This is a genomic window from Streptomyces violascens, from assembly GCF_014649955.1.
Lineage (GTDB): Bacteria > Actinomycetota > Actinomycetes > Streptomycetales > Streptomycetaceae > Streptomyces > Streptomyces violascens.
Window position 1 is genome coordinate 1 of the sequence record NZ_BMUA01000037.1, and the last position, 56307, is coordinate 56307.

Consider the following 56307-nt stretch of genomic DNA (forward strand, 5'->3'; position numbering starts at 1 on the left):
ACTGGCACTTGGAGCGCGGCCTGCGCTCCTTGCGGTACGTAGAGAAGAACTGAGCATCCAGAGCATCTAGGGAGAGAGCTCCACATGGCAGTACGCGGAATCCTGGGCGGGCGGTCGCGGCGCGATTACAAGACCCCCGAGCCGCACCCCTCGGGCGCGGTGCCGCCGAAGATCCCGGCCGAGCTGGTGCCCAACCACGTCGCCTGCGTCATGGACGGCAACGGCCGCTGGGCCAAGGAGCGTGGCCTGCCCCGCACCGAGGGCCACAAGGTCGGCGAGGGCGTCGTCCTGGACGTACTCAAGGGCTGCCTGGAGATGGGTGTCAAGAACCTCTCCCTGTACGCCTTCTCGACCGAGAACTGGAAGCGCTCGCCCGAAGAGGTCCGCTTCCTGATGAACTTCAACCGCGACGTCATCCGGCGCCGCCGCGACGAGATGAACGAGCTCGGCATCCGCATCCGCTGGGTCGGCCGCATGCCCAAGATGTGGAAGTCCGTCGTCCAGGAGCTCCAGGTCGCCCAGGAGCAGACCGTCGACAACGACGCCATGACGCTGTACTTCTGCGTCAACTACGGCGGCCGGGCCGAGGTCGCCGACGCCGCGCAGGCCATCGCACGCGACGTCGCCGCCGGCAAGCTCGACCCGTCGAAGGTCAACGAGAAGACCTTCGCCAAGTACCTGTACTACCCCGACATGCCGGACGTCGACCTGTTCCTGCGCCCCAGCGGCGAGCAGCGCACCTCCAACTACCTGATCTGGCAGTCCAGTTACGCCGAGATGGTCTTCCAGGACGTGCTCTGGCCCGACTTCGACCGGCGCGACCTGTGGCGGGCCTGCCTGGAATTCGCCTCCCGCGACCGCCGCTTCGGCGGAGCCATCCCCAACGAGGCGCTGGCCGCGCTCGACAAGAGCGGCGACCTGCCCCGGCAGTGAACCGTACGGAACGGCTGTACGCCCTGGTCGAGGAGCTCCGCGCGATCGCGCCCCGGCCGCGCACGGTGGGCTGGCTCGCGGCGCGCTTCGAGGTCTCGCCCCGCACCGTGCAGCGCGACCTCCAGGCGCTGATGGCGTCGGGAACGCCGGTGCGCTGCGAGGCGGGGCGGCGCGGGGGCTGGTTCGTCGACCCCGCGATGACGCTGCCGCCGGTCAACCTCACCAGCGAGGAGGCCCTCGCGGTGGCCGCGGCGCTGGCCGGGGCGGAGTCCTCGACGCCGTTCTCCTCGGGCGCGCCGGGCGCCATGCGCAAGCTGGCGGCGGCGCTGTCCGCGGATGCGGCGTCCTCGGTACGTGATCTGGCCTCGCGCATCCATCTGCTGCCGGGGAGGACCTCTGCGGGGGTGCTGCGGATCGTCGAACTCGGCGTTCTGGAGCGGAAGTCGCTGCGGATTCGCTACGCGGATGCGGCGGGACGCGAGTCGTCCCGGCTCGTCGAGCCGGGTGGGCTGCTGTGTGCGGAGGGGGGCTGGTACCTGGTGGGCTGGTGCCGGCTTCGGGAGGCCGGGCGGGGGTTTCGGCTCGACCGGATCCGGGCGGCCGAGCTGACGGACGAGGGGTGTGTGCCCCGGCCGTTGTCCCTGCTGGACGGGGTGCTGGCGGGGCGGGTGGGAAGCCCGGTGTCGCTGAGCTCCCTGGCGGGCGAGGGTTTCCCCACCCCGCCCCTTCCCGCTGCAACACCCTGCGGCTCCGCCGCGCGGCCTCCGGGGGTGAAGAACCCTGGGGCTCCGCCCTGCTAGGGGCGCGGGGAACTGCGCGACCGGCCACGCACGGTCCGCGGCCGAAAACGGGTTTCAGGGGCGCGGGGAACTGCGCTGACCGGTACCCGTGGCTCGGAACGGCCGACGCCCCCGGGGCTCGGGGCGGAGCCCCGAGGGGGGGCGAAGGGGAGGTCCCCTGTCAGTTCCCCGGGTTGGCGCACGGCGCGCAGGTGCCGAAGATTTCTACGGTGTGGGCCACGTTCACATACCCGTGCGCCGCCGCGATCGACTCCGCCCACTTCTCGACCGCCGGCCCCTCCACCTCCACCGCCTTCCCGCACACCCGGCACACCAGGTGATGGTGGTGGTCGCCCGAGGAGCAGCGCCGGTACACCGACTCCCCGTCGCTGGTGCGCAGCACATCCACCTCGCCCGCGTCCGCGAGGGACTGCAGCGTGCGGTAGACGGTGGTCAGGCCCACCGAGTCACCCCGGTGCTTGAGCATGTCGTGCAGTTCCTGCGCGCTGCGGAACTCGTCCACCTCGTCCAGCGCCGCCGCCACCGCGGCACGCTGCCGGGTCGACCGGCCTCGTACGGGGGCGGTATTCGACCCGCCGAGTGGCGCTGTCGTCACAGGTGCCTCCAAGCCTTGACCCGTACAAACTCTCCTTGGGCCATTGTGCCAGCTCCCGCTCAGGCCGTGACCTCGCCGGCCTGAGGCTTTGCCGCGGCGGGCACGTCCAGCCCGCACTCGCCCTCGGCCGGCGCGGCCGCCCTGGCCCGGGCCCGCCGCTTGGCCAGTGGCGTCGCAAGACCCGTCAGGATGATGAAGATTGCGATCGTGAAGAGCACGATGACCGCTCCTGGCGGTACGTCCTCGTAGTACGTCACCACCGTTCCGCTCAGCGTCACCGTCACCCCGATCGCCACCGCGATCGCGAAGGTCAGGGCGAAGCTGCGGGAGAGCTGCTGCGCGGCCGCCACCGGCACCACCATCAGGGCCGAGACGAGGAGGAGGCCGACCACGCGCATGGCCACCGTCACCGTTACCGCTGCCGTCACCGCTGTCAGGAGGTTCAGGGCGCGCACCGGCAGACCCGTCACACGTGCGAACTCCTCGTCCTGGCTGACCGCGAAGAGCTGGCGGCGCAGGCCCACTGTCACGGCCAGGACGAACGCCGCCAGGAGGCCGATCGCCCAGACGTCGGACTGCGAGACCGTCGACAGGGAGCCGAAGAGGTAGGAGTTCAGGTTGGCCGTCGAGCCGCCCGGCGCGAGGTTGATGAAGAGCACGCCGCCCGCCATGCCGCCGTAGAACAGCATCGCAAGGGCGATGTCGCCGCGCGTCTTGCCGTACCAGCGGATCAGCTCCATCGTGACCGCGCCGAGGACGGAGACCAGGGTCGCCATCCACACCGGGGAGGTGGAGAGGAGGAAGCCGAGGCCCACGCCGGTCATCGCCACATGGCCGATGCCGTCGCCCATCAGCGCCTGGCGGCGCTGGACCAGGTAGATCCCGACGGCGGGCGCGGTGATCCCGACGAGTACCGCGGCGATCAACGCCCGTTGCATGAACGGGGAGTTCAGGAGTTCCATCATGGTCAGCTCAGCAGTCCCGTGCGTACCGGCTCGGCGGCCGTGTGCGGATGTACGTGGTCGTGGCCGGGCAGCGCGTGCTGGCCGACGGCCCTCGGCGGCGGGCCGTCGTGCACGACGCACCCGTCGCGCAGCACCACCGCCCGGTCGATCAGCGGCTCGAGGGGCCCGAGTTCGTGCAGGACGAGGAGGACCGAGGCGCCCGCGGAGACCTGTTCGCGCAGGGTCGCCGCCAGGATCTCCTGGCTCTCGATGTCGACGCCCGCCATCGGCTCGTCCATGATCAGGAGTTCCGGGTCGGCCGCCAGGGCCCGGGCTATGAGCACGCGCTGGTGCTGGCCGCCGGAGAGCGCGTCCACGGAGTCCTTCGCCCGGTCGGCGAGGCCCACCGCCTCGATCGCCCGGTCGACGGCCTCGCGGTCGGCCCTGCGCAGGATCCCGAAGCGGGTGCGCGACAGGCGGCCCGAGGAGACGACCTCGCGGATCGTGGCGGGCACCCCGCCCGCGGCGGTCGTGCGCTGCGGTACGTAGCCGACCCGCCCCCAGTCGCGAAAGCGCCGGCGCGGGGTGCCGAAGATCTCGACCGAGCCGCCGCTGAGCGGCACCTGCCCGATGATCGTCCGGATCGCGGTGGACTTGCCCGAGCCGTTCGCGCCGAGCAGCGCGACGACCTCGCCGCGGTGCACGGCCAGGTCGACGCCGCGCAGCACGGGGCGCGAGCCGAGCTCGGCCGTCACCTTGGTGAGCGATATGACGGGCTCCATGGCAGGTGCCTCCAAAGCGGATGGACGGATGGTCACTTGGTGCCGAGCGCCGTCGTCAGGGCGGTCAGGTTGGACCGCATCACCGAGAAGTAGTCGGTGCCCTTCGACTTGTCGGTGATGCCCTCGAGGGGGTCGAGTACATCAGTCTTGAGCGAGGCGTCCGACGCCAGGGTCTTGGCGGTCTTGTCGCTGACCAGCGTCTCGTAGAAGACGGTCGTGACTCCGTCGGCCTTCGCCATCTTCTGGAGGTCCTTGATCCGGGCCGGGCTCGGCTCGGAGTCGGGGTCGAGGCCGTTGATGGCCTCCTCGGTCAGCCCGTAGCGCTCGGCGAGGTAGCCGAAGGCGGCGTGGGTGGTGATGAAGACCTTCGCCCGGGTGTTCTTGAGGGCGGCCGCGTACTCCTTGTCGAGGCCGCCGAGCTTCGTCACCAGGGTGTCGGTGTTCTTCGTGTAGTCCGCCGCGTGGGCCGGGTCGGCCTTGGCCAGGGCCGCGCCGACGCCCTTGGCGACCTCGGCGTACTTCACCGGGTCCAGCCAGATGTGCGGGTCGTCGCCGCTCTCGGAGTGGCTGTGGCCGTGGTCGGCGTGGTCGTCCTCGCCGGCCGCGGGGTCGTGCGCGGCGGCGTGCCCGCCCACCTCGTTGCCGTGCTTCTCCATCGAGGTGAGCGTCGAGGCGTCGACCTTGGTCTTGAGGTCGGCCTGCTTGACGGCCGCGTCCACGGCGGGCTGCAGGCCCTTGAGGTAGACGACCGCGTCGGCGTCGTTGAGCTTCGCGGTCTGCTTGGCGCTGATCTCCAGGTCGTGCGGCTCCACGCCCGGCTTCGTCAGGCTGGTGACGGAGACGTGGTCGCCGCCTATCTGCTCGGTCAGGAACTGCAGCGGGTAGAACGACGCCACCACGTCGAGCCGGCCGCCCTTCCGGTCCGCCGCGGCCGAGCCCGATCCACAGGCGGTGAGGGCCGTGAGACCGAGGAGGGCGGCGCAGGACAGGGCGGCCGTGGGTATGAGGCGTCGTACGTTCATGACATCCATTTTCAACAAAAATGGAAACGGTTGTCAATAATCGGGTCCGACGGCTCTTGGCGAGGGGTCGTGCACGGGCCCCGCGCGGCAACCGATTTGATAGAGGGGGTGCGGCCGCCGCTAATCTGGGGCATTCGCTGTTCCCCCGTTCGTCGTCGTCGTTAATGAAGAGAGCACCGTGGCCGCCGACAAGATCGACACCATCGTCAACCTGAGCAAGCGCCGTGGCTTCGTCTACCCGTGCAGCGAGATCTACGGTGGTCAGCGTGCCGCCTGGGACTACGGGCCGCTGGGTGTCGAGCTGAAGGAGAACCTGAAGCGCCAGTGGTGGCGCTACATGGTCACCTCGCGCGAGGACGTCGTCGGCATCGACTCGTCGGTGATCCTGGCCTCCGAGGTCTGGGAGGCCTCCGGTCACGTCGCGACCTTCACCGACCCGCTCACCGAGTGCACCTCCTGCCACAAGCGCTTCCGCGCGGACCACCTGGAAGAGGCGTACGAGGAGAAGCACGGCAAGGCCCCCGAGAACGGCCTCGCCGACCTCAACTGCCCCAACTGCGGCAACAAGGGCACCTTCACCGAGCCCAAGAGCTTCTCGGGCCTGCTCTCCACCCACCTCGGCCCGACCCAGGACACCGGCTCGGTCGCCTACCTGCGCCCCGAGACCGCCCAGGGCATCTTCACCAACTTCGGCCAGGTGCAGCAGACTTCCCGCAAGAAGCCGCCGTTCGGCATCGCGCAGATGGGCAAGTCCTTCCGCAACGAGATCACGCCGGGCAACTTCATCTTCCGCACCCGCGAGTTCGAGCAGATGGAGATGGAGTTCTTCGTCAAGCCCGGCGAGGACGAGCAGTGGCAGGAATACTGGATGGAGCAGCGCTGGAACTGGTACACGGGCCTTGGCCTGCGTGAAGAGAACATGCGCTGGTACGAGCACCCCGCCGAGAAGCTCTCGCACTACTCCAAGCGCACCGCGGACATCGAGTACCGCTTCAGCTTCGGCGGCAGCGAGTGGGGCGAGCTCGAAGGTGTGGCCAACCGCACCGACTACGACCTCTCCGCGCACTCCAAGGCCTCCGGCCACGACCTCTCCTACTTCGACCAGGAGGCCGGCGAGCGCTGGACGCCGTACGTCATCGAGCCCGCGGCCGGTGTCGGCCGCGCGATGCTGGCGTTCCTGCTCGACGCCTACAGCGAGGACGAGGCGCCCAACGCCAAGGGCGTCATGGAGAAGCGCGCCGTGATGCGCCTCGACCCGCGCCTGGCTCCGGTCAAGGTCGCCGTCCTGCCGCTGTCCCGCAACCCGCAGCTCTCGCCCAAGGCGAAGGGCCTCGCGGCGGACCTGCGGCAGAACTGGAACATCGAGTTCGACGACGCGGGCGCCATCGGCCGCCGTTACCGCCGCCAGGACGAGATCGGTACGCCGTTCTGTGTGACCGTCGACTTCGACACGCTCGACGACAACGCGGTCACCGTTCGCGAGCGGGACACCATGGCCCAGGAGCGGGTCTCCCTGGACCAGATCCAGCAGTACCTCGGCAGCAGGCTGCTGGGCTGCTGAGCGGGGATCACCTCCGGGGGCTCTGCCCCCAGAGGCCCCGTCTTTCGGCTGCGGGCCGTCCGTGGCTGGTCGCTCCCCCAAGTTCTCGGCTTCGCTCGAACAGGGGGGACCCCCATCGCGGCGGAGCCGCACAATGACACAGCCCCGCACCCCTATAGGGCACGGAGAAGCCCCGGGTTCCTTTGGCAGGAGCCCGGGGCTTCACCCTTGCCCAGTGCGGGAGTCATGGCTTGCGCAGTGCCACCACCCCGCACGCCACCGCCATCGGCAGCTCCGCTGCCAGCGCCAGGGTCAGGGCCGTGGGCAGGTCACTCGCGGCCGCTGTCGTCACGTCGAACCACGCGTCCATCACGAGCAGCGCCGCCGTCGCCGCGGCGAGCTGTGAGGCTCGGGGATCCTCGCGCTTCATCAGGACTCCCGTGCCGGTCAGGCCCGCCGCGAGCAGGGCGTCCAGGCCGATCCACGCCGTCGACCAGTTGGAGACCTCCGTGGTCTGCGGCAGCGTCTTGGCGAGCACCACCATCCACGGCACCAGCGCCATCCCGGCCCCGGTCAGGACGGTTGCCAGACGCGGCCGGCGGCGCAGGGCTCCCGAAGTGCCCACGACGGTACGGGGCTTACGGCTCGTACGGATCTGAGGGGCGACGAGAGTCATGGCGGCGGGCTCCTTCCGGCCCGGCGGTCCCTCCGCCCGAGCACAGCAACAACACTCGCGCTCCGGGCGGCTCCGGTCAGTAGCGTGACTGTCCGAACCGGGGGTGGTGCTGGCTATACCCCCGACCGGGCAGCAGCGTGATGGCAGGCCCGTGACCAGCCCAACTACGCTGTGTCCATGGCAACTCCCGGCCCGCTGCGGCGCGCATACGACTGGACCGCCGCGCACGCGCCGTGGTCGGCGTGGGCCTGGCGCAACACCGCCCTCGTCGTGGCGGCCGTACCGGTCGCGGTGCCCGCGGTGCTCGCTCTCGCGTACACGTTCTCCAACCCCGGGCACATCCTCAAGACGCTCGGCTTCGTGCTGCTGCTGAACCCGCTGCTCACCCGGCTCCAGCGCAGCCGCTTCTGGTCACTGACCGGCCTCGACATCCCGAAGATCCCATGGGCCCGCCCCTGGTACCGCTGGGGCGGGCTGATCCCGCGGTTGCGCGCCGAATCGACCTGGCGGCAGTACGGCTACCACCTGGTCGTCTCACCGCTCGCCGCGGTCGGCGGCGCCCTGGTCGTGCTCGGCTGGGCCACGGGGGCCGCCTGCGCCTTCGTCTACTCCTGGGTGTGGGCGCTGCCCCTGAGCGTCCGGCCCACCGGCTGGACCGGGGACTACGTCGCCTTCACCATCCTCGGCGTGCTGCTCCTCATCGCCATGCCCTGGTGCGCCGCCCTCGTCGCCGCACTGGACGGCCGCGCGGCAGCCGTCCTGCTCGGCCCCAACCGCGCCAAGGAACTGGAACGCCGCGTCGAGGACCTCGCGGAGAGCCGCGCGGACATCCTCGACGCCGCCGACCTGGAGCGCCGCCGCATCGAACGCGACCTGCACGACGGCGCCCAGCAGCGCCTCGTCTCCCTCGCCATGAACCTCGGCATCGCCCGCGCCACCCTCACCGACCTGCCGCCCGAAGCCCGGGCCGTCATCGACGAGGCACACCGCGAGGCGAAGGAAGCCATCGAAGAACTCAGCAACCTCGTACGGGGCCTGCACCCGGCCGTCCTGGAGGACCGCGGCCTGGACGCCGCGATCTCCGGCATCGCCGCCCGCGCCCCCTTCCCCGTCGAACTCACCGTGGACCTCGCCGAACGCCCCTCGCCCACGGTCGAGGCCGTCGCCTACTTCGTCGTCTCCGAAACCCTCGCCAACGTCGCCAAGCATGCCCGGGCGACCCGCTGCTCCGTCCAGGTCCGCCGCCGCGCCCAGCTCCTGACGATCACCGTCGGCGACAACGGCGTGGGCGGCGCCGACCCGGCGGGCGGCACCGGCCTTCTCGGCCTGCGCAAGCGCGTAGGGTCGGTCGACGGAACCATCAGGATCAACAGCCCCCACGGGGGCCCGACCGTCATCACTGTGGAGCTGCCGTGCGGGCTGTGATCGCCGAGGATTCGGTGCTGTTGCGGATAGGACTCGTCAAGGTCCTGGAAATGGCCGGATTCGAGGTCGCCGCCGAGACCGGGGACGCCGAGGGCCTGCTGCGGGCCGTCGAGGAACACCGGCCGAACCTGGCGCTCGTCGACGTCCGGATGCCGCCCGGCTTCACCGACGAGGGCGTGCGCGCCGCCCTGATGATCCGTCAGCAGTGGCCGGACACCGCCGTGCTGCTGCTCTCGCAGTACGTCGAGGAGCGGTACGCGGCCGACCTGCTCGCCACCCAGACCGGCGGCATCGGCTACCTCCTCAAGCAGCGGGTCGCCGACGTCGAGGAGTTCGTCGACGCCCTCAGGCGCGTCGCGTCCGGCGGCACCGCGCTCGACCCGCAGGTCGTCGCCCAGCTGCTGCTCCGGCGCGGCGGCGGGCCCGACCCGCTGGAACGGCTCACCCCGCGCGAACGCGAGGTCCTCGCGCTCATGGCGGAAGGCCGCTCCAACGCGGGCATCGCCGCCGAACTCGTCGTCAGCGAGAGCGCGGTGGCCAAACACATCAACAACATCTTCGCCAAGCTCGACCTGCCCATAGCCGACGGCGACCACCGCCGGGTCCTCGCGGTCCTGCGGTTCCTGGACGGCGGACCGGCGTGAGCGCCACCGAGCAGCGCGAGGCGCCGAAGACGGCGAGGGCCCCGCAGCAGCGCCCCCGCCACCGCGCCGCGTGGATCGTCGTCGCGGTCATCGGCGCCCTGGGCATCGTCGCCCCCTTCACCATCTCGCTCATGGCCGACACCGTCAGCCGGACCGACCCGTACGAGAGCCCCGACAACGGCCGGCCCCACGCCGTCTCGGCCGTCGAAGTGGACGCCGGGGCCGCAGAGATCACCGTCACGACCGGCGCCGCCGGGCAGGTGACGATGGACGGGAAGCTCACCTGGGCGATGAAACGGCCGAAGATCGAGCGGACCTGGGACGGCGACACCCTCAAGGTGCACGCCCGCTGCGACGGCTTCGTGGACGAGTTCCTCCAGAACTGCCAGGTCAAGCTCGACCTGGCCGTGCCCGCAGGCGTCCGCCTCAAGGTGAAGACCGGCTCCGGCCCGGTCAAGGTCCGCGATCTGACCGGCCCCGTCGACCTCGATGGCGGCTCCGGCAGCCTGAAGCTGTACGGGCTCAAGGGCACGGTCCGGGCAAAGGTCGGTTCCGGAACGGTCCAGGCGTCCCAACTCTCTTCGCCCGAGGCCGACTTGAAGTCCGGCTCCGGAAGCGTGGACGCCCAGTTCGCCGCCGCGCCGCAGCGGGTCAAGGCCTCCACCGGATCGGGCAGCGTCTCGGTCACCGTGCCGGAGGGTGCGCACTACCAGGTCATGGGAGGGAAGGGATCGGGCAGCCGCGACATCCAGCCGGAGCTGGCCGACAAGAACTCCGACCGGGTCCTCGACGTCTCCAGCGGCTCCGGCTCGGTCACGGTCGGCTACCCGGGCTCCTGACCTGTCTGGGGGGCTCGGGTCGCCCTCAATTCACCGTGGGCATCCTGCTGTTGATGTTGTCCGTGGGGCACACTGGCCCCGCCCACACCGCGAAGCGAAGGCCAGGGAGCCACGGATGCCCGCCACGACGACCAGCACGGTCAGCAGATGGGACCAGCACGGCAGACGCCACGTCGTACGGGTCGAACGGGCCGGTGTGCAGCGCTCGCTGACCTGCGAGACCTGCGGCTGGCGCAAGGGCGCCCAGTTCCTGCCCTGGCTCAAGGCCGAGGAACACCTGACCGCGGCCCACCAGGCAACGGTCGACCCGGCATCCCCGACGGGCTGAGCCGCTCGCTCAGCGCTCAGCGCTTCCTCAGCCCCTGCAGCAGCAGATCCACCACGGCCCCGAAGTCGTCCACGATGGACCGTCGCGACCACTCCGCCGCGTACACCGGGTCGTGGAAGCGGCCCGTCGCGTCGAACACCGCCCGCGCAGAGACGGCCGGCGACTCGTAGGGGACCGTGAACTCGCCCCGCTCCAGGCCGAATTGGATGATCGTGGTCAGCTGGCCCACCAGCTCCGCGATGTGCTCCTCGACGACGCTGCTGTTCTCCCGGAGCAGCACTTCGTACGTCTGGAACAGCTCCGGATCGTCGCCTGCCTTGTGCATCTTGGCCTGGAACAGCTCGCTCAGCCAGAGCCTCAGCACGACGCCCGACTCCAGGTCCTGGCGGGCCGCGATGCCCCGCAACAGGTCCGTCGAACGGTTCAGCCACCGCTCGGTGACCGCCTCGCGCAACGCGGCCTTCGTACGGAAGTGGCGGTACACACTGCCGTGGCTCACCCCGAGCTGGCGCGCGACGTCGACGACCGTCGCCTTCGCCGGGCCGTGCCGGCGCAGCACCTCCTCGGTCGCGACGAGGATGCGCTCGGCGGTCAGTGGTTCCGTACTCATGGCCATGACGTTACCTGCCGCTCGGAAGGGCCCGGCGGGCCTGTGGACAACCCCGGTCACGGAATTGTCCACAGACCACGGGCCCGGGCGCGGGGCCGCGCCCGGGCTCAGTGCTCACTGTCCAGGTGGGCCATCTGCGCCTGCGGGTAGCGGTCGCCCGCGGCCGCGCCGACCGGGATCGCGGCCTCGATCGCGGCGAGGTCGGCCGCGGTCAGGTCCACATCCAGCGCGCCGAGCGCCTCGGTCAGCCGGTCCCGGCGGCGTGCGCCGACCAGCGGCACGATGTCCACGTCGTGCCGGGGGCCCTGTGCGAGGACCCAGGCGATGGCGGTCTGCGCGACCGAGACGCCCTTCTGCTCGGCGATCTTCCGCAGCGCCTCGACGAGGTCCAGGTTGTGCTGGAGGTTCTCGCCCTGGAAGCGGGGGCTCATGCCGCGGAAGTCGCCCGCGGAGAGCTGCCGGTCGCGTGAGAAGTGCCCGCTGATCAGGCCGCGCGAGAGCACCCCGTACGCGGTGACGCCGATGCCCAGCTCGCTCGCGGCCGGCAGGATCTCCTCCTCGATGCCGCGCGAGATCAGCGAGTACTCGATCTGGAGGTCGGAGATCGGGGCCACGGCCGCGGCCCTGCGCAGGGTGGCCGCGCCGACCTCGGAAAGCCCGATGTGCCGTACGTGTCCGGCCTGGACCAGCTCGGCGATGGCACCGACGGTCTCCTCGATCGGCACGTTCTCGTCGACCCGGGCGATCCGGTAGATGTCGATGTGGTCGACTCCGAGGCGCTGCAGCGAGTAGGCGGCGAAGGTCTTGACCGCGGCAGGCCGCCCGTCGTACCCGAACCAGGCGCCGTCCGGGTCGCGGAGCGCGCCGAACTTCACGCTGGTCAGGGCCTGCTCGCGGGCCGCGGCGGGGGCGGAACGCAGCGCCTCGCCGATCAGCATCTCGTTGTGGCCCATGGCGTAGAAGTCGCCGGTGTCCAGAAGCGTGACGCCGGCGTCGAGCGCGGCATGGATGGTGGCGATCGACTCCTCCCGGTCGGCTTCTCCGTACAGCGCCGACATGCCCATGCAGCCGAGGCCGAGCGCGGAGGTCCGGGGGCCGGTGGTGCCGAGGGTGCGGGTTCGCATGAGGGGGCTCCTTGGTGGTGGGGTGTGCGTCCACCATGACATGACAGCTGACAGATTTCAATATCTGTCAGCTGTCATGTGTCAGTCGTGATCCTGCTCCGTGATCCGCTGAGCGGGACCCCCACGCCGAAAACTGGTACGGACCACCCCCAGGACCCGAGTACCGTCGCTCTCATGGCTAAGAGTCGTAACAACCTGCTCGGTGTCGGTGGACAGCGAAAGAAGGTGTCCCGCAACGGAGACCAGGGCTCCGTCCAAGGGAGCGCGGCCGACCGGAAGGCGGCCGTGGACAAGAAGGAGGAGCTGCTGCGCAAGATGCGTGAGCGCGCCAACCCCGCGACTGTGGAGTCGAGCGAGAGCTGACCCGAGGAGTCCGGGGCGTCCGGAACATCCCTACGCCGAAGGGCCCGGAACGTGTGACACGTTCCGGGCCCTTCGCCGTCGCGGCTCCCACCCGCTCACCGCATGGCGCGCGGCAGCCGCAGGCTCAGCAGCGTCGTCAGGACGATCAGGCCGAGCTGGACGAGGAGGGTGACGACGAGCGCGTCCCGCATGCCGAGCGAAGGCGCGAGCGCGAGGAAGAGGCTGCCCAGGACCGCGACGCCGAGGGCGATCGAGGACTGCTGCGTTGTGACCACCACGCCGCTGCCCACCCCGGCTCGGTCGGCCGGTATGTCGGAGAGCATCAGGCGGATGAGGACCGGGAGTTGCAGGCCCTGGCCGAGTCCGGCGACGGCCACGCCCGGGGCGAGTTCGACGACACTGAGGCCCGACCAGCCGTTGCGTACGGTCAGGACGAGCACGGCGATGCCCACCGCCTGGATCACTCCGCCCGCGGTCACCACCCGGGTGCCGAAGCGGCCGATGAGCCGGGGTCCGGCGAGCGAGGCGGCGAAGAAGGCGAGCGCCATCGGGACGAGGGCGAGACCGGCCGCGACCGGGCCCATCCGCAGTCCCTGCTGGAGTACCACCGCGACCACGAACATGAAGCCGCTGAAGCCGATCGAGAACGGCACCACCATGGCCAGACCGCGCCGCAGCGAATTGATCTCCAGCAGGCTCGGCGGCACCAGGGGCGTCCGGCCGAGCCGGTCCGCGCGCCGCTCCACCAGGAAGAACGCGACGGCGGCGAAGGGGAAGACGCCGAGCGAGACCCAGGTCCACAGCGGCCAGGCGGCGGCCCGGCCCTCGGTCAGGGGGAGCAGCAGCGAGATCAGAGACAGCGCCAGGAGGAGCGTGCCCGCCACGTCGATCGTGGTCGGCCGGTCCGAGCGGGTCTCCGGCATCGTGCGGGCCGTGAGGAGCAGGCCGAGCAGGACGACCGGCACGTTCACCAGGAACACCGAGCGCCAGCCGGACCCGGCGACGTCGGCCGCGACCAGGACGCCGCCGAGGATCTGCCCGGCCACCATGGACAGGCCGGCGGTCGCTCCGTACAGGCTCATCGCCTTGGCGCGGCGCGGGCCCTGGGTGGTGGCTTGGATGGTGGCCAGGACCTGCGGCATCATCAGCGCGGCCGCGGCACCCTGTGCCACTCGCGCGCCGACCAGCGTCCAGGCGGTCGGCGCGAGGCCGCAGGCGAGCGAGGTGAGGCCGAAGGCGGCCATGCCGGTCAGGAAGAGCCGGCGCCGGCCGGCCATGTCGCCGAGGCGGCCGCCGAGCACGAGCAGGACGGCGTAGGCGACGCCGTATCCGGCGACGACGAGTTCCAGCAGGGCCGGGCCCGCTGCGAGTTCGCTGTCCATGGACGGCAGGGCGACGTTGACGATGAAGAAGTCGATCATGGGCAGGGCCGCGCCGAGCAGTACCGTGAACAGCCCGAGCGGCCCGATGACCGCCCCGTGCCGGGTGACCGGGACAGTAAGGGAGGAGGGGGAAGGGTTGGAGGTCGTCCGTACCGTTGTTTCACTCACGGGGAAGACGATCCTCTTCCGCTGAGCCTGGTACCAGAGTCTCCTTATCCTGGTACAAGGACTACCTGGCAACCGGCTGACAAGCATCGCCGGGTGCGGCACCCTGAGGCTATGAGCACTGTGGCCCCGGCGAGCGATGTCCGCCGTCACGAGCTGGCCGAATTCCTGCGCAGCCGCCGCGAGCGCCTCACCCCCGAGCAGGTGGGGCTGCCGCCCGGCCGGCGCCGGCGCACCCCGGGGCTGCGCCGCGAGGAGGTCGCCCAGCTCTCCGCTGTCGGCGTCACCTGGTACACCTGGCTGGAGCAGGCCCGCGACATCCAGGTCTCCCCGCAGGTCCTGGACGCCCTCGCGCGGGCCCTGCTGCTCGACCCCAGCGAGCGCAGCCACCTGTTCTCGCTGGCCGGCGCCCTCGACCCGGCGCCGAACGCGGCGTGCCCGAACGTGACCCCCGCGCTGCAGGCGATGCTCGACCAGCTGGGTCCGATCCCGGCCTGCATCCAGAACAGCCGGTACGACATCCTCGCCTACAACAGCACCTACGGCCGGCTGCTCTGCGACCTCGACGCGCTGGCGCCCGAGGACCGCAACTGCCTGTGGCTGGCCTTCACCGACCCCGACTGGCGGGCCTCGGTGGTAGATGTCGCCGAGGTGAACCGGGTGATGGCCGCCAAGTTCCGCGCCTCGATGGCCGAGCACCTCACCGAGCCGGCCTGGAAGGCGCTGCTCGCCCGCCTCCAGGGCGCATCGGAGGAGTTCCGCGAGGTGTGGGCCCGGCACGAGGTGGTCAACCAGGGCGGCAAGACCAAGTACCTGCGCAACGCCCATGTCGGCCTGCTGTCCGTCGAGCACACCAATCTGTGGCTCGGGCCCTCGGCGGGCCCGCGCGTGGTGATGTACGTGCCGACGGACGACGAGACCCGTCAGCGTCTGGAGCGCCTCCAGGAGCTGGCGCACGCCGGTCAGGCGTTGGCGTCCGCCGGGGTCTGAACGGCCGGCGCCTCCAGGCGTTCCGCGGTCCGCCGCGCCGATTCGCGCGCCCGTCGCCCGCTGGTCGCGAGCCCCACGCACAGCACGCTCAGACCGCAGCCCGTGATGATCCACCAGGCGGGCCGGGCGGCCCCGGGGAAGTGCTCGGCGTACGCACCGGATGCGACGCCCGCCATGCCGCCCGCCAGCACCGCGCCGATCACGGCGACCCCCAGGGTCTGGCCGATCTGGCGGCTGGTGGAGGCGACCGCGGCGGCCACGCCCGCCTGGGAGCGGGGCATGCCGGAGACCGCGGTGTTGGTGATGGGCGCGTTCACCATGCCGAAGCCGAGCCCGAACAGGACGTACCCGGTGAACAGCAGGGCCGTGGTCCGCTCGGCGTCGAACACCGCGAACAGCAGCCCGCTCGCGGCCATCGCGACCCCGGCGACCAGCAGGGACAGCCTCGGCCCCCGGCTGCCGACGAGGCGTCCCGACAGGGGCGCGCAGACGAAGGTGAGCGCCGCCATGGGCAGCATGTAGAGCCCGGCGTCCAGCGCGCTCAGACCGCGGGCGTTCTGCAGATACAGGGTGTTGAGGAAGAGGAACCCGCTGAGCGCGGCGAAGGCCGAGACCGCGATGACGGTGGCGCCGCTGAACGGGGCGCTGCGGAAGAACCGCAGGTCGATGAGGGGTTCGGCGCGCCGGGGTTCGTACACCAACAGGGCCGCGAGCGCGGCGACGGCGATCGCGACGAAGGCCAGGATCTGCGGCGAGTCCCATCCGGCGCTGGGCACCTCGATGATCGCGTACGTCAGTGAGCCGAGCAGCGCGACGACCAGGAACTGGCCGACCGGGTCCGGGCGGCGGGGCCTCGGGGCGCGCGACTCGGGGATGTAGCGCCAGGTCAGGAAGAGGGCGAGCAGGCCGACCGGCAGGTTGAGCCAGAAGATCGAGCGCCAGCCGACCGACTCGACGAGCACACCGCCGATGATCGGGCCCGCGGCCATCGATATGCCGACGACTCCGCCCCAGACGCCGATGGCGCGGGCGCGTTCGCGCGGGTCGGTGAAGGTGTTCGTGATGATCGACATCGCGACCGGGTTGAGCATCGAGCCGCCGACCGCCTGCACCATCCGGAAGGCCACCAGGGATTCCAGGTTGGGGGCCAGCGAGCAGAGCGCCGAGCCGATGGTGAACACGACCAGGCCCGCCTTGAAGACCTTGCGGCGGCCGATGCGGTCGGCGGTCGAGCCCGCCAGCATCAGCAGCGAGGCGAGGACCAGGGTGTACGCGTCGATCGTCCACTGCAGGCCGGAGACACCGGCGTGGAAGTCCTTCTGCAGGGAGGGCAGGGCGACATTGAGGACGGTGTTGTCGAGGCTGACGATCAGCAGGCTCATGCAGCAGATCGCCAGGATGAGCATCCGTCGGCGGTGGTTCGGCTCGGACATGGCTTCGATAGTACGCCTAACTAATGACTCCTCGGGAGGGGGGCGGGAATGGGGGACAATGAACGGATGACCACGCTCTCCATCGGCCCGCACACCGTGCAGCCGCCCGTGGTGCTCGCACCCATGGCCGGCATCACCAACGCTCCGTTCCGCACCCTGTGCCGCGAGTTCAGCGGAGGCAAGGGCCTGTTCGTCAGCGAAATGATCACGACGCGGGCGCTGGTCGAGCGCAACGAGAAGACCATGCAGCTCATCCACTTCGACGAGACCGAGACCCCGCGCTCGATCCAGCTCTACGGAGTGGACCCGGTCACCGTCGGCAAGGCCGTCCGCATGATCGTGGACGAGAACCTCGCCGACCACATCGACCTCAACTTCGGCTGCCCGGTCCCCAAGGTGACCCGCAAGGGCGGCGGCTCGGCCCTGCCCTACAAGCGGCCGCTGCTGCGCGCGATCCTGCACGAGGCGGTCACGGGCGCCGGGGACCTGCCGGTCACCATGAAGATGCGCAAGGGCATCGACGACGACCACATCACCTTCCTCGACGCCGGCCGGATCGCCGTCGAGGAAGGCGTCACCGCGATCGCGCTGCACGGCCGCACCGCCGCCCAGCACTACGGCGGCACCGCCGACTGGGACGCCATCGCCCGCCTCAAGGAGCACGTCCCCGAGATCCCGGTGCTCGGCAACGGCGACATCTGGTCCGCCGAGGACGCCCTGCGCATGGTCAAGGAGACCGGCTGCGACGGCGTCGTGGTCGGCCGGGGGTGCCTGGGGCGGCCCTGGCTCTTCGGCGACCTGGTGGCCGCGTTCGAGGGCACGGATTCCTTCGCGCGCCCCACGCTGCGCACGGTCTGCGAGGTGATGCTGCGGCACGCGACGCTGCTCGGCGAGTGGATCGGCGACGAGACGCGCGGTGTGATCGACTTCCGCAAGCACGTCGCCTGGTACCTCAAGGGATTCGCGGTCGGTTCGGAGATGCGCAAGAGCCTGGCCGTCACCTCGTCCCTGGCCGAACTGGGCGCTCAGTTGAGCGAGCTGGACCTGGACCAGTCGTGGCCGGTCGGCGCCGACGGCCCGCGTGGCAGAACGTCCGGAAACAACCGGGTCGTCCTGCCGGACGGCTGGCTGAAGGACCCGTACGACTGCTCCGGCATCAGTATGGAAGCCGAGCTGGACACCTCCGGCGGCTGATCCGGGCCGGGCCGGATCGGTGCGGAAGGGTCTCGGAAGCGGTCCGAAGGCTGGAATTCCGCTCGATCGAGCGCGTGATTCTCGCCACCCCTGATAGGGGTTGCGCTCAGATGAGCGCTTTTCGCGTGGCTGCATCTCTGAAAGGGGTGGCACTCAGTGCCACCCCTTCGGCGTTCAAGTAGTGGACTCACTTGGCGCTAGACCCGCTCACTTGAGCGGTATTCGAGCATTTCTTGGCCACTTTCGTTCAAGTAATGAAGACACTCCTCTGTCGGTCGTTACGCGCCAGTCACTTTCGATCTGGTGGCGGACGAGTGGTTACGCCCCCGTGACGCGCAAGTAGACGTACCCAGACACCTTCGATCTGGGTATGTTCCTCGCCGTCAGGGCAGCCACCGCGGATTCGAGGAGTCGAGACCCGTGTCGGAAGACAAAGACCTCCAGCACACCCAGAAGTTCGTCTACGACTTCACCGAGGGGAACAGGGACCTCAAGGACCTCCTCGGAGGCAAGGGCGCGAACCTCGCCGAGATGACCAATCTCGGTCTCCCGGTCCCTCCCGGGTTCACCATCACCACCGAGGCGTGCAAGGTCTACCTCGAGAGCGGTGACGAGCCCGCCGAGCTGCGCGACGAGGTCAGCGCGCACCTCGACGCCCTCCAGCAGACGATGGGCAAGAAGCTCGGCCAGGCCGACGACCCGCTGCTCGTCTCCGTCCGCTCGGGCGCCAAGTTCTCCATGCCCGGCATGATGGACACCGTCCTCAACATCGGGCTCTCCGACGCGTCGGTGGCCGGCCTCGCCCAGCAGTCCGGCGACGAGCGCTTCGCCTGGGACTCCTACCGCCGCCTGATCCAGATGTTCGGCAAGACCGTGCTCGACGTGGACGGCGAGCTCTTCGAGGAGGCCCTCGACGACGCCAAGGCCGCCAAGAAGGTCACCGTCGACACCGACCTCGACGCCGGCGACCTGAAGAAGCTGGTCAAGCAGTTCAAGAAGATCGTCAAGGCCGAGGCCGGGCGCGACTTCCCGCAGGACCCGCGCGAGCAGATGGACCTCGCGATCCGCTCGGTCTTCGAGTCCTGGAACACCGACCGCGCCAAGCTCTACCGCCGCCAGGAGCGCATCCCCGGCGACCTGGGCACCGCGGTCAACATCTGCTCCATGGTCTTCGGCAACCTCGGCCCCGACTCGGGCACCGGCGTCGCCTTCACCCGCGACCCGGCCTCCGGCCACCAGGGCGTGTACGGCGACTACCTGCAGAACGCCCAGGGCGAGGACGTCGTCGCGGGCATCCGCAACACCGTGCCGCTCGCCGAGCTGGAGTCGATCGACAAGGCGTCGTACGACCAGCTCATGCAGATCATGGAGACCCTGGAGACCCACTACAAGGATCTCTGCGACATCGAGTTCACCATCGAGCGCGGCCAGCTCTGGATGCTCCAGACCCGGGTCGGCAAGCGCACCGCCGGTGCCGCCTTCCGCATCGCCACGCAGCTCGTGGACCAGGGCCTCATCGACGAGGCCGAGGCGCTCCAGCGCGTCAACGGCGCCCAGCTCGCCCAGCTGATGTTCCCCCGCTTCGACGAGGACGCGAAGGTCGAGCAGCTCGGCCGCGGCATCGCCGCGTCCCCGGGCGCGGCCGTCGGCAAGGCCGTCTTCGACTCGTACACCGCGATCAAGTGGTCCCGCTCCGGCGAGAAGGTCATCCTCATCCGCCGCGAGACCAACCCCGACGACCTCGACGGCATGATCGCCGCCGAGGGCATCCTGACCTCGCGCGGCGGCAAGACCTCGCACGCCGCCGTCGTCGCGCGCGGCATGGGCAAGACCTGTGTCTGCGGCGCCGAGGACCTCGAAGTCGACACCAAGCGGCGCCGGATGACCGCGCCCGGCGGCGTCGTCATCGAGGAGGGCGACCTCGTCTCCATCGACGGCTCCACCGGCAAGGTCTACCTCGGCGAGGTCCCCGTCGTGCCGTCCCCGGTCGTCGAGTACTTCGAGGGCCGCATGCACGCCGGCGCCGACGACGCCGACGAGCTCGTCCAAGCCGTGCACCGGATCATGGCGTACGCGGACCGGGTACGCCGGCTGCGCGTACGGGCCAACGCCGACAACGCCGAGGACGCCCTGCGGGCCCGCCGCTTCGGCGCCCAGGGCATCGGCCTGTGCCGCACCGAGCACATGTTCCTCGGCGAGCGGCGCGAGATGGTCGAGCGGCTCATCCTCGCCGACACCGACGACGAGCGCGAGACGGCACTCAGTGCCCTGCTGCCGCTCCAGAAGAAGGACTTCGTCGAGCTGTTCGAGGCGATGGACGGACTCCCCGTCACCGTCCGCCTCCTCGACCCGCCGCTGCACGAGTTCCTGCCCGACATCACCGAGCTGTCGGTCCGCGTCGCGCTCGCCGAGTCCCGCAAGGACGCCAACGAGAACGACCTGCGCCTGCTCCAGGCCGTCCACAAGCTGCACGAGCAGAACCCCATGCTGGGTCTGCGCGGCGTACGCCTGGGCCTGGTCATCCCCGGTCTGTTCGCCATGCAGGTCAGGGCGATCGCCGAGGCGGCCGCCGAGCGCAAGAACGCCAAGGGCGACCCCCGCGCCGAGATCATGATCCCGCTGGTCGGCACCGTCCAGGAGCTGGAGATCGTCCGCGAGGAGGCCGACGCCGTCATCGCCGAGGTCGAGGCCGCCACCGGCACCGACCTCAAGCTGACCATCGGCACCATGATCGAGCTGCCCCGCGCCGCCCTGACGGCCGGCCAGATCGCCGAAGCCGCCCAGTTCTTCAGCTTCGGCACCAACGACCTCACGCAGACGGTCTGGGGATTCTCCCGCGACGACGTCGAGGCCAGCTTCTTCACCGCGTACCTGGAGAAGGGCATCTTCGGGGTCTCCCCGTTCGAGACCATCGACAAGGACGGCGTCGGCTCGCTCGTGCGCTCCGCCGTCGAGGCCGGCCGGGCCACCCGCCCCGACCTGAAGCTCGGCGTCTGCGGCGAGCACGGCGGCGACCCCGAGTCGGTGCACTTCTTCCACGAGGTGGGCCTGGACTACGTGTCCTGCTCGCCGTTCCGCATCCCCGTGGCGCGCCTCGAAGCGGGCCGCGCGGCCGCTGTGTCTCCCGCGGGGGACAAGGGCAGCGACTCGCGATAAGCCCCGGAGCCGCCGCCGGGTCCCCGACCCTCAACACCGATCCGGCGGCGGCTCCGGACCACCAAGAAGGGGCAGCAACCCTGTGCGGGGGTGGCTGCCCCTTTTGCGTTGGCTCTTGCCGCCCGCCCCGGCAAGTGTTCGCCGGGCGCGTTCGCGGTACACGTCCCAGGTGTGCGAGCGCTTAATTCCTGTTGAATGGCGGACATTTAACGGGGCGGTGGCCGGAAATGCAGAGTGCGGTTCACGGATCCCCACCCGTGAACCGCACTCTGTCAACCGCGCCGAGCACGGAGCCGCCACCTACGCCCACCGCCGCCAGAACCTGTGAAGCCCCCCACGGTCTTCGCAGAATCTTTCCGGTTGGCCCGGTGTCGTGCCCGACGAGGTACAGCTTTTCGTCCCCGGTGCCCCTTGCGCGAGGCCTTTCAACTGTGGCTGAAAGGCCCGTGGTCACGGGCAGTGACGGGAGGCATACTCAGTCGAGTCGGTCGGGGGATCAATTGCGGATGCAACACAAGGCAACAGGTTGCAACACAGTGGACAGGTGGGGTTTCGGTGCTGCGCATTCATTTCACCGGCGAGGATCTGGCCCGGCTCCGTATGGCGCCGGGTCCCGACACGCTGTGGGAAACGATTCTCAGCTTTCACCGCTTAAGGGACCGGCGGGGCGCCTCCGTATTCGGTGAATGGCGACAGGAAACTCGAGGCCGGTTGAGCGGAGAAACGCGATTGCTCTCCGCAATCGTTCCATGCCGGGGATATTTCCCCGACTTTCTCACACCGCCCAGGGGGCCGCATTCCCTGGAGACCGGACTGGAACGCATTCGCGAGACCGGACCCGAGCGGCTGCACGCCGAACTCTCCCGGCTCCCCTCCGGCCGCCCGACCACCGGCTGGGCGGCCTCGCTCGCGGACGGCTGCACCACCCAACTCGGCCGCCTCGCCGACGCGTTGACCGCCTACCACCGGGCGGCCGTCTCCCCGTACTGGGCGCACATACAGACCCGCGTCGACGCCGACCGCGCCGCCCGCGGCCGGGCCCTGCTCGACGGCGGCGCGGGCGAACTCCTCGCCTCGCTGCCGCCGATGCTGCGCTGGCGCGCACCCGTCCTGGAGGCCGACTACCCGGTCGACCGCGAACTCCACCTGGACGGGCGGGGGCTGCTCCTGCAGCCCTCCTTCTTCTGCCGCCGCACCCCGGTCGCCCTCCAGGACCCGAAGCTGCCGCCCGTGCTGGTCTACCCGGTCACGCACACCCAGGCGCCGTACGAGTCCCCGCCGGGCCCCGACCACGGCACCTCGCTCGGCCGGCTCGTCGGCCACACCCGCTCCAGCGTGCTCCAGTCCATCGGCAACGGCTGCACCACCAGCGAACTCGCCCGCAGGGCAGGCGTTTCGCTCGCCTCCGCCAGCCAGCACGCCGGCGTCCTGCGCGACGCCGGGCTCCTGGTCACGCTGCGGCACGGCAACTCCGTATTGCATACGCTGACCCCGCTCGGCTCCGCACTGCTGTGCGGCGGGACCCCGCGCGTGCCGCGGCCGCGTCAGTCGTCGATCCCCGAGCGCTCCACGCCGGCCACGATGTAGCGCTGGAGCAGCAGGAAGACCAGGACCAGCGGGACGATCGAGACGGCCGCCGCGACGAACAGCTCGTGCAGGTTGACCACCTGGGCGGTGGTGAAGGTGGAGAGCGCCACCTGCACCGTCCAGGCGTCCCGGTCCTGGCCGATGACCAGCGGCCACAGAAAGGAATTCCAGGCGCCGATGAACACAATGGTGCCGACGGCCGCGAAGACCGGGCGCGCATTGGGCACGACGATCCTCCAGTACGTCCGCCAATATCCAAGTCCGTCGACGCGGGCCGCATCCTCCAACTCACGTGGAAATCCCGTGAAGAACTGGCGAAAGATGAAGCACGCGAAGCCGGAGAACAGAGTGGGGATGATCAGGCCGCGCAAGCTCGACACCCACCCGAGGGACGAAACAAGAACGAAACTTGGTACGAACGTGACCGCCGCCGGAACCATCAGCGTGCCGATCACCGCGTAGAAGACCTGGTTGGCGAAGCGGTACGGGATCCGCGCGAGGCCGTACCCCGCGAGCGAGGCGAACAGGAGCGTGCCCACCGTCGTGGCGACCGCGATCAGCGCCGAGTTCAGCAGCGAGCGCGCCATCGGGACGGCCGGGTCGTCGAAGAGTTCGCGCACATTCGACCAGTGCAGGGTCGAGGGGAAGAACGTCCAGCCGGGCGAGGTGATGTCCGGCTCGGCGGCCAGGCCGTTGCGGACAAGAAGGTAGAAGGGGACCAGGAACAGCAGGGCCAGCGCGGCCAGGATCACCCAGCGCAGGGCGCGGCCGACCCGTACGAGCGCCTCGTCGGGGCGGGGCCTGTGCCGTGCGGTGGTTCTGTGCGGCGCCGTCATCAGTCGGCCTCCTTCCTGCCCAGGCCGAACCAGCGCGCCTGGAACACCGTCACCACCGCGATGATCAGCGCGAGGATCACAGCACCCGCGCTGCCCATCCCCAGGTTCTGCCCCTGGCCGAGCGCCGTGTAGTAGAGGTAGACCAGCGGCGGGCGGGCGTAGGGCGGGTAGCCGCGGGCGTCGGAGAGAAGGTTGTAGAACTCGTCGAACGCCTGGAACGCGTTGATCACCAGGAGCAGCACCACCGCGATCGAGGTGGTGCGCAACTGGGGAAACGTGATGTGCCGGAAGACCTGCCAGCCGGGCCGGGCGCCGTCGACCGCGGCCGCCTCGTACAGACGCGGGCTGATCCGCTGGAGCCCGGCCAGGAACAGGATCATGTAGAACCCGGCCTGCAGCCACAGCCGTACGGTCACGATCACCAGCCAGTACCAGGGCGGATGCGTCGTCGACAGCCAGGCCGTCTGATCGGCGCCGAACCAGCCGAGCACGGTGTTGGCGAGCCCGAACCGCACCCCGTTGAAGATCGACATCTTCCAGATCAGCGCGGCGACCACGTACGAGCAGGCCGCCGGCAGAAAGAACACCGAGCGGAAGAACGCCTGGAAGCGGCGGATCCGGTTCACCATCAGCGCTAGGCCGAGCGCGAGCGCGTACGTCGCCGGCACGATGAACAGCGAGAACACCGCGAACGTCCCCAGGCTGGACGTGAACGCGCCGTCGCGCAGCATCGCCGTGTAGTTGTCGAACCCCACGAAGTCGGTCGGCGAGACCGTGTTGTGGGCGTCGAAGAAGCTGAGGTAGACACTCCACAGCAGCGGGACGTACGTGAAGAGGGCGAGCCCGGCGGCGAACGGGCCGACGAAGATCCAGAACCAGAGGGTGTTGTCCGAAACACGCCGTCGCATGGCCGTCAGCTCTTCTTCACCCGCTGAAGTTCGTCCTTGGTCTTCCGGATGACGGATTTCAGCTCACTGTCAGGGCTCGCCCCGTCCTTGACGATCCGGTTCAGCGCGTCCTGGTACGCCGTCTGGAGCGTCGGCGTCCACAGCAGGGGCTGGGCGTAGCCGTGGTCCGTCGCGTACGTCACCGCGTCGGCCGCCGCGCCCTGCCGCAGCTTGGCCGCCTTCTTGGCCAGCGAGAGCCGGGCCGGAATGTGGAAGCCGTACGACAGCGCGAAGTCCTCCTGGAAATCGGTGCGTTCCACCCACAGCCACTTCACATACGCCTTCGCCTCCACCTGGTGCTTCGAGCGCGTGGACACGGCGGCGGCATACGCCCCGACCGGCACCGAGGGCTTGCCGTTCGGGCCGTCCTTGGGGAAGGGCAGCACCCCGAAGTCGTCCCCGAGCGCCTTCTGCACGGCGGGCAGCGCCCACAGCCCCGACCACTGCATCGCGGTCAGCCCCTGGAGGAACGCGGAGGGGTCCGACCAGTCGCTCGGCGCGCCGAGCAGCAGCGACTTGTCGGCGTACAGCTGATGCAGCTTGCCGAGGGTGCGGGCGGCGGCCGGATCGTCGAAGCCCACTCTGCCGTCGGCGGTGACCAGACTCAGCCCGGCCGCGTACAGCGGCGTACCGCCGAGGACACCCGCACCGCCGTCGTTGCCGAGGAAGAGCCCCTTGACCTTGTTCCGCGTCAACGCCTTGGCCGCGTCCACGAGTTCGTCCAGGGTGGCGGGCGGCTGGACGCCCGCATCCTTGAGGAGGCTCTTGCGGTAGTAGAGGAACTGCGTGTCGACGACCTGCGGGACGCCCCAGATCTTCCCGTCGTACGTCTTCGGCGCGAGCACCGCCGGATTGAAGTCGTCCTTCACCCCGTCGAACAGGGCGGTGAGATCGGCGACCTGCCCGCCCTGGATCTGGTCCAGGGTCGGCCCGTTCACCTCGAAGACGTCCGGACCCGACGACGTGAGCAGCGCGGCGGCCGTCTGCTGGTCGTAGTTGCCGGGCCGCCACTGCACGGAGACCTTCGCCTTGTCGTACGCGGCCGCATAGCGGCGCACGGCGGCCTCGGTCCCGGCCTCCCCGTACTGGTGGTACCAGTGGTCGAGCGTGACCTTCCCGCCCGGTGAACTTCCCTTGTCTCGGCCGGTGTTGGAGCCGCATGCGGTGAGCAGTCCGAGTGCGGCCCCGGTGCCGAGCAGTGTCCGGCGGCTGATCGTCATGGCGTACGCCCCCTGTTCGTCATCCCGCTGTACGCCTCAACGATCAACCATGCAGGGGGATTACGACAGGGGTATTGCGGCGACGTGTCGGCCCGGCCGGATGCGGCCGGCCGGGCGCACTGGGGGCCTCGCCGCGGGCGGGCGTCAGGCCTCGACGCGGGCCGCGGACGAGCCGAGCCGGAAGCGCAGCCGGCAGATCACCGCGTCCGTGTCCTTGCGGACGGCGTGGGCGAGGACGGCGCCGCGCTGGTTCTGCAGCATCCGCTGCCAGATGTGCGCGGGCTCCACCTCCGGTATCAGCACGGTGACCCGGGTGTGCGGGTGGTAGGTGTGGACGCGGCTCACGTAGTCGGCGACGGGACGGCCCAGGCTGCGGTGCTGGGAGGTCAGCTCGACCAGTTCCACGCCCGGGTTCCACAGCTCCCAGTCGCGGCGCAGCGCCTCGGTGTCGCGCCGGTCCTCCTCGTCGGGGTGGCTGACGGTGACGGCCCGCACCTCGTCGCCCAGGGACACGGCGGCGTTCAGGGCCTCGCAGGTCAGCCGGGACAGGTGCGAGACCGGCACGATCACCAACGACCTGTCCCGGCGCGGCGGTTCGGGCACCCGGCCGAGGCCGAGACGGTCGGCGATCCGCCCGTACGCCCGGTGAACCGCCTCGAAGGCGAGCACCAGGAGCGGCAGCGCGATGACGATCAGCCAGGCGCCCTCGGTGAACTTGGTGGCGGTCACCACGACCGCCGAAACGCCGGTCAGGACCGCGCCGAACCCGTTGAGCAGGGCCTTCCACCGCCAGCCGGGGGAGCGCTCCTCGCGCCAGTGGATCACCATGCCGGTCTGGCAGATGGTGAAGCCGACGAACACCCCGATCGCGAAGAGCGGGACCAGCGTGTTGGTGTCGCCGCCCGAGAAGACCAGGAGAGCGGCGGACACGGCGGCAAGAGCGAGCACACCGTGCCGGTGGACCTGGCGGTCGGCCTTGAGGCCGAAGACGTGCGGCAGATAGTTGTCGCGGGCAAGGAGCGACATCAGGACGGGCAGCCCTCCGAAGGAGGTGTTCGCGGCGAGCGCCAGCAGGATGACGGTGGCGAACTGCACGACGTAGAAGGCCCAGTTGTGGCCGAGGGAGGCGTCCGCGAGCTGGGCGAGCACGGTGACGCCCTCGACCGGCTGGAGGTGGAAGCGGCCGATGAGCACCGACAGGCCGATCAGCATGACCCCGAGCAGCGCGCCGAGCGCCACCTCGGTGCGCTGGGCGCGCCTGGCGGCCGGGGCGCGGAAGGACGGCACGGCGTTCGCGACGGCCTCGACACCGGTCAGCGCGGAACACCCGGACGCGAAGGCCTTGAGCAGCAGCAACGCGCCGACACTGGTGGCGTTGCCCGCCAGGACCGAGGCGTGCCCGTCGGCGGTGTACGTCGACGCGGGCGACGAGCGGAAGAGCCCGGCGACGACGATCGCGAGGATCGAGGTGATGAACACCGCGGTCGGGACGATGAACGCCTTCGCCGAATCGACGATGCCGCGCAGGTTGATCGCGGTGACCAGGACGAGCACACCGAGGCAGATGACGAGCCGGTCACCGTAGAGACCGGGGAACGCCGAGGTCAGCGCGGCCACGCCGGCCGTGACGGACACGGCCACGTTCAGGACGTAGTCGAGGATCAGCGAGGCGGCGGCCACCAGGCCGGTGCGGGCGCCCAAGTGGCGGCGGGCCACCGCGTAGGAGCCGCCGCCGTTCGGGAAGGCCGCGATGACCTGCCGGTAGGAGGCGACCAGTACCGCGAGCAGCCCGGCGATGGCGAGCGTCACGGGAAGCGTGAAGCCGAGCCCGTACGCACCGGCCCCGGCCAGGACCAGGACGATCGCCTCCGGGCCGTACGCCACGGAGGCCATCGCGTCGAGGGAGAGTGCGGCGAGACCCTGCGTGGCGGTGAGCCGGTGCCGGTCGACCGCTCCAGGAGGTTCTTCGGGGGCCGCGTCGCTGACGACGGCCTTCGACGTGGTGAGCATGGGCCCCACACTGCGACCCGCGCGGCCGGACGCCGACCCACTTTGGCGCCCCCTTGTCGGAGCGGGCCCGCATCCATACGCCCTCTTGACGGGGGTGGCTTGATGCCGCCTTGTCGCCGCCCCGGCCCGGAAGAGGCAGCCGTGCCCGGCATCTGTCGTACGGCCCCTGCGGCCCGTACCCGAGCCCTCCTGAGGAGGCGGCGCCAAGGGGGGCGTCAAGGGGCGGGCAGGCGGCCCGGCCCCGGGACCTTCGGCTGTGGAGGCACGGCCGCCGCGGAAGCGCTCGGACGCCGGGTTCAGTTGTGGCACGCCACCGTGGACGGCCTGCACCAGGGCCCGAACGCCGAGCGAGCCAAGGCGCAGGGCGAGCGGATCGCCCTCGCGATGCCGCGCCGCCTGAACGGCCGCGACGCGGACACGACCGGTGAGACCCCGGCTTCGTCCCCCTCGCGGCCTCGACCTTGCGCGCAGCCGCGGCCTGGGGGGCTCGCCCCGGCGATGGCACTTCGGCCGACTCTGCGGACGCCCGAAAAACAAACGCGGAGCGGCGATGAGTTTTCGCGCGGGCCGCCGTCTACCCCTCGTAAGCAACGCCACCGCCCACGAGGGAGCCCGACATGCCCACCATGATCTTCGTCAACCTGCCGGTGAAGGACCTGGACCGCTCGAAGGACTTCTTCGGCAAGCTGGGCTACTCCTTCAACCCCCAGTTCACCGACGAGAACGCCGGCTGTCTGGTCATCAGCGACACGATCTACGCCATGCTGCTCACCGAGCCGTTCTTCAAGGGCTTCACCAAGCGGCAGATCGCCGACACCGCGACGACCGTCGAGTCGATCGTCTGCCTGAGCGCCGACAGCCGCGAGGAGGTCGACCGCCTCGTCGACACCGCACTCGCCTCCGGCGGCTCTCCCGCCCAGGAGACCATGGAGCAGGGACCCATGTACGGCCGCTCCTTCGGGACCCGGACGGGCACCACTGGGAGGTCATGTACATGGACCCGGCCGCGATCAACGCCTGAGGCGGGCGGCGCCGAAGGGCGTCACAACGCCTCGTACGTCACGCCGGTGAGTTGCTCCGAAGCCGCCCAGAGGCGCTCACCGGCGACGTCGTTCAGCGTCCACCTGGCCCGCCAGGACCTTGCGGGCGCGCCGCGCCACATCATCAGGGACGGGCCCGTGAACGAGTCGGGCCGCACCCCGGGCGCGGTCGCCGCGTACAGCGTGGGCAGCGCGCCGGCCTCGGCGGGCTGCGCCATGACGCGGTTGCCGAGCTCGACGATCCGCTCGGCGGCCCTGCGGCCCTCCATCCGTACGGCCTGCGTCTGGAGGTTGGTCGCGGCATAGCCGGGGTGGGCGGCCGCCGCGACGATGTCCGAGCCCGCCGCCCGCAGCCGTCGGGCCAGCTCGTGGATGAAGAGCAGGTTCGCCGACTTGGACCGCCCGTACACGATCCAGCGCCGGTAGCGGTGCTCGCTGTTGAGATCACCGATATCGATATTGGCCAGCGCGTGCATCCCGCTGGACACGCTCACCACCCGCGCCGCCCCGGCCGCCCGCAGCCGGGGCAGCAGCAGCCCGGTGAGCGCGAAGTGCCCGAGGTGGTTGACGCCGAACTGCGTCTCGAACCCGTCGGCGGTCTTCCCGTAGGGGAGCGCCATCACGCCCGCGTTGTTGATGAGCAGATCGAGCCGTTCGTACGGGAACTTCGCGGCGAACTCCCGCACCGAGGCGAGGTCGGCCAGATCGAGCGGCCTGAACTCGGCCTGCGCGCCCGGGACTTCCTTTCTGATCCGGTCCTCGGCCTCCTTGCCGCGTGCCTCGCTGCGGCAGGCGAGCACCACCCGTGCGCCACGGCGGGCCAGTTCCCGCGCCGTGACCAGACCGATGCCGCTGTTCGCCCCGGTGACGACGGCCGTACGGCCGCTCTGATCGGGGATGTCCTGAGCACTCCAGCCCTGAGTCATGCACCCACCGTACCGATGGGTATGCCTGGTGGGCAGGGTGGGGATGCCGTGGCGGACGGGTCAGGCGGAGGCGCCGCCGTCGATGACGAGGTCCGCGCCGACGACCGAGGCGGCGTCATCGGAGGCCAGGTACAGCACGGCCGCCGCGGCCTCGGCCGTAGTCGAGACCCGGCCGAGCGGCTGGACCTCCTTCATGCGCGTCGCCCGCTCGGCCTCGCTCTCGCCCGGCCGCAGCGACATGGTGGTGTCGAGCGGGCCCGGGCTCACCGCGTTGATCCGCACCCCGTCCTGGATGTGGTCGAGGGCGGCGCCCCTGGTCAGCGCGCTCACGGCGGCCTTGGAGGTGGCGTACGCGGCGAGGCCGGGGCGGCGGCTGTGGGCGCCCAGGTTGGAGGCGATGTTGACGATGGAGCCGCCCGACTCCTGGGTGCGCATGTGGGCGATCTCGGCCTGGAGCGCGTAGAGGACGCCGGTGACATTGACAGATATCAGCGTCTGCCAGTCACTCTCCGACAGTTCGGCTATGGGGGCGCCGCCGCGGAAGATCCCGGCGTTGTTGACCGCCACGTCGAGGGAGCCGAACCGCTCGACCACGCCGGTCACCAGGTCGCGCACGGCGGCGGACTCGGACACGTCGGCGGTGAATGCGGCCGCCGTGCCGCCCGCCTCCGTGATCAGGGCGACCGTCTCGTCGAGGGTCGCGGCCGTACGCCCGGCGACGGCGACCCGGGCCCCCTCGGCGGCGAAGGCGAGCGCGACGGCCCGGCCGAGCCCGGAGCCGGCGCCGGTGACGAGAACGGTCTTGTGCGCGAAACGAGCAGACATATTCTTGACCAATCGTTCTGTTATGAGGGTATGGCGACGTGGGGAATGAAGGCCGTGAGTGCGCCCGGGGGATGGGGAAAGGGGAAAGTGTCAGTGCGACAGCAGGCGTCGGCTGACAGATGTCAGTCGAGCACCGTCAGAATCTGTTCGGCCGCATCCCGCACCCGCCCCGGCTCGCCCGACGCCTTGCCGACGATCCGTACGCCCTGGAGGAAGACGAGCAGCATCCGGGCCAGCCCGCGCGGATCGCGGTCCGCCGCGAGTTCGCCCTGCGCCTGGGCCCGTACGAGCGCGGAGTGCAGCAGGGTTTCGATGTACTCCCAGCTGAGCTCGACGCGGCGGGCCGCGGCGCTGTCGTGCGGGCCCAGTTCGGCGGCGGTGTTGGTGACGAAACAGCCGCTCAGGCGCGACGGGCCGGACATCGACTCGGTGGCGAAGCGCCGCACCACCGCGCGTACGGCGGGCAGTGCGGGGCCCGGCATCGACAGCTCGGCGAGCAGCGCGGGGTCGCGGTGCTCCGCGTAGCGGTCCAGCGCCTTGAGGTACAGCTCGTGCTTGTTGCCGAACGTCGCGTAGATGCTGGCGCGGCCGATGCCGAGGTGCTCGACGAGGTCGGCCATCGACGTCGCCTCGTAGCCGCGCCGCCAGAACAGCTCAAGGGCTGACTGGAGCGCGGCGTCGGGGTCGAATTCCTTGGTCCTGGCCACACGGTGACAGTAGAACTAACTAGAACGATCGGTCAAGTAAGTCCGGACGGCCTGCGCCTCGTCGTCCAGGCAGGCCCCGGTCTCCAGGTCGAAGCGGTGTTTCAGGAGCGGGGACGCGACATAGAGGCGGCCCTCCGCGGTGGAGCCGAGCAGGCCGCGGGAGAGTACGTACGCGCCGGTGAACGGGTCGCGGTTGTCGATCGCGTAGGTGCGGCCGCGGCGGTCGGTGAAGACGGCGGCCTGGCGGCCGTCGGGGAGCAGGGCCGCCACCCCGCGCCCGGGGGTCAGGCGGGCGGCCTCGCAGACCTCGAACCAGCCTTCGTCCGTCTGGAGTTGGATCATCGTCATCGGGTGGCTCCCAGGGTGAGGAGGGGCAGCTCAGGCTTGATCTGGTCGCGTTCGGGGACGAACCGGACCGACGGGTCGGGCGCGCCGGGCGCGTTCACGAAGGACACGAAGCGGGCGAGCCGCTCGGGGTCGTCGAGGGTCTCGGCCCACTCGTCGCGGTAGCCCGCCACGTGCGCGGCCATCAGGGCCTCCAGCTCGGCGCAGATGCCGAGCGAGTCGTTCACCACCACGTCCTTGATGTGGTTCAGGCCGCCCTCGATCCGCTCCAGCCAGACCGAGGTGCGCTCCAGGCGGTCGGCGGTGCGGATGTAGAACATCAGGAATCTGTCGATCAGACGGACAAGTTCGTCATCCGTCAGGTCCTGCGCCAGCAGATCGGCGTGGCGGGGGCTGGCGCCGCCGTTGCCGCCGACGTACAGGTTCCAGCCGTTGGCCGTGGCGATCACGCCGAAGTCCTTCGACTGGGCCTCGGCGCACTCGCGGGCGCAGCCGGACACGGCCGACTTCAGCTTGTGCGGCGAGCGCAGGCCGCGGTAGCGCAGCTCCAGGTCGATCGCCATCCGCACCGAGTCCTGCACCCCGTATCGGCACCAGGTCTGCCCCACGCACGACTTGACCGTGCGCAACGACTTCCCGTACGCGTGCCCGGACTCGAAGCCCGCGTCCACCAGCCGGGTCCAGATGGACGGGAGCTGGTCGACGCGCGCCCCGAAGAGGTCGATGCGCTGACCGCCGGTGATCTTCGTGTAGAGGCCGAAGTCCCGCGCCACCTCGCCGATCACGATGAGCTTCTCCGGGGTGATCTCGCCGCCCGGGATGCGCGGAACGATCGAATACGAGCCGTTGCGCTGCAAGTTGGCCAGGAAATGATCGTTGGTGTCCTGAAGCGCGGCCTGTTCGCCGTCCAGGATGTGACCGTTTCCGAGACCGGCCAGGATCGAGGCGATCGCCGGCTTGCAGATCTCGCAGCCCTCGCCGCCCCGCGCCTCCGTGCGCCCGTGCCCGTCGAGGAGCTCGGTGAACGAGCCGATGCGCAGCGCGAGCACGATCTCGTACAGCTCCTGGCGGGTCTGCGCGAAGCAGCCGCACAGGCCGCCGTCGCCGGACGTCGGGAGCAGCATGCCGATGGTCTTGACGCAACTGCCGCAGCCCGTACCGGCCTTGGTGCACTTCTTGACCTCGGGCAGCGAGGAGCACGCGGCGATCGCGCCCTTGGTCACGTTGTGGCAGGAGCAGATGACCGCGTCGTCCGGCAGCGCCTCCGGACCGAGCGCCGCCGGCGCGCCGAGCCCGGCCGGCAGGACCAGCTGCTCGGGGGAGACCGGCGGAACGTGCCCGGTGAGCGGCCGCAGCATGCCGTACGCGTCGGCGTCGCCGACCAGGACGCCGCCGAGCAGCACGCCCTCGGACGACACGACCAGCTTCTTGTAGATCCCGGAACGCGAGTCCGAGTAGACGACGTCGAGGCAGTCGTCGGCCGTGCCGTGCGCGTCGCCGAACGATGCCACGTCCACGCCGAGCAGCTTCAGCTTCGTCGACAGGTCGGCACCGGTGAAGGCGCGTCCGGTGTCGGCGGCGATCGCGTCGGCCGCTGTCTGAGCCATCTCGTATCCGGGCGCGACCAGGCCGTACACCCGGCCGTCCGCGGCGAGCGCGCACTCGCCGATCGCGAACACCGCGGGGTCGCTGGTGCGGCACTGCTCGTCGACGACGATGCCGCCGCGCTCGCCCACCGCGAGGCCGCAGTCGCGGGCCAGCTGGTCGCGCGGGCGGACACCGGCGGAGAAGACCACCAGGTCGGTCGACAGATGTGAGCTGTCGGAAAGTGTCATTCCACTGACGCGGCCCTCGTCGCCGGCCGTGATCTCCTGCGTGCCGACACCCGTGTGCACCGTGAGGCCCATGTTCTCGATGATGCGCAGCAGCGCCGCGCCGCCGCCCTCGTCGACCTGCACCGGCATCAGCCGCGGCGCGAACTCCACGATGTGCGTGTCCAGGCCGAGCCCGCGCAGCGCACCGGCCGCCTCCAGGCCGAGCAGTCCGCCGCCCACCACCGCCCCGGTCGTCGCGGTCTTCGCGTACTCCTCGATGGCGAGCAGGTCCTCGATCGTCCGGTAGACGAAACAGCCGGGGATGTCCTTGCCGGGCACCGGCGGCACGAACGGGTACGAGCCGGTGGCCAGCACGAGCGTGTCGTACGCGAAGGTCCGCCCCGAGCGGGCGGTGACCGTGCGCGCGGCCCGGTCGACCGACTCGGCGGGATCGTCCACGTACAGCTCTATCTCGTGCTGCCCCATGAAGCCGTCCGGCACGAGGCTGAGTTCGTCGGGCGTCTTCCCCTCGAAGTACGAGGTGAGGTGGACGCGGTCGTAGGCGGGGCGGGGCTCCTCGCACAGCACGACCACCCGGGTCCGCCCGGTCGCGCCGCGCTCGGCGAGCGCCTCCAGGAAGCGCTGGCCGACCATGCCGTGGCCGACGACCACGATCGTGGAAAGGTGTTCGGTGGACACGTCAGGAACCTCCGTCGTGGGTGAGCAGGTGGAGCAGGGACGCGTCCGGTACGGGCTCGTCGCCCTCCCAGGTCCGGGCGAGCGCCCCGACCGCGCCGAGATCGCCGAGGAGCACGCCCCCGACCAGGCGGTCGCCGCGCACGACGACCTTGCGGTAGGCGCCCCGGGTCGCGTCCGCGAGCTGGGCCACGTCGTCGCCGGGGCGGGGCGTGGGCTCGCCGAACGCGGCGAGGTCCAGGGGGCGCGGGCCGCCGAGCGTGAGCCGGGTCAGACCGCGCGTCCCGGAGTAGGAACCGCGCCCGGTGGCCAGCAACGCGCCCAGCACGTCGGCCTGTTCGAGCGCCGGTCCCGCGAGCCCGTACACCGTGCCGCGATGCTCGGCACAGTCGCCGACGGCATGGATGTACGGGTCCGAGGTGCGCAGCTCGTCGTCGACGACCACGCCCTGGTGGACGTCGAGCCCGGCGGCCAGCGCGAGACCGGTGCGGGGGCGGACCCCGGTGGCGAGGACGACGAGTTCGGCGCCGAGCACGAATCCGTCGGCGAGCTCGACGTCGGTGCCGGCAGGGCCGGTGAGGCCGCGCACCCGGCACTCGGTGTGCACCTCCACGCCGAGGAGTTCGAGATGGGCACGCACCAATGCCGAAGCGGCGACGTCCAGTTGACGCTCCATCAGGTGTTCGCCCTGCTGGGCGAGGACGACCTGCGCACCGCACTCGGCGAGCGCCCGCGCGGCCGTCACGCCGAGCAGCCCGCCCCCGATGACCACCGCACGGGTCCCCTCGCGGGCCTTCTCGCGCAGCGCGAGCGCGTCGTCGAGGGTGCGGAAGGGGTGGACGCCGTCGGGGAGCCGGCCCTCACGCAGACCCCTGAGCGGCGGCAGCACCGGGTTCGACCCGGTCGCGAGCACGAGGCGGCCGTACGGGACGGCGCTGCCGTCGTCGCAGTGCACCACGCGGGCCGCGCGGTCGATCCGCACCGCCCGCACGCCGCGCCGCACCGGTATGGGGGGCAGCGAGATCACCTCGGGCCCGTACCGCCCGGCGAGCACCTCCGCGAGGAGCACCCGGTTGTACGGTGCGTGCGGTTCCTCGCCGATGACGGTCACCGGGACATGCCGGGCCAGGCGGGCACCCGCTGTGCCGCCGCCGATCACCACGATGTCCGTACTCATGTGCCCAGCGTGCGCGGCGGCTGTTACCCGTCCGCATCCCGCCGATTTCCACGGGGGAACCTTGAGCTCAGCGGGGCGGGGGGCGGGATGTGAGGGGAGCGGAGCGAGGGGAGCCGATGCTCCGGCCCCGCGGGCGCGGGCGCTGGCTCGGCAGGGGCAGGGGGGTGGGGGTGGGGGTGGGGGTGGGGTAGACCGAACCATGAAGTTCCGTGCTGGCACGATCGAACCGGGAGGCCGGGGGCGGGAGCCTTGACGCATGGACCTCGCGCAGCGGCATTCCGCACCCACACCTGTACGCACACCTGCACAGGCACCCGCACCGGCCCGCCCCGTCGTGGGCCCGGTCGGCAGCGACCAGCACGCCACACACCGCGGTGCGCCCCGCGTCGGATGGAGAGACATCCTCCGGGAGCCGTTCCGGGCCGGGACCTGGCTGCGGCTCGCCTATCTTCTGCTCGCCCTGCCCGTCGGCATCCTGTGCGTGCCGATAGCCCTGGTCGCAGGCCCGGCGGGCCGGATCCAGCGCGGGCTCGCCCGGAGGCTGCTCGGAGTGGAGGTGCCCGCCCCCGGGCGCACGGGGCCGCTCGCCCTGGCCCACGCCGTGATCAGCATGCCGCTCAACCTGATAGCGCTGACCGTGTCGGGCTACTTCTGGACGGTCGTCGTCATGAACGTGGCCTATCCGCTGCGGGGTGGTGACACGAGCCAGTCGTGGGGCGGCCCCACGATGGCCGGCGCGTGGGCGGTGCACGGCATAGGCGGCGGGCTGTCCTTCCTGCTCGTCACTCCCTGGGTGATGAAGGGCTTCACCGCGCTCCAGGCCCGCCTGGTCAAGGGCTTCCTCGGCGCCGACCGCACCGGGCTCCTCAAGACCACCGGAATCGCCCTCGCCGTCGCCGCGGTCTGCGCCCTCCTGTCCATACCGGTGATCCACCAGCTCTGACCAGCGCCTCTAGGGTTGTTCCCCATGCACCGCTTGCGCCTTCTGGGCTCCGTGGAGTTCCCCTACCGGCGAGACCGGCTCGGCACGATCGGCCGCGCCGCGCTCTACTCGCTCATCGCGCTGCCGCTCGCGCTGACCGGCCTGGCCCTGGTCGTCGCGGTGCTGCTGATCGGCGCGGTGCTGTCGTGGACGGCGCTGGGGCTCTGGCTCATCGCCGCGGCCGTCCGCCTGGCCCTCGCCCTCGGAGACCTCCAACGAGCCCTGGCCAAGAGCCTGTTGGGGCTTGAGATCGACCCGCCGGTGCGGGCGGAGACGAGCGGCGTCTTCGACTGGCGGCGCTCGGTGCTGGGCGGCCGGCCCGGATGGCGGGCGGTGGGCTGCGCCCTGGCGGCCCCGCTGACGGCCCTCCTGGCCCTGGGCTCCGTATACATCGGCTTTGTGCACGGAGTGCTTCTGACCCTGTATCCGGTGCTCAAGCGCTGGAACTACTTCACGATCCGGGAGCCCGACGGTTCCGTACGGCATGTGGGAATGGAGGTGGGCGGAGTGGAGCTCGACAGCTGGCCCCGCTGGCTGCTGCCCTTCGCCGTCGGGTTGCTCCTCCTGTACGCCGCACCGTGGCTGGTCCGCCATGCCCTCACCCCGCACCGGCTGCTGCTCACCGCGCTGCTCGGGCCGGACCGGGCGGACCAGCGCATCCGCACCCTGGAGGAGACCCGCGCCCAGGCAGTCGACGACGCGGCCGCCACCCTGCGCCGGATCGAGCGCGACCTGCACGACGGGACGCAGGCCCGCCTAGTGGGGCTGGGCATGCACCTCACGATGATCCGCGAACTGGTGGCGGGCGGCGCCGGACAGGACCGGATCCTCAAGGTCGTCGAGACCGCGCAGGGCAATGCCAAGCAGGCCGTCGCCGACCTGCGCCATCTGGTCAAGGGCATCCACCCGCCCGTGCTCGACCAGGGGCTCGACACCGCGCTTGCCACCCTCGCGGCGGACAGCGCCCTGCCCGTCCGGGTGAGCTGCGGAATCGAGGGCAGACCGAGCCCGGCCGTCGAGTCCATCGCCTACTTCTGCACGGCGGAACTCCTGGCCAACGCGGCCAAGCACAGCGGAGCTTCGGAGGTGACGGTCACGGTGCACGGCGCGGCGAAGATCCTGCTGCTCACCGTCCAGGACAACGGGCGCGGGGGAGCGGTGGTCGGCGCGGGCAGCGGACTGGCCGGCCTGCGGGCCCGGGTCCGCACCGTCGACGGCTCCCTGACCTGCGACAGCCCACCCGGAGGGCCTACGGTGGTGAGCGTGTTGCTGCCCTTCGGATGAGCAGCCACCTTGATGCCGAACACCGAGAACAGGGCAGGTCATTCATGCGGGTCGTCATCGCCGAGGATTCCGCGATTCTGCGCGACGGGCTCGTCCAGCTCCTGGAGTTGCGCGGGGTGGAGGTGGCGGCGGCCGTGGGGGACGCGCAGGCGCTGCTTGCCGCGGTCGCCGAACACCGGCCGGACGCGGCGGTGGTGGACATCCGGCTGCCGCCGACACAGACCGACGAAGGGCTGCGGGCGGCCGTGCAGATCCGCCGTACGGCGCCGGATACCGGGGTGCTGATCTTCTCGCAGTACGTGGAGACCAAGTACGCGGCGCAGCTCGTCGGGGACGGCGGGGCGGGGGTGGGCTATCTGCTCAAGGAACGAGTGGTGGACATCGGGGAGTTCGTGAACGCCCTGGAGCGGGTGGCGGCGGGCGGCACCGCGCTCGACCCGGAGGTGGTGGCCCAGCTGTTCGGGGCGAGCCGGCGGGCCGCCGCGCTCGACGCGCTCACCCCGCGCGAGCGGGAAGTGCTCGGGCTGATGGCGGAGGGCCGCACCAACCATGCCATTGCCCAGTCGTTCGGGGTGTCGGAGCGGGCGGTGGAGAAACACATCGCGAACATCTTCGCCAAGCTGGACCTGCCGCCCTCCGAATCGGGCCACCGCCGGGTGCTCGCCGTACTGCGTTACCTGGACCGGCAAGGTGGCTGAGGGCGGGTCGCAGCGCCCGTGGCCGTCGAGCTCAGATCTGGCTCAGGCATCCGGAAAGTAATAGACGAACATGCCGAACGCTCCTTAAGGTCGCCAGCATGCCCGACATATCGCTGACCATGCTCATTGTGCTGTGCCTCGCCGCGGGCGCGGCCGGGTGGATCGACGCGGTGGTCGGCGGCGGCGGACTGCTCCTGCTGCCCGCGCTGCTCCTCGGGCTGCCGCACGTCCCCGCCGCGCACATCCTCGGCACCAACAAGGCCGTCGCCATCGTCGGCACCTCGGGCGCCGCCGTGACGTATGTGCGCAAGGCACCGGTGAAGGTGAAAACGGCGCTACGGATCGGGCTAGCGGCGCTCGCCGGCTCCATGACCGGCGCGTTCTTCGCGGCCGGAATCAGCAGCGCCGTGCTGCGTCCGGTCATCCTGGTCGTGCTGCTCGGCGTCGCCGGGTTCGTCATGTTCAAGCCCGCGTTCGGCACCGGGGCCAGCGGGCAGGCGGTCACCCGGGCCCGTACCGTCACCGCGATCGTGCTCGTCGGTGGCGGCATCGGGCTCTACGACGGCCTCTTCGGGCCCGGCACCGGGACGTTTCTCGTCCTGGCCCTCACCGCCGTGCTCCATCTCGATCTGGTGACCGCGAGTGCCACCGCCAAGATCGTGAACGTCTGCACGAATGTTGGCGCGCTCGCCATGTTCGCCTGTCAGGGCAGCGTCATGTGGCAGCTGGCCGCGATCATGGCGGTGTTCAACCTCGCGGGGGGTCTGATCGGCGCGCGCATGGCTCTGCGCAAGGGGAGCGAGTTCGTGCGCGGGGTGCTGCTTGTGGTTGTTTTCTCGCTGGTCGCGAAGCTGGCGTTCGATCAGTGGGGGTAGTTGCTCCGCTTGGGGTGGGTGCGGTTGTCGTTCTGCCGCGGGTGTGCGTGGCTGGTCGCTCCCCCAAGTTCTCGGCTTCGCTCGAACAGGGGGGACCCCCATCGCGGCGCAGCCGCACCACGTCACAGGCCCGCCACTCCCACCAAGTGGGCGAAAGCCACTACGTTGCCTCGGTAGCCCGTTTGTTGGGAGAAGCCTCCGCCGCAGGTGATCAGGCGTAGTTCCGGGCGGGCGGCGGGGCCGTACACCTTTGTGTCCGGGAACGCTTCGTTCTCGTAGACCTCGACCGCGTCGACGGCGAACACCGCGGTCCGCCCGTCCTCGCGGGTCACCTCGACCCGGCTGCCCTTCTTCAGCGCGCCCAGCGCGTAGAAGACGGCAGGGCCGCGGGAGTCGTCGACGTGGCCCGCCATCACGGCCGTGCCCCGGGCGCCCGGCGCGGTGCCGTCCTTGTACCAGCCGGCCATGTTCGTGTTCCCCGGCGGCGGCACGTCCAGGCTGTGGTCGGGGCCGAGCCCGAGCCGCATCACGGGGGCGTCGACCTGAATCGACGGGATCTTGATCCGTACGGGTTCGGAGGGCGGCAGGTCCTCGGCGGGCGGGGTTTCGGTCACGGGCCGCCCGGCGGACCCGGAGCGGGAGTCGGCCGTGATTCCGCCCCGCCGTGCCGCCGGCCCCGCCGTGAACCGCTCGGCCGCCGACGGCTGCGGAGGCTCCACGGTCTCCAGGCCCCGCTCGATCAGCCACAGGCCGACGAACGCGGCGACCACCATCAGCCAGCCCGCGTTGCGCCGGGCGATCCGGTCCGACAAGGGCGGTCAGCCCCGGCCCTGCGCGCCGCTCGCCCGGCGACGCAGTAGCCAGGTGCTGCCCACGGCGGCCGCGGCCAGTACCGCCGCGCCCGCCGCGATCTCGGTGGTGTCGGGGCCGATGCTGCCGCCGACCCCGGTTTTCACATGCCCCCGCGGGTCGTGGCTGTCCGCGGTGTTCCCGGTCTTGTCACGCCCGCTCTGGTCATTGCCGCGCGGGTCGTTGCCGCGCGGGTCGTTCGAGTCCCAGGATTTGTCCTGGCCCCGCCGGTCGCCCCCGTCCGACGCCTTGTCCCTGCCGCCCTGCGGGTCGCCCGCGCCCCAGGACTTGTCCCTGCCCTTCTGGTCGCGGTCACGGTCGCCGGCTGCGGTGACGGTGAGCAGGCCGTCGACGACCTTGCCGTTCTCGCAGCTCACCCTGATGCGGAAGGAGCCGGGCTTGGCGTGGGAGGCCACCTGGAACTGCCCGGCGAGCACCTCCTTGTGGGGGGAGCCCGACATCTGGAAGTCGCCCGCACCCACCGTGTTCGCATCGCCCGTGGCCCGCCCCGCCGGGCCGCAGGCCGTGGTGTTCGCGGTCACCGTGGTGCCGGGCGAGGCGCTCGTCGGCCACAGCTCCAGCGAGGCGGCCGGCTCGTAGTCGGCGTACGCGAGCGAACCCGCCGGACCCAGCACGACGGCGGACGCCAGCACGGCACTGGTCAGGAGTCGGGCAGTACGCATGGATCCTCCGGGGACGCGGCAGAGCTTCTGCCTACGACCTAAGAGGCGTACGGGCCGCTCCGCCCGTCGGCGGGGGGCGAACGAGTGACGCGGTGTGGGCCGTACAGGTGACGGTCATCCGACCCGGATCCGTCTCCGCCCGCCCAGGATCCGGCTCAGATCACATCCCAGGGCGCCTCCTCGTACGCCCGCCACACCACCTTCATCAGCTCCGCGTCGACCGCGAACTCGCGCTCGTCGATCCGGCCCACCGGGGCGATGCCGCGCGAGTTCATGATGAAGGCCGCGCTGTACGCGTCGAGCCCGGCCAGGTTCACCTCACGGTGCGTCGACTTCAGGCCGTACGCCGCGAGCCGGGGTTCGAGCACCGCCATCGTGATGCCGAGCAGCGCGGGACGGTTCGGCCAGACCACCGAGCTGCCGTCCCAGAACGCGATGTTGGTGATCGCGCCCTCCGCGACGACACCGCCGGGGCCGGTCAGCAGGGCCTCGGTGAAGCCCTGGCGCTCCGCGAGGCGGACGTAGTAGCCCTGGGCGAAGCCGCCGAGGTGCTTGAGGTGGGCGACCGGGCGCTCGTACGGCACGGAGAGCAGCGACTGCGCGGTGGACGGCATGTCGATCGGCTCGTTCACGACGACCATCGGGGTGGGCGCGTCGGCCGGCCCGTACACATAGACCCGCACCGCCGCGTCGGACCGGCCGCAGGCGTCGAGTGCCTGCCTGGTCAGGGAGCGGATCCGTTCGCCGTCGAGGCCGGGGCCGAACAGCTCGCGGGTGGCCCGGTCCAGGCGGGTCAGGTGGTGGTCGAGGCCGCGGACCCGTCCGTCGCGCACCTGCATGGCCGTGAAGTGGCCGTAGCCTCCGGTCAGTGCGGGCACGAGCAGGTTCTCGGCATCGGCGGGGCGGCCGTCGATCTCGACGTACGGAAGTGTCATGGCCCTCAAGATAGTTCGCCGTCGGACCACGCTTGACCTCAAGCGGGCTTGAGGTTGAACTCTTCTCGGCATGGACATCGCCACAGCCGAGCAGGCTGCTTCTTCCGCTCTGAAGGTCACCGTCGTCGTCGCCTCCAACCGTGAGGGCCGGTTCGCGCCGGTCGTCGCCGACTGGTTCCTCGCCCGGGCCCGCGAGCACCAGGGCCTCGACATCGAGGTGCTCGACCTCGCCGAGGCCGAGCTGCCGACCACCATTTCCCGCAACCCGTCGCCCGCTGTGGCGGCCCAACTCGACGTCATTTCACCGAAGTTGGCGGACGCCGACGCCTTTGTCGTGATCACCCCCGAGTACAACCACTCCTTCCCCGCCTCGCTGAAGAACCTGATCGACTGGCACTACGTCCAGTGGCAGGCCAAGCCCGTCGGCTTCGTCTCGTACGGCGGGATCTCCGGCGGCCTGCGGGCGGTCGAGCAACTGCGGCAGGTCTTCGCCGAGATGCACGCCGTCACCGTGCGGGACACGGTCAGCTTCCATCAGGCGCACGGCCTCTTCGACGAGGACGGCGAGCACCGCGAGCCCTCGCAGGCCGACGCGGCCGTGAAGAAGATGCTCGACCAGGTCGCGTGGTGGGCACACGCGCTGCGCGACGCGAAGGGGGTACGTCTGTACGCGGGCTGAGGGGGGGAGGGCAGTAATGGGTGGTCAGAATCTGTCAGTTGACCATTGCCGGCTGATAGCTGCCAGCCGACCGCCCCCGGCTCCGCCCCGGCCCCAGCCTCCAGCTCCAGCCTCCGGCCCCACCCCTCCCAGCCCCCGACCCCGGCCTCACCCTCCCGGCAGCGTAACCACCGCCACCGCGCCCCCGTCCTCCGCGTTCCGCAGGGCCACCTGTGCGCCGATGACCTGGGCCTGGCCCAGGGCGATGGTGAGGCCGAGGCCTGTGCCCTGGCCGCGTTCCTCGGCGCCGGTCACGAAGCGCTGGGGGCCGTCCTTCAGGAGGCGTTCGGGGAAGCCGGGCCCGTGGTCGCGCACGCTGACCGAGGTGCCGTCCACCGTCACCTCGACCGGCTCGGCGCCGTGCCGCCGGGCATTGGCGATCAGGTTCGCGACGATCCGCTCCAGGCGGCGCGCATCGGTGCGTACGAGCGTGTCCGCGCGGCCGGGGCCGGTCGCGAGAGCGCGCTCCGGCTGCGCCAACTCCACGGCCAGGCCGCACCGTTGGAGGATGCCCTCCACGGTGCGGTCGAGCGGGAGCACCTCCAGGTGGGGTTTCTCCGCGTTCGCGTCGAGCCGGGCGACCTCCAGGAGGTCCTCGGTCAGCGTGCGCAGGGCCGAGACCCGGTCGCGTACCAGCTCGGTCGGGCGGCTCGGGGGCAGCAGTTCGGCAGCCGTGTGCAGCCCGGTCAGCGGGGTGCGCAGCTCGTGCGCCACGTCCGCGGTGAAGCGCTGCTCGGCCTCCAGGCGGCGCTGCAGCGACGCGGCCATCGTGTCGACGGCGCAGGCCAGTTCGGCCACCTCGTCCTGGCGGCCGACCGGCGCCGACTGGCCGATCCGGGCGTCGAGTTCGCCCCGGCTGATCCGGCGCGCGGTCGCCGCGGCCGTACGCAGCTCACGGCTCAGCCTGCTGGCGAGCCCGGCGCCGCCGAGTGCCGCGAGCCCGACCACGACCGCACCCCAGGCCACCAACTGGCCGTCCAGTTCCTGGAGTTCGTCCACCCTGGTATCCAGGGGCAGCCGCACCGAGAGCACCCGGTCGCCCACCGGCCGGGCGGCCCACACCGCCGGGTGCGGCCCGTCCAGGTCCAGGAAGGTGCTCCGCTTTCCGTCGTGGGCGGACTTCCGCAGCGGTTCGGGCAGGTCCGGGTGGTCGAGCGCGGCCTCGGTGTCGCCTTGGTCGACCCGGCCGGTCAGCTCGTACAGCTGCCGTACGCGGATGAGCTGCGCGGTCGCCGACTCGCGGGCCGTCGAGGCGATCTGCGCGGCGCGCGACTGGTGGATGAGCAGACCGATGGTGACGGCCACCAGGGCGCAGCCCGCCGCGAGGAGTGCGGCGATCTTCCAGCGCAGGCTCAGGCCCTGGGGCAGGCGGCGGGTGCGGGCGAGCAGGGCGCGGCACCGGCGCCGCACGGCGCGCATCACGAGACGCCCTGCCCGGTGAGCGAGCCGCTCGTCCACGTCTTCGCCGCCCCGCCCGTCTTCGCGGGTCCCGGGGTCTCGCGCGGCCCGGGAGTCTCCGGGGTCTCCGGGTCGTCCGTGGCGTTCTTCGTGTCCCGGCCCTTCGGGGCGATGTCCCTGTACGTCTTGACGTCGCTCACGGGGGAGAGACGGGCCCCGTCCCAGCGGTAGCGGACCGCCTGCTCGGCGCCGTCGTCCGCGGCGCCCCGCGTCACCAGATCGGTGCCGACGGCCTCCACCGCGAGGCGGGTGCCGACGGTGTAGAGGACGGGGACGACCCGGCCGTCGCGGACCGAGTAGACGATGACGACCGTGCGCCGGGTCTCCAGATCCGCCGCGATGATCAGTTCGGGCGAGTCGTCCTGGCCGGTCAGGTCGTGGAGGACCGGCGGGCGGATGCCCGCCTGTCCCGGGCGGTCGATCATGGGCAGCCGGACGAGGGGCTTGGCGCGCGGGTCGGCCTTCAGGATCGCCATCGGGTCCATGCCGCGCAGCCCCTCCTTCGGCACCTTCAGCGACGCGGGAAGCGGAACGGGCGGTTCCCCCGGGCCGGACGCCGTCGCGCCGTCGCGCCGCGTCTCGCTCTCGTACCAGGCGGGCCACAGCTCCTGGGGACTCGGCTGGAGGGCGACCGCGGAGGCCTGCGCGCCCTCCGTCAGACCGGAGCGCGAACCGCAGCCGGAAATGGCCAGCACCACCGCGGCGACGCCGAAGGCGGCGATGCCCGCGATGGCGGCGGCGCGGAGAATCCGGAAGGTCTGGATCATGGTGGGGTGGCGGGGTAGGGAAGACGGCCGGGACTCCGGCCCGCCCATCGACACTAGGAGCGGATCATCACGGAAACCGGGACAACACGTAACAGCCGTGCGTACGCTCCGCACCGGCCGGCGGGTTCGGGACGTAGGACCCTGCCGGACGACTCTTGCCATCCCGGCCGGACCCGGCCGCACCACCGAGGGAGGACGCCGTGACATCGGCCGATCGGCTGACCGTACAGAGCACGACCGTGCAGGCCGTGATCGCGCAGACCACGACCGACAGCGCCGACAAGGCGGCGGCGCTCGCCCGCGGCGCGGTGGAGGCCCGCCTCGCCGCCTGCGCGCAGATCGTGGGCCCCCTGACCTCCGTCTACCACTGGGCGGGCGGCATCGAGACGACGCAGGAATGGCAGGTCCTCTTCAAGGCCACGGCCGCCCGCTACCCCGAGCTCGAACGCCACCTCCTGGCCGCCCACGACTACGAGACCCCGGAGATCATCGCGACCCCGGTGGTGGCCGGCAGTCCGGCGTACCTGTCCTGGATCACGGCCGAGGCGGCCGCCCGGTGACCCCCGCCGCCGAGCCGCCGCTCCCCTTCTTCGTGTACGGCACGCTCCGCCCCGGCGAGCGCTACTACCGGCGCTTCCTGCAGGGCCGTACGGTCTCCGAGCGCCCGGCGCTGCTCAGCGGCGCCGTCCTGTACGACGGCCCCGGCTACCCGTACGCCATAGCCGGGGACGGCACCATCACCGGCACCCTCATCGAGGTCGCGCCCGCCGACCACCCCGAACTCCTCGCCGCGCTCGACGAGTTGGAGGAGTACGTCGGCCCCGGCCACCCCCGCAACCTCTACGACCGCCTGGTGCGCGAGGCGCTGGTGAGCGGGCGGCCCGTACGGGCGTGGACCTACCTCGCCGCGCCCCGCCTGGCCCGCGAGCTGATCGCGGGCGGCACCCCGATCCCCGGCGGCGACTGGCTCACACGGCCGGCCCGGCCCGTTCCACCCGTACCGCGCACGCCTTGAACTCGGGCATCTTCGAGACCGGGTCGAGCGCCGGGTTCGTCAGGTTGTTGGCCCGGCCCTCGCCCGCCCAGTGGAACGGCATGAACACGGTGTCCGAACGGATCGCGCCGGTCACCCGGGCCGGGGCGGTGGCCCGGCCGCGCCGCGAGGTCACCGTCACCGCGTCGCCGTCGCCCACCCCGATCCGGCCGGCGAGCAGCGGATGCATCTCGACGTACGCGCCGGGCGCGGCCGCGTTGAGCTCCGCCACCCGCCGGGTCTGCGCGCCCGACTGGTACTGGGCGAGCACCCGGCCCGTCGTGAGCACCACCGGGTAGTCCGCGTCGGTCTCCTCGTCCGGCTCGCGGTGGGCGACCTCCACGAAACGCGCCCGCCCGTCCTCGGTCGCGAACCGGTCGAGGAACAGCCTGGGCGTCCCCGGATGTCCCTCCTCTGGGCACGGCCAGAACACCCCGTCCTCGGCCTCGATCCGGGCATAGCTGATGCCCGAATAGTCCGCGGCGCCGCCCGCCGAGGCGAGCCGCAGCTCCTCGAACACCTCCTCGGGGTCGACCGGAAACCCCTTGGCCGCCGACTCCGAACCGAGCAGCTCGGCAAGGGAGTTGAGGACTTCCAGATCGCTGCGTACGTGCTCCGGAGGGGGGAGCGCGGCCCGCCGCAGCAGCACCCGGCCCTCCAGATTGGTCATGGTGCCGGTCTCCTCCGCCCACTGCGTCACCGGAAGCACCACGTCCGCGAGCTCGGCGGTCTCGGAAAGGACCACGTCCGCGACCGCGAGGAAGTCCAGCGCCCGCAGCCTGCCCTCGATGTGCGCCGCGCGCGGCGCCGAGACCACCGGGTTCGACCCCATCACGAGCAGCGCCTTCACGTCGCCGCCCAACGCGTCGAGCAGCTCGTACGCGCTGCGCCCCGGCCCCGGCAGTGAGTCCGGCTCGACGCCCCACACCCCGGCGACATGGGCGCGCGCCGCGGGGTCGGCGAGCTTGCGGTAGCCGGGCAACTGGTCGGCCTTCTGGCCGTGTTCGCGGCCGCCCTGGCCGTTGCCCTGGCCGGTGAGGCAGCCGTATCCGGACAGCGGGCGGCCCGCCCGGCCCGTCGCGAGACAGAAGTTGATCCACGCGCCGACCGTGTCGGTGCCCTTGGCGTGCTGCTCGGCGCCGCGCGCGGTCAGCACCATCGCCTCCTGCGCGTCGCAGAACAGGGCGACGGCGTCGCGGAGTTGGGGTACGGGAACGCCGGTTGTCCTCTCCACGAGCTCGGGCCAGTGCGCCATCACGGCGGCCCGCGCCGCCTCCCACCCCGATGTGCGCTCCCGTATGAACTCCTCGTCGGCGCGCCCCTGGGCCACCACCAGGTGGAGCAGGCCGAGGGCGAGGGCGAGGTCGGTGCCGGGACGGGGCGCGAGGTGCAGATCGGCCTGCTCGGCGGTCTTCGTGCGGCGCGGGTCGATGACAATCAACGTGCCGCCGTTCTCCCGCAGTTCGCGCAGATAGCGCACCGCGGGAGGCATCGTTTCGGCCAGGTTCGACCCCGCCAGGATCACGCATCCGGTCCGCGCCACGTCCTCCAGCGGGAACGGCAGCCCCCGGTCGACGCCGAACGCCCGCTGGTGCGCGGCCGCCGCCGACGACATGCAGAACCGCCCGTTGTAGTCGATCTGCGACGTGCCGAGCACGACCCGCGCGAACTTCCCCAGCGCGTACGCCTTCTCGTTCGTCAGCCCGCCGCCGCCGAACACCCCGACCGCGTCGGCCCCGTACCCCTGGCGGACGGAGCCGAGCCGCTCGGCCACGAGCTCCAGGGCCTCCTCCCAGGTGGCCGGTTCGAGCAGGCCGGTCCCCGGGCGCCGGACGAGCGGCTCGGTCAGCCTCAGGCCCCGGGAGAGCAGCGCGGGCGCGGAACTCCCCTTGCCGCACAGCGCGCCCCGGTTCACGGGAAAGTCCCGCGCGACGACATCGAGCCCGCCGTCCGCCCCGGCCGCGGCCCGCAGCCCCATGCCGCACTGGAGCGAGCAGTACGGGCAGTGCGTGGGGGTGACGGCGGCGGGCACGGGCGCATTTGTGAGCATGCCCTCCAGGCTGCGACCGGCGTGTTACGCCTGGGCCCGTGCGCGGGTTACACCGCCGGGGCGGGGGGCTCACTCCGGCCGGGGGGTGGTGGTGAGGGGGCCGTCAGCCCGCGAGCGCCCTGGCGACGCCCGGCTCCCTGGGGCCGAGGAACGTCGGGTCCGGCTGGAACACCACGTCGAGGACGGCCTTGCCCGCGGCGAACACCTCGCGGGTGCCACCGTAGTACCAGGTCGCATCGTGCACGGCGTCCACGCCGACGCCGTAGGACCGCACGCCCGCGGCCTCGCACAGCGCCACCGCGCGCCGGATGTGGAAGCCCTGGCTGACCAGGACGGCCCGGTCGACCCCGAAGATCTTCTTGGCCCGTACGCACGAATCCCAGGTGTCGAACCCCGCGAAGTCGCTGACCACGCTCTTGTCCGGCACCCCGTGCTGGACGAGATAGCCGCGCATCGCGTCGGGCTCGTCATAGGTGGGCCGGCCGTTGTCGCCGGTGACCAGGACCGCCTTCACCTTGCCCGCCCGGTACAACTCCACGGCCGCGTCGAGGCGGTGGGCGAGGTACGGCGAGGGCCTGCCGTCCCACAGCCCGGCCCCGAACACCACGGCGACCCCGGACGCCGGGGCGTCGGCCACCGTGCCGATGCGGTCGCTCGTGGTCGCGTACACCCAGGTGGCGGGCGCGAGCCCGAGCACGCACGCGGCGACGACGCCCTGCACGAGGCGGCGCCGGCCCGCGCGGGTGCTCGGCAGACGCGGTCGCTTCAGTCGGATGCGCGGCACGTGGTCCCCCTGGAGAGCTGCGTACTGGTGATCTTCGTCGGTTGATCTTCGTCGGTGTACGAGGGGATGGACGTCCCGGGCGCGGAACCGGTTCGCCGCCGGGCGCGCTCCGTACAGCTCTGTGACATCACCCTGCCTCTCGCGGGTGTCCCGCCGGGGCCCGGAGCCCGAGCACCTCGCCGCACCCCGCCCCCGCTGCCCCCGTGAGGCCATGGAAAACACCCGTCACCGCCGCGCAACGACCCGGCAACGTGCGCCCGGCAGGATCGGTGCATGACGGAGCCGGAGACGAGCCACCTCTTTCCGCACGGCCACTTCTCGCAGCATGGCCGGCCCCCCACCCCGCTGCCGGGCCGGCTCCTTCCGCTCGACAGCACCGCGCAGCTCCTCACCCGCATCACGGCCCAACTGGGCAGCCAGCTCAGCCACGTACGACTGAACGGAACCCGCACCCCCATGCCCCCCGCCGCCCGCCCCGCCCTCGTCGCCGTCGCGCACGGCAGCCGCGATTCCGGCGCGCTGCGGACGGCCGGCGCCCTGTTGGAACGGGTCCGGGAGCTGCGGCCGGGCCTCGACGTCCGGCTCGGCCACATCGAGCTGAACCACCCGCTGCTGCCCGACACCCTGGCCGGCCTGGAGGGAGAGGCCGTCGTCGTGCCGCTGCTGCTCGGCCGCGGCCATCACGTCAAGCACGACATTCCGCACGCCCTCGCCACGGCGGGCCGGCACCTGAGCGCCCGCGTCGCGGCCCCGCTCGGCCCGCATCCGCTGCTCGTCGAGGCGCTGTACGGGCGGCTCGTCGAAGCGGGCTGGCACCTCGACGCCCGTACCGTGCGCGGCACCGGGGTCGTGCTCGCCGCCGCCGGATCGCGGGACCCCGACTCGGCCGCGGACACCCGCCGCACCGCGATGCTGCTGAGCGAGCGCCTCGGCGGGGTGCCCGTTCTGCCCGCCTACGCGTCGGCCGCCTCGCCCACCGTGCCCGAGGCGCTGCGCGCTCTCGCCGCGCGCGGCAGGCACCGGGTCGCAATCGCCTCGTACTTCACCGCTCCGGGACGTTTCGCGGCCGAAAGCGCGGCAAAGGCGCCGTGGATCGCGGCCGCCCCCATGGGTGCGCATCCGGCCATGGCCAGGCTCGTACTGCACCGCTACGAAGAGGTGTTGGCGCGCACGCCGGCGACGGCGCGTGATGCCGGACCCGCTCCCCTGGGCGCCTTTGCACCCGCCCCCACGCGCGCGTCCGCCCTCGCCTCCGCCTGAGGCGAGACCCGCTCCGAACAGGTCTCCACCGTGTTCGCACATGGCGAGCCTCGACGCCCCCTTGAGCCCACTTGTCAGTGACTCCGTTTACTGTCGGTGCATGGAGTTCTATGCCGAGGCCGACACCGAACGCTGGGCCGCCGAGCCCGACAAGCGGCCCGGCCGCACCGCCTTCCAGCGCGACCGGGCGCGCGTGCTGCACTCGGGAGCGCTGCGCCGCCTGTCCGGCAAGACGCAGGTCGTCACGCCGGGCTCGCGGAGCCAGGTCTGGGACGCCAGCCCGCGCACCCGGCTCACGCACTCCCTGGAGTGTGCCCAGGTGGGCCGTGAGCTGGGCGCGGCGCTGGGCTGCGACCCGGACCTCGTCGAAGCCGCCTGTCTCGCCCACGACATGGGCCATCCGCCGTTCGGCCACAACGGCGAGCAGGCGCTGAACGACTTCGCGAAGGACATCGGCGGCTTCGAGGGCAACGCCCAGTCGCTGCGCCTGCTGACCCGGCTCGAACCGAAGCGCTTCGTACGCTCCTCGGTGACGGGCGAGCCGGTCAGCGTCGGCCTCAACCTCACCCGGGCCGCCCTGGACGCGGCCACCAAGTACCCCTGGGCGCGCGGCGGTCACCCCACCGACCCGGCCTCGGTGAAGTTCGGCGTGTACGAGGACGACCTGCCGGTCTTCGCCTGGGTCAGGGAGGGCGCCACGCCGTACCGCAAGTGCTTCGAGGCCCAGGTGATGGACTGGTCGGACGACGTGGCGTACTCGGTCCACGACTTCGAGGACGGTCTGCACGCGGGCCACATCGACCCGGGCGCGCTCTTCTCCGAGGCCGAGCGGGCCGACATCTGGCGCGTCGCGATCGGCCGGTACGTGCCCGCAGACACCGATCCGCAGGAGCTGGCCGAGGCTCTGGAGCGGCTCATCGAGCAGGACTGGTGGCCGCACGGCTACGACGGCACGGCGGTCTCCCAGGCCCGCCTCAAGGACGCCACCAGCCAGCTCATCGGCCGGTTCTGCCTGGCCGCCGAGAGCGCGACGCGCGCCGCGTTCGGCACCGGGCACCTCATGCGGTACGGCGCGGAGCTGGTCGTGCCGCGCGAGGCCCGCAACGAATGCGCCGTCCTGAAGGCGGTGGCCGACCGCTACGTCATGCAGCGCGACGAGCAGGAGCGGCTCCGCGCCGACCAGCGCGTCGTCCTTGCCGAGCTCGCCGAGGCGCTGACCGCCCGGGCCCCCTCCGACGGGCTCGACCCGCAGTTCCGGGCGCTGTACGACGAGGCGGGCGACGACCGTACGAAGAAGCGGGTGATCGTCGACCAGATCGCCTCGCTCACCGACGCGGCGGCCCGTTCGCTTCACTCCAGACTCACCGTGCACCACCGGTAATCCCAGCCGCCGCCGCGTCCCAACGGAGCAAGCCCTCTTCCCCCATCACGCTCCGTGCGGGACGCTCGCAGGTGGTGGCGCCGCGCAGCAAGCACCGAGGAGGCATCAAGTGGTCGACGCAGATCGGACGTTCGTCATTGTCGGAGGCGGTCTCGCGGGGGCGAAAGCCGCCGAGACCCTCCGGTCCGAGGGTTTCAACGGGCGGGTGATCCTCATCGGCGACGAGCGCGAGCACCCCTACGAACGGCCGCCCCTGTCCAAGGGGTTCCTGGCCGGCAAGGAGGAGCGCGACAGCGTCTTCGTGCACGAGCCCGCCTGGTACGCGCAGAACGACATCGAGCTGCACCTGGGCCAGATCGTCACCACCATCGACCGCGGCGCGAAGACGGTCCGGCTCGGCGACGGCACCGTGATCCAGTACGACCGGCTGCTGCTCGCCACCGGCGCCGAGCCGCGCCGTCTGGACATCCCCGGCACCGACCTGGCGGGCGTCCACCACCTGCGCCGCCTCGCCCACTCCGAGCGGCTGAAGCACGTCCTGAAGGCGCTCGGCCGCGACAACGGCCACCTCGTCATCTCGGGCGCCGGCTGGATCGGCCTGGAGGTCGCGGCCGCCGCCCGCGGGTACGGCGCCGAGGTCACCGTCGTCGAGCCCGAGGCGACGCCGCTGCACAACGTGATCGGCCCCGAGCTCGGCCAGCTCTTCGCCGATCTGCACGCCGAGCACGGCGTCCGCTTCCACTTCGGCGTCCGCCTCACCGAGATCGTCGGCCAGGACGGCATGGTGCTCGCCGCCCGCACCGACGACGGCGAGGAACACCCGGCGCACGACGTGCTCGCCGCGATCGGCGCCGCCCCGCGCACCTCGCTCGCCGAGAACGCGGGCCTGGCCATGGCGGACCGGGCGCACGGCGGCGGCATCGCGGTGGACGCCTCGCTGCGCACCTCGGATCCGGACATCTTCGCGGCGGGCGACGTGGCCGCCGTCCACCACCCGCTGCTCGGCACCCGGCTGCGCGTCGAGCACTGGGCGAACGCGCTGAACGGCGGCCCGGCCGCGGCCCGCGCGAAGCTGGACCAGGACGTCAGCTACGACCGCGTCCCGTACTTCTTCTCCGACCAGTACGACCTCGGGCTCGAATACTCGGGGTGGGCGCCGCCGGGCTCGTACGACCAGGTGGTGATCCGGGGGGACACGGGCAAGCGCGAGTTCATCGCGTTCTGGCTCAAGGAGCGCCGGGTCCTGGCCGGGATGAACGTGAACGTGTGGGATGTCACAGAGCCGATCCAGGCCCTGATCCGGGGCGGGGCCCAGGTGGACACCGAGGCGCTGGCCGATCCGGCCGTAGCCCTCGGCTCCCTCGCACCCTGAGTGTCCTACCGTCCCCGTAGACTTCATGCGTGGCAGGCAGGATCAACGATGACGACGTGAAGGCGGTACGGGACGCGGTCCCGATCGACGCCGTCGTGTCCGAGTACCTCCAGCTGAGGAACGCCGGGGGAGGCAACCTCAAGGGTCTGTGCCCCTTCCACGACGAGAAGTCCCCGTCCTTCCAGGTCAGCCCGAGCAAGGGTCTCTTCCACTGCTTCGGCTGCCAGGAAGGCGGCGACACGATCGCCTTCATCCGGAAGATCGACCACCTGTCGTTCTCCGAGGCGGTCGAGCGGCTCGCCGCCAAGGCCGGCATCACGCTGCGCTACGAAGAGGGCGGCTACAACCCCTCGCACCAGCGCGGCGAGCGCATCCGCCTGGTCGAGGCGCACCAGGCGGCCGCCCAGTTCTACATCGAGCAGCTCGGCAGCCCCGAGGCGGAGATCGGCCGCAAGTTCCTTGCCGAGCGCGGCTTCGACCAGGCCGCGGCCGCCCACTTCGGCGTCGGCTACAGCCCGGCGGGCTGGGACCATCTGACGCGTTTCCTGCGCGGCAAGGGCTTCAGCGACAAGGAGCTCCTGACGTCGGGCCTCGCCCAGGAGAGCCGCCGCAACCCCATCGACCGCTTCCGCGGCCGCCTGATGTGGCCGATCCGGGACGTGTCCGGAGAGGTCGTCGGCTTCGGCGCCCGCAAGCTGCGCGACGACGACAACGGGCCGAAGTACCTGAACACCCCCGAGACCCCGATCTACAAGAAGTCCCAGGTCCTGTACGGGATCGACCTGGCCAAGAAGGACATCGCCAAGTCCAGCCGCGCGGTGGTCGTCGAGGGTTACACCGACGTCATGGCCTGCCACCTGGCCGGCGTCACGACCGCCATCGCCACCTGTGGCACGGCGTTCGGCGGCGACCACATCAAGATCCTGCGCCGCCTCCTCATGGACAACGGCTCGGCCCGCGTGATCTTCACCTTCGATGGCGACGCGGCCGGCCAGAAGGCGGCCCTGCGCGCCTTCGAGGACGACCAGAAGTTCGCCGCCGAGACGTACATCGCGATCGCCCCCGACAACATGGACCCGTGCGACCTGCGGCTCCTCAAGGGCGACGAGGCGGTCGCGGACCTGGTCCAGCCCCGCACCCCGCTCTTCGAGTTCGCGATCCGCCAGATCGTGGGGCGCTACGACCTGGAGACCCCGGCGGGCCGGGCCGCGGCCCTCGACGAGGCGGCCCCCATCGTCGCCCGCATCAAGAACGTCGCGTCCCAGCACGAGGTCGCCGTCCAACTCGCCGGAATCCTCGGCATCCTGGACACCCAGTTCGTCGTGAAGCGCGTCGCCCAGCTCGCCCGCTGGGCCCGCGACCGCGGCGGCAAGGGCCCCGCGCCCGCACAGCACCGCCGCCAGCAGTACGAGACCGCCGCCCCCCGGGCCGCCGCCCCGGGCCCCGCCCTGAACCTGCGCAGCCCGGCCCACCGCACCGAACGCGAGCTCCTCAAGCTGGCGTTGCAGCACCCGCACCTGGTCTCCCCGGCGTTCGACGCGTACGGCATCGACGAGTTCACCGCGCCGCCCTACGCGGCGGTCCGCCAGTGCATCCAGGAGGCGGGCGGCGCCACCGACGCGCCCTCCGACTACCTCCCGGCCGTCATGGACTCCGCGCCCAACGACGTGGTGCGCGCCCTGGTCACCGAGCTCGCCGTGGAGGCCATCCACGCCCGCACGGTCGACGAGGCGTACGCGGGCGAGCAGCTGGTGGCGGTCCGCCGCCGGGCCGTCGACCGCCGCCTCCTGGACATCCAGGGCACCCTGGCGCGCCTGGGCCAGAACGGCGATCCGGCCCAACTGGCCGCCGTCCAGAACGAGTTGTGGGTCCTCCAGCAGTACGGCCAGGCCCTGCGCAACAAGGGCGCGGCGGCCCTTTGAGTCCTGTCGGCACCCTTTTGAACCCCGGCCGCCCTTAACCGCGGCCGTCCTGGGTACGCGTCCAGGAGAAGGCTTTCGTCCCAACTACCGGCATCCGGCTGGACGTTCGCGGTCCGCAGGACGCGTGGGCGCGCCCGCGGCGGCGTATCCGTCCGGGTAACCACCCGGTCACGCACCGGCTTCAAAAAGTCACCGCACGCCCGTCGCGGCGACCGTGTGTCGTACCCCACACTGGGTTGCGGTGCCTGAGTCCTCGGAGCGCGGCCGGCCCACCCTCGGGGGTGGGCACCTCACCCCCGCGGATCCGCTCATCGTGTACGGGACGGAAAGCGGCTCGGCCGCCCCCGTCCCGCTGCCGCACGCCCCCGATCCGGCAGCGATCACCCTGGAGGTCGCCCCCGTGCAGACCCAGACCCTGACCGACAACGACGTCGTCACGGCCGTACCGCCGCAGTCCCGGGCCGTACACCACCCGGAGGCGGATCCGGCCGGCCCGGAGACCGGCCCCGCGCCCGGACAGGCCGCCGAGGAAGAGGCGCCCGAACCCCCCGACCCGCAGCCGGGCAGGGTGGATACCGGCGGCCCGTCCTCCGATCTCTTCCGCCAGTACCTGCGCGAGATCGGCCGCATCCCGCTCCTCACCGCGGCCGAGGAGGTCGAGCTCGCCCGGCGCGTGGAAGCCGGCCTGTTCGCCGAGGAGAAGCTGGCGGGCACCCCCGACCCGGACTCCCAACTCGCCGTGGATCTGGACAAGTTGGTCGTCATGGGCCGGATGGCGAAACGCCGTCTCATCGAGGCGAACCTGCGTCTGGTGGTCTCCGTCGCCAAGCGGTACGTGGGCCGAGGGCTCACCATGCTCGACCTCGTCCAGGAGGGAAACCTCGGACTGATCAGGGCGGTCGAGAAGTTCGACTACGCGCGCGGCTACAAGTTCTCCACGTACGCGACCTGGTGGATCCGCCAGGCAATGTCGCGGGCGCTCGCCGACCAGGCCCGCACCATCCGCGTCCCGGTCCATGTCGTCGAGCTCATCAACCGCGTGGTGCGCGTCCAGCGCCGGATGCTCCAGGAACGCGGCTACGAGCCGACTCCGGAGGAGGTCGCCGCCCACCTCGATCTGACCCCGGAGCGGGTCGGCGAAGTGCTGCGCCTCGCCCAGGAACCGGTCTCGCTGCATGCGCCGGTGGGGGAGGAGGACGACGTCGCGCTCGGCGACCTCATCGAGGACGGCGACGCCGCGTCCCCCGTCGAATCCGCCGCGTTCCTGCTGCTCCGCGAGCATCTGGAGGCCGTGCTCTCCACGCTCGGCGAGCGCGAGCGCAAGGTGGTCCAGCTGCGGTACGGGCTCGCCGACGGTCGGCCGCGCACGCTGGAGGAGATAGGGCGGATCTTCGGCGTGACGCGCGAGCGGATCCGGCAGATCGAGTCGAAGACGCTGAACAAACTCCGCGATCACGCCTTCGCGGACCAGCTGCGGGGGTACTTGGACTAGGCCCCGCCCAGGGCGCCTGGGCGGGGCGGGTGGGCACCGTGCGAGGGAACGCCGAGGTCAGTCGACCTCCGCCACCGCCTGGGCGAACTGGGCCGCGTACAGCCGCGCGTACGCGCCCTCCGCCGCCAGCAGCTCGTCGTGCGTGCCCTGTTCGACGATCGAGCCGTTCTCCATCACCAAAATCACGTCCGCATCCCGGATCGTGGAGAGCCGGTGCGCGATGACGAACGACGTGCGCCCGTGGGCGAGCCGCGCCATCGCCTTCTGGATCAGCACCTCGGTACGGGTGTCGACCGAGCTCGTCGCCTCGTCGAGGACCAGGATCACCGGGTCGGACAGGAACGCCCGCGCGATGGTGATGAGCTGCTTCTCGCCCGCGCTGACCCCGGTGCCCTCGTCGTCGATGACCGTGTCGTAGCCCTCGGGCAGGGTGCGGATGAACCGGTCCGCGTGCGCGGCCTTCGCGGCCTCCTCGATCTCCTCGCGCGTGACCTCCTTGGGAGCGCCGTACGCGATGTTGTCGGCGATGGAGCCGCCGAACAGCCAGGTGTCCTGGAGCACCATGCCGATCCCGGAGCGCAGTTCCTCGCGGGTCATCTTCGCCGCGTCGACCCCGTCCAGGGTGATGCGGCCGCCGGTGACCTCGTAGAACCGCATGAGCAGGTTGACCAGCGTGGTCTTTCCGGCGC

51 protein-coding genes and 1 pseudogene (1 of these 52 only partly in view) are annotated in these 56307 nt (G+C 71.3%); 25 read left to right on the plus strand and 27 right to left on the minus strand.

What is annotated here, in order from left to right:
• Nucleotides 1-84: 84 nt before the first annotated feature.
• Together IE206_RS37870 and IE206_RS37875 are read left to right on the plus strand one after the other, a co-directional pair.
• Nucleotides 85-933, plus strand: coding sequence for an isoprenyl transferase (locus tag IE206_RS37870; protein WP_053727536.1), 849 nt, complete (start codon nt 85-87; stop codon nt 931-933).
• Complete coding sequence (locus tag IE206_RS37875; protein ID WP_189970546.1) at nt 930-1733, plus strand: helix-turn-helix transcriptional regulator; 804 nt, start codon at nt 930-932, stop codon at nt 1731-1733. The genes IE206_RS37870 and IE206_RS37875 overlap by 4 nt, the downstream gene beginning before the upstream one ends.
• A gap of 160 nt (nt 1734-1893) precedes the next feature.
• Here IE206_RS37875 and IE206_RS37880 read toward each other — a convergent pair whose 3' ends face one another.
• Genes IE206_RS37880 through IE206_RS37895 form a run of 4 tightly spaced genes read right to left on the minus strand, consistent with a single transcriptional unit; the run spans nt 1894 to nt 5076 of the window.
• Nucleotides 1894-2328 carry a Fur family transcriptional regulator gene (locus IE206_RS37880; RefSeq protein WP_189970548.1) on the minus strand — a complete coding sequence of 145 codons (435 nt, stop codon included), beginning with the start codon at nt 2326-2328 and terminating at the stop codon, nt 1894-1896.
• Nucleotides 2329-2387: 59 nt separating this feature from the next.
• Nucleotides 2388-3290 (minus strand): metal ABC transporter permease, encoded by a 903-nt coding sequence (locus IE206_RS37885; protein ID WP_189970643.1) that lies wholly within the window; start codon nt 3288-3290, stop codon nt 2388-2390.
• Between the two features lie 5 nt (nt 3291-3295).
• Nucleotides 3296-4054, minus strand: coding sequence for a metal ABC transporter ATP-binding protein (locus IE206_RS37890; protein WP_189970550.1), 759 nt, complete (start codon nt 4052-4054; stop codon nt 3296-3298).
• Between the two features lie 32 nt (nt 4055-4086).
• A complete protein-coding gene (locus tag IE206_RS37895; protein WP_189970552.1) occupies nt 4087-5076 on the minus strand; it encodes a metal ABC transporter substrate-binding protein in 990 nt (329 codons plus the stop codon).
• A gap of 178 nt (nt 5077-5254) precedes the next feature.
• On the opposite strand from IE206_RS37895, the gene IE206_RS37900 reads away from it, so the two are divergent.
• A complete protein-coding gene (locus tag IE206_RS37900) occupies nt 5255-6637 on the plus strand; it encodes a glycine--tRNA ligase (RefSeq protein ID WP_189970554.1) in 1383 nt (460 codons plus the stop codon).
• Nucleotides 6638-6860: 223 nt separating this feature from the next.
• Here the strand turns inward: IE206_RS37900 and IE206_RS37905 are convergent, their stop codons facing one another.
• Nucleotides 6861-7292: a hypothetical protein gene (locus tag IE206_RS37905; protein ID WP_226598811.1), complete on the minus strand. Its 432-nt coding sequence runs from the start codon at nt 7290-7292 to the stop codon at nt 6861-6863.
• Between the two features lie 177 nt (nt 7293-7469).
• Here IE206_RS37905 and IE206_RS37910 point away from each other — a divergent pair, with 177 nt between their 5' ends.
• The 4 genes from IE206_RS37910 to IE206_RS37925 all read left to right on the plus strand — a co-directional run bounded on the left by IE206_RS37910 (nt 7470) and on the right by IE206_RS37925 (nt 10528).
• Nucleotides 7470-8717 (plus strand): sensor histidine kinase, encoded by a 1248-nt coding sequence (locus tag IE206_RS37910; protein ID WP_189970556.1) that lies wholly within the window; start codon nt 7470-7472, stop codon nt 8715-8717.
• Nucleotides 8705-9361, plus strand: coding sequence for a response regulator (locus IE206_RS37915; RefSeq protein WP_226598810.1), 657 nt, complete (start codon nt 8705-8707; stop codon nt 9359-9361). The genes IE206_RS37910 and IE206_RS37915 overlap by 13 nt, the downstream gene beginning before the upstream one ends.
• The gene (locus tag IE206_RS37920; protein WP_189970557.1) at nt 9358-10200 is read left to right on the plus strand and encodes a DUF4097 family beta strand repeat-containing protein; all 843 of its coding nucleotides are present in this window, start codon (nt 9358-9360) and stop codon (nt 10198-10200) included. Before IE206_RS37915 ends, IE206_RS37920 begins: the two co-directional genes overlap by 4 nt.
• Before the next feature lie 115 nt (nt 10201-10315).
• Nucleotides 10316-10528, plus strand: coding sequence for a hypothetical protein (locus tag IE206_RS37925; protein ID WP_189970559.1), 213 nt, complete (start codon nt 10316-10318; stop codon nt 10526-10528).
• 16 nt (nt 10529-10544) lie between these two features.
• On the opposite strand, the gene IE206_RS37930 is transcribed toward IE206_RS37925, so the two are convergent.
• A complete protein-coding gene (locus tag IE206_RS37930; RefSeq protein ID WP_189970561.1) occupies nt 10545-11144 on the minus strand; it encodes a TetR/AcrR family transcriptional regulator in 600 nt (199 codons plus the stop codon).
• A 101-nt stretch (nt 11145-11245) separates the two neighbouring features.
• Nucleotides 11246-12262 (minus strand): aldo/keto reductase, encoded by a 1017-nt coding sequence (locus tag IE206_RS37935; protein WP_189970563.1) that lies wholly within the window; start codon nt 12260-12262, stop codon nt 11246-11248.
• Nucleotides 12263-12436: 174 nt separating this feature from the next.
• On the opposite strand from IE206_RS37935, the gene IE206_RS37940 reads away from it, so the two are divergent.
• Nucleotides 12437-12625, plus strand: a complete 189-nt coding sequence (locus tag IE206_RS37940; RefSeq protein ID WP_189970566.1) for a DUF6243 family protein — start codon at nt 12437-12439, stop codon at nt 12623-12625.
• 95 nt (nt 12626-12720) lie between these two features.
• Here IE206_RS37940 and IE206_RS37945 read toward each other — a convergent pair whose 3' ends face one another.
• Complete coding sequence (locus IE206_RS37945) at nt 12721-14175, minus strand: MFS transporter (RefSeq protein ID WP_226598809.1); 1455 nt, start codon at nt 14173-14175, stop codon at nt 12721-12723.
• 111 nt (nt 14176-14286) lie between these two features.
• Between IE206_RS37945 and IE206_RS37950 the strand changes: the two genes are divergently transcribed.
• Nucleotides 14287-15162, plus strand: a complete 876-nt coding sequence (locus IE206_RS37950; RefSeq protein ID WP_189970570.1) for an MmyB family transcriptional regulator — start codon at nt 14287-14289, stop codon at nt 15160-15162.
• On the opposite strand, the gene IE206_RS37955 is transcribed toward IE206_RS37950, so the two are convergent.
• Nucleotides 15135-16595 (minus strand): MFS transporter, encoded by a 1461-nt coding sequence (locus tag IE206_RS37955; RefSeq protein WP_189970572.1) that lies wholly within the window; start codon nt 16593-16595, stop codon nt 15135-15137. The genes IE206_RS37950 and IE206_RS37955 overlap by 28 nt on opposite strands.
• A gap of 48 nt (nt 16596-16643) precedes the next feature.
• On the opposite strand from IE206_RS37955, the gene dusB reads away from it, so the two are divergent.
• The 3 genes from dusB (at nt 16644) to IE206_RS37970 (ending at nt 22532) form a co-directional block, all read left to right on the plus strand.
• Entirely contained in the window at nt 16644-17789 is a 1146-nt protein-coding gene (gene dusB / locus IE206_RS37960; protein WP_189970574.1) for a tRNA dihydrouridine synthase DusB, read from the plus strand.
• 420 nt (nt 17790-18209) lie between these two features.
• Entirely contained in the window at nt 18210-20945 is a 2736-nt protein-coding gene (ppdK, locus tag IE206_RS37965) for a pyruvate, phosphate dikinase (RefSeq protein ID WP_189970576.1), read from the plus strand.
• A 555-nt stretch (nt 20946-21500) separates the two neighbouring features.
• The gene (locus IE206_RS37970) at nt 21501-22532 is read left to right on the plus strand and encodes an ArsR/SmtB family transcription factor (RefSeq protein WP_189970578.1); all 1032 of its coding nucleotides are present in this window, start codon (nt 21501-21503) and stop codon (nt 22530-22532) included.
• On the opposite strand, the gene IE206_RS37975 is transcribed toward IE206_RS37970, so the two are convergent.
• The 4 genes from IE206_RS37975 to IE206_RS37990 all read right to left on the minus strand — a co-directional run bounded on the left by IE206_RS37975 (nt 22490) and on the right by IE206_RS37990 (nt 27545).
• The gene (locus IE206_RS37975; RefSeq protein ID WP_189970580.1) at nt 22490-23368 is read right to left on the minus strand and encodes a carbohydrate ABC transporter permease; all 879 of its coding nucleotides are present in this window, start codon (nt 23366-23368) and stop codon (nt 22490-22492) included. The genes IE206_RS37970 and IE206_RS37975 overlap by 43 nt on opposite strands.
• A complete protein-coding gene (locus IE206_RS37980) occupies nt 23368-24276 on the minus strand; it encodes a carbohydrate ABC transporter permease (protein ID WP_189970582.1) in 909 nt (302 codons plus the stop codon). Before IE206_RS37980 ends, IE206_RS37975 begins: the two co-directional genes overlap by 1 nt.
• A gap of 5 nt (nt 24277-24281) precedes the next feature.
• Nucleotides 24282-25535 (minus strand): ABC transporter substrate-binding protein, encoded by a 1254-nt coding sequence (locus IE206_RS37985; RefSeq protein WP_189970584.1) that lies wholly within the window; start codon nt 25533-25535, stop codon nt 24282-24284.
• A gap of 144 nt (nt 25536-25679) precedes the next feature.
• Entirely contained in the window at nt 25680-27545 is a 1866-nt protein-coding gene (locus IE206_RS37990) for an APC family permease (RefSeq protein ID WP_189970587.1), read from the minus strand.
• 647 nt (nt 27546-28192) lie between these two features.
• Between IE206_RS37990 and IE206_RS42920 the strand changes: the two are divergent.
• A pseudogene (locus IE206_RS42920) lies at nt 28193-28566 on the plus strand (VOC family protein).
• Nucleotides 28567-28587: 21 nt separating this feature from the next.
• Here IE206_RS42920 and IE206_RS38000 read toward each other — a convergent pair.
• From IE206_RS38000 to IE206_RS38025, 6 genes are all read right to left on the minus strand, one after another.
• Nucleotides 28588-29511 (minus strand): oxidoreductase, encoded by a 924-nt coding sequence (locus tag IE206_RS38000; protein WP_189970592.1) that lies wholly within the window; start codon nt 29509-29511, stop codon nt 28588-28590.
• Nucleotides 29512-29571: 60 nt separating this feature from the next.
• Nucleotides 29572-30336 carry an SDR family NAD(P)-dependent oxidoreductase gene (locus IE206_RS38005; RefSeq protein ID WP_189970594.1) on the minus strand — a complete coding sequence of 255 codons (765 nt, stop codon included), beginning with the start codon at nt 30334-30336 and terminating at the stop codon, nt 29572-29574.
• 122 nt (nt 30337-30458) lie between these two features.
• Nucleotides 30459-31043, minus strand: coding sequence for a TetR/AcrR family transcriptional regulator (locus tag IE206_RS38010; protein ID WP_189970596.1), 585 nt, complete (start codon nt 31041-31043; stop codon nt 30459-30461).
• A 15-nt stretch (nt 31044-31058) separates the two neighbouring features.
• Complete coding sequence (gene nirD, locus IE206_RS38015; protein WP_189970598.1) at nt 31059-31391, minus strand: nitrite reductase small subunit NirD; 333 nt, start codon at nt 31389-31391, stop codon at nt 31059-31061.
• Nucleotides 31388-33856: a nitrite reductase large subunit NirB gene (gene nirB / locus IE206_RS38020; RefSeq protein WP_229853348.1), complete on the minus strand. Its 2469-nt coding sequence runs from the start codon at nt 33854-33856 to the stop codon at nt 31388-31390. The genes nirD and nirB overlap by 4 nt, the downstream gene beginning before the upstream one ends.
• 46 nt (nt 33857-33902) lie before the next feature.
• On the minus strand, nt 33903-35075 hold the full coding sequence (locus tag IE206_RS38025) for an NAD(P)/FAD-dependent oxidoreductase (RefSeq protein ID WP_189970602.1): 1173 nt from the start codon (nt 35073-35075) through the stop codon (nt 33903-33905).
• Between the two features lie 256 nt (nt 35076-35331).
• On the opposite strand from IE206_RS38025, the gene IE206_RS38030 reads away from it, so the two are divergent.
• The 4 genes from IE206_RS38030 (at nt 35332) to IE206_RS38045 (ending at nt 38914) form a co-directional block, all read left to right on the plus strand.
• A complete protein-coding gene (locus IE206_RS38030; RefSeq protein ID WP_189970604.1) occupies nt 35332-36018 on the plus strand; it encodes a hypothetical protein in 687 nt (228 codons plus the stop codon).
• A gap of 24 nt (nt 36019-36042) precedes the next feature.
• Nucleotides 36043-37341, plus strand: coding sequence for a sensor histidine kinase (locus tag IE206_RS38035; protein ID WP_189970606.1), 1299 nt, complete (start codon nt 36043-36045; stop codon nt 37339-37341).
• A 44-nt stretch (nt 37342-37385) separates the two neighbouring features.
• On the plus strand, nt 37386-38039 hold the full coding sequence (locus IE206_RS38040) for a response regulator (protein ID WP_189970650.1): 654 nt from the start codon (nt 37386-37388) through the stop codon (nt 38037-38039).
• Nucleotides 38040-38137: 98 nt separating this feature from the next.
• Complete coding sequence (locus IE206_RS38045) at nt 38138-38914, plus strand: sulfite exporter TauE/SafE family protein (protein ID WP_189970608.1); 777 nt, start codon at nt 38138-38140, stop codon at nt 38912-38914.
• A 122-nt stretch (nt 38915-39036) separates the two neighbouring features.
• On the opposite strand, the gene IE206_RS38050 is transcribed toward IE206_RS38045, so the two are convergent.
• From IE206_RS38050 to IE206_RS38060, 3 genes are all read right to left on the minus strand, one after another.
• Nucleotides 39037-39687 (minus strand): class F sortase, encoded by a 651-nt coding sequence (locus tag IE206_RS38050; RefSeq protein ID WP_189970651.1) that lies wholly within the window; start codon nt 39685-39687, stop codon nt 39037-39039.
• 45 nt (nt 39688-39732) lie between these two features.
• Complete coding sequence (locus IE206_RS38055) at nt 39733-40446, minus strand: GVDTG sorting domain-containing protein (RefSeq protein ID WP_189970610.1); 714 nt, start codon at nt 40444-40446, stop codon at nt 39733-39735.
• Between the two features lie 155 nt (nt 40447-40601).
• Complete coding sequence (locus tag IE206_RS38060; RefSeq protein ID WP_189970612.1) at nt 40602-41381, minus strand: aminotransferase class IV; 780 nt, start codon at nt 41379-41381, stop codon at nt 40602-40604.
• Nucleotides 41382-41451: 70 nt separating this feature from the next.
• On the opposite strand from IE206_RS38060, the gene IE206_RS38065 reads away from it, so the two are divergent.
• Nucleotides 41452-42060 (plus strand): NADPH-dependent FMN reductase, encoded by a 609-nt coding sequence (locus IE206_RS38065; RefSeq protein ID WP_189970615.1) that lies wholly within the window; start codon nt 41452-41454, stop codon nt 42058-42060.
• A gap of 147 nt (nt 42061-42207) precedes the next feature.
• On the opposite strand, the gene IE206_RS38070 is transcribed toward IE206_RS38065, so the two are convergent.
• Both IE206_RS38070 and IE206_RS38075 read right to left on the minus strand, forming a co-directional pair.
• Entirely contained in the window at nt 42208-43518 is a 1311-nt protein-coding gene (locus tag IE206_RS38070) for a sensor histidine kinase (RefSeq protein ID WP_189970617.1), read from the minus strand.
• Nucleotides 43518-44324, minus strand: coding sequence for a hypothetical protein (locus tag IE206_RS38075; RefSeq protein WP_189970619.1), 807 nt, complete (start codon nt 44322-44324; stop codon nt 43518-43520). The genes IE206_RS38070 and IE206_RS38075 overlap by 1 nt, the downstream gene beginning before the upstream one ends.
• A gap of 200 nt (nt 44325-44524) precedes the next feature.
• Here IE206_RS38075 and cutA point away from each other — a divergent pair, with 200 nt between their 5' ends.
• Nucleotides 44525-44884, plus strand: a complete 360-nt coding sequence (cutA, locus tag IE206_RS38080; protein ID WP_226598807.1) for a divalent-cation tolerance protein CutA — start codon at nt 44525-44527, stop codon at nt 44882-44884.
• Nucleotides 44881-45339 (plus strand): gamma-glutamylcyclotransferase family protein, encoded by a 459-nt coding sequence (locus IE206_RS38085; RefSeq protein WP_189970621.1) that lies wholly within the window; start codon nt 44881-44883, stop codon nt 45337-45339. The genes cutA and IE206_RS38085 overlap by 4 nt, the downstream gene beginning before the upstream one ends.
• Here IE206_RS38085 and IE206_RS38090 read toward each other — a convergent pair.
• Nucleotides 45293-47407, minus strand: coding sequence for a molybdopterin oxidoreductase family protein (locus tag IE206_RS38090; protein ID WP_189970623.1), 2115 nt, complete (start codon nt 47405-47407; stop codon nt 45293-45295). The genes IE206_RS38085 and IE206_RS38090 overlap by 47 nt on opposite strands.
• A 103-nt stretch (nt 47408-47510) precedes the next feature.
• On the minus strand, nt 47511-48191 hold the full coding sequence (locus IE206_RS38095; protein ID WP_189970625.1) for a SanA/YdcF family protein: 681 nt from the start codon (nt 48189-48191) through the stop codon (nt 47511-47513).
• Between the two features lie 273 nt (nt 48192-48464).
• Here IE206_RS38095 and IE206_RS38100 point away from each other — a divergent pair, with 273 nt between their 5' ends.
• The 5 genes from IE206_RS38100 to IE206_RS38120 all read left to right on the plus strand — a co-directional run bounded on the left by IE206_RS38100 (nt 48465) and on the right by IE206_RS38120 (nt 55618).
• Nucleotides 48465-49451, plus strand: coding sequence for a sirohydrochlorin chelatase (locus IE206_RS38100; RefSeq protein ID WP_189970627.1), 987 nt, complete (start codon nt 48465-48467; stop codon nt 49449-49451).
• A gap of 100 nt (nt 49452-49551) precedes the next feature.
• On the plus strand, nt 49552-50832 hold the full coding sequence (locus IE206_RS38105) for a deoxyguanosinetriphosphate triphosphohydrolase (RefSeq protein WP_189970629.1): 1281 nt from the start codon (nt 49552-49554) through the stop codon (nt 50830-50832).
• A gap of 109 nt (nt 50833-50941) precedes the next feature.
• On the plus strand, nt 50942-52204 hold the full coding sequence (locus IE206_RS38110; protein ID WP_189970631.1) for an NAD(P)/FAD-dependent oxidoreductase: 1263 nt from the start codon (nt 50942-50944) through the stop codon (nt 52202-52204).
• 29 nt (nt 52205-52233) lie between these two features.
• Complete coding sequence (dnaG, locus tag IE206_RS38115) at nt 52234-54126, plus strand: DNA primase (protein WP_189970633.1); 1893 nt, start codon at nt 52234-52236, stop codon at nt 54124-54126.
• Between the two features lie 241 nt (nt 54127-54367).
• Nucleotides 54368-55618 carry a sigma-70 family RNA polymerase sigma factor gene (locus IE206_RS38120; RefSeq protein ID WP_189970635.1) on the plus strand — a complete coding sequence of 417 codons (1251 nt, stop codon included), beginning with the start codon at nt 54368-54370 and terminating at the stop codon, nt 55616-55618.
• Between the two features lie 57 nt (nt 55619-55675).
• On the opposite strand, the gene IE206_RS38125 is transcribed toward IE206_RS38120, so the two are convergent.
• Nucleotides 55676-56307 carry the final stretch of an ABC transporter ATP-binding protein gene (locus tag IE206_RS38125; protein WP_189970637.1) on the minus strand. Its footprint extends 1297 nt past the window's final position, so 632 of the gene's 1929 nt are visible here — the last part of the coding sequence; its start codon lies beyond the right edge, outside the window; it ends in the stop codon at nt 55676-55678.

What these genes read in the sequence shown, in the direction of transcription:
- IE206_RS37925 (WP_189970559.1), top strand. Translation starts at nt 10,316, where the DNA reads ATGCCCGCCACGACGACCAGCACGGTCAGCAGATGGGACCAGCACGGC.
- IE206_RS38065 (WP_189970615.1), top strand. Translation starts at nt 41,452, where the DNA reads ATGGACATCGCCACAGCCGAGCAGGCTGCTTCTTCCGCTCTGAAGGTC.
- IE206_RS38045 (WP_189970608.1), top strand. Translation starts at nt 38,138, where the DNA reads ATGCCCGACATATCGCTGACCATGCTCATTGTGCTGTGCCTCGCCGCG.
- IE206_RS38105 (WP_189970629.1), top strand. Translation starts at nt 49,552, where the DNA reads ATGGAGTTCTATGCCGAGGCCGACACCGAACGCTGGGCCGCCGAGCCC.
- nirD (WP_189970598.1), bottom strand. Translation starts at nt 31,391, where the DNA reads ATGACGATGATCCAACTCCAGACGGACGAAGGCTGGTTCGAGGTCTGC.
- IE206_RS38025 (WP_189970602.1), bottom strand. Translation starts at nt 35,075, where the DNA reads ATGAGTACGGACATCGTGGTGATCGGCGGCGGCACAGCGGGTGCCCGC.
- IE206_RS38035 (WP_189970606.1), top strand. Translation starts at nt 36,043, where the DNA reads ATGCACCGCTTGCGCCTTCTGGGCTCCGTGGAGTTCCCCTACCGGCGA.
- IE206_RS38090 (WP_189970623.1), bottom strand. Translation starts at nt 47,407, where the DNA reads ATGCTCACAAATGCGCCCGTGCCCGCCGCCGTCACCCCCACGCACTGC.
- IE206_RS37990 (WP_189970587.1), bottom strand. Translation starts at nt 27,545, where the DNA reads ATGCTCACCACGTCGAAGGCCGTCGTCAGCGACGCGGCCCCCGAAGAA.
- IE206_RS38070 (WP_189970617.1), bottom strand. Translation starts at nt 43,518, where the DNA reads ATGCGCGCCGTGCGGCGCCGGTGCCGCGCCCTGCTCGCCCGCACCCGC.
- IE206_RS37950 (WP_189970570.1), top strand. Translation starts at nt 14,287, where the DNA reads ATGAGCACTGTGGCCCCGGCGAGCGATGTCCGCCGTCACGAGCTGGCC.
- nirB (WP_229853348.1), bottom strand. Translation starts at nt 33,856, where the DNA reads ATGGTCGGCCAGCGCTTCCTGGAGGCGCTCGCCGAGCGCGGCGCGACC.
- dusB (WP_189970574.1), top strand. Translation starts at nt 16,644, where the DNA reads ATGGGGGACAATGAACGGATGACCACGCTCTCCATCGGCCCGCACACC.
- IE206_RS38055 (WP_189970610.1), bottom strand. Translation starts at nt 40,446, where the DNA reads ATGCGTACTGCCCGACTCCTGACCAGTGCCGTGCTGGCGTCCGCCGTC.
- IE206_RS38075 (WP_189970619.1), bottom strand. Translation starts at nt 44,324, where the DNA reads ATGATCCAGACCTTCCGGATTCTCCGCGCCGCCGCCATCGCGGGCATC.
- IE206_RS37870 (WP_053727536.1), top strand. Translation starts at nt 85, where the DNA reads ATGGCAGTACGCGGAATCCTGGGCGGGCGGTCGCGGCGCGATTACAAG.
- IE206_RS37930 (WP_189970561.1), bottom strand. Translation starts at nt 11,144, where the DNA reads ATGGCCATGAGTACGGAACCACTGACCGCCGAGCGCATCCTCGTCGCG.
- IE206_RS37890 (WP_189970550.1), bottom strand. Translation starts at nt 4,054, where the DNA reads ATGGAGCCCGTCATATCGCTCACCAAGGTGACGGCCGAGCTCGGCTCG.
- IE206_RS37975 (WP_189970580.1), bottom strand. Translation starts at nt 23,368, where the DNA reads ATGACGGCGCCGCACAGAACCACCGCACGGCACAGGCCCCGCCCCGAC.
- IE206_RS37940 (WP_189970566.1), top strand. Translation starts at nt 12,437, where the DNA reads ATGGCTAAGAGTCGTAACAACCTGCTCGGTGTCGGTGGACAGCGAAAG.
- IE206_RS38040 (WP_189970650.1), top strand. Translation starts at nt 37,386, where the DNA reads ATGCGGGTCGTCATCGCCGAGGATTCCGCGATTCTGCGCGACGGGCTC.
- IE206_RS37895 (WP_189970552.1), bottom strand. Translation starts at nt 5,076, where the DNA reads ATGAACGTACGACGCCTCATACCCACGGCCGCCCTGTCCTGCGCCGCC.
- IE206_RS38100 (WP_189970627.1), top strand. Translation starts at nt 48,465, where the DNA reads ATGACGGAGCCGGAGACGAGCCACCTCTTTCCGCACGGCCACTTCTCG.
- IE206_RS38050 (WP_189970651.1), bottom strand. Translation starts at nt 39,687, where the DNA reads ATGGTGGTCGCCGCGTTCGTCGGCCTGTGGCTGATCGAGCGGGGCCTG.
- IE206_RS38000 (WP_189970592.1), bottom strand. Translation starts at nt 29,511, where the DNA reads ATGACTCAGGGCTGGAGTGCTCAGGACATCCCCGATCAGAGCGGCCGT.
- IE206_RS37885 (WP_189970643.1), bottom strand. Translation starts at nt 3,290, where the DNA reads ATGGAACTCCTGAACTCCCCGTTCATGCAACGGGCGTTGATCGCCGCG.
- IE206_RS37985 (WP_189970584.1), bottom strand. Translation starts at nt 25,535, where the DNA reads ATGACGATCAGCCGCCGGACACTGCTCGGCACCGGGGCCGCACTCGGA.
- IE206_RS37905 (WP_226598811.1), bottom strand. Translation starts at nt 7,292, where the DNA reads ATGACTCTCGTCGCCCCTCAGATCCGTACGAGCCGTAAGCCCCGTACC.
- IE206_RS38005 (WP_189970594.1), bottom strand. Translation starts at nt 30,336, where the DNA reads ATGTCTGCTCGTTTCGCGCACAAGACCGTTCTCGTCACCGGCGCCGGC.
- IE206_RS38060 (WP_189970612.1), bottom strand. Translation starts at nt 41,381, where the DNA reads ATGACACTTCCGTACGTCGAGATCGACGGCCGCCCCGCCGATGCCGAG.
- IE206_RS37935 (WP_189970563.1), bottom strand. Translation starts at nt 12,262, where the DNA reads ATGCGAACCCGCACCCTCGGCACCACCGGCCCCCGGACCTCCGCGCTC.
- IE206_RS37910 (WP_189970556.1), top strand. Translation starts at nt 7,470, where the DNA reads ATGGCAACTCCCGGCCCGCTGCGGCGCGCATACGACTGGACCGCCGCG.
- IE206_RS38030 (WP_189970604.1), top strand. Translation starts at nt 35,332, where the DNA reads ATGGACCTCGCGCAGCGGCATTCCGCACCCACACCTGTACGCACACCT.
- IE206_RS37980 (WP_189970582.1), bottom strand. Translation starts at nt 24,276, where the DNA reads ATGCGACGGCGTGTTTCGGACAACACCCTCTGGTTCTGGATCTTCGTC.
- IE206_RS37955 (WP_189970572.1), bottom strand. Translation starts at nt 16,595, where the DNA reads ATGTCCGAGCCGAACCACCGCCGACGGATGCTCATCCTGGCGATCTGC.